This window comes from Hydrogenophaga sp. 2FB, from assembly GCF_005503365.1.
Classification (GTDB): Bacteria; Pseudomonadota; Gammaproteobacteria; order Burkholderiales; family Burkholderiaceae_C; genus Hydrogenophaga.
The window spans coordinates 1-57,671 of sequence record NZ_SCML01000013.1; the positions used below are offsets into that span (position 1 = coordinate 1).

Consider the following 57,671-nt stretch of genomic DNA (forward strand, 5'->3'; position numbering starts at 1 on the left):
GCGTAGGCATTGGCGCGGGGGTGGGTATCGGTGGTGGCGTGGGCGTGAGCGCAGGTGCCAGTGCGGGCGCGGGTGCGGGCATCACCGCCACCGCGGGCGCGGCCTTCGCCGGCTTGCGCGTCGGCACCAGCGCCAAGGCCGGCGCCGCCTTGTCCAACCCGCAAGCCTTGTTGCCCAGCGCGCAAGCGCACGCCGGTGTGGCCGGCTTCGCGCCCGGTGGCATGGCGCGCGGTGGGGGAGGTGGCAGCCTGAGCACCGACGTGGGTGCTGCCGCCGATCTGCAGGCCCGCATCGCCTTTGATTGACACCCGCGACGCGAAGAAAAAAGCGAGACACCGCAGACACAACAGAAACAAGAGGCCAGGAGACACACCACATGCCCATCACATTCGAAGAAGTCACCGCCGAAGTGCAGGCCGACCGGCCCACACCACCCGAGGCCTCGGAGAGCCGAGCGTCCGCCGACCCATCCGGCGCGGCCGTTACCGAGCAGATGTTGCGTGCGCTTGTCCTGCACGCCGAGCGCGAGTGGCGCACCCGCGCGGATTGAGACCTTGAAATGAAACAACTTTCTCGTGGTGTGCTTCACTTCCTCCCCCTCTGGGGGCGGGTTGGGATGGGGGCGCGCTTGAAGTGGCGTGGTCGGAGTGCGTGCCCCCATCCCAGCCTTCCCCCAGAGGGGGAAGGAGCGAATACAAGTCGCCGATCGCGCCGACGCGGGAGACACCCATGACCGAAACCGCCCTCAGCCGCAACCCGCTCTACAGCGCGCGGCCCACGCTGCGCATCGCGGGCGAGGCGGACCTGCGCCTGTCCAACCTGCTCATCGCCATGCGCATGGAAGAGGGCGAGGGCGGCATGAGCCGGCTGGAGCTGCGCCTGTCCAACCTGGTGGCCACCACCGGCGGCGGCACCGAAGCGGCGTTCGGCGCCAGCTCCGACCTCAAGCTCGGCGCGGCGATCGAGGTGTACGCCGGTGACGTGCAAGCACCGGTGGAAATCTTTCGCGGCAAGGTCAGCGCCATCGAACACGTCTACACCATGGGCGGCGCGCCCGAGTTCGTCGCCCTGGCCGAAGACGCCTTGCAAGCCGCTCGGCTGGCGCGGCGCAGCCAGATCTACACCGACATGTCGCCTGCCGACGTGGTGCGGCAGGTGGCGGGCGCGCTCAACCTGCAGCCGGTCATCACCGGCCTGAGCAGTCCCACCGACACCTGGGCGCAGATCAACGAGAGCGACCTCGCTTTCCTGCGCCGCCTGCTCGCCCGCTTCGATGCGGACCTGCAGATCGTGGGCGAAGAACTGCAGGTCTCGCCGCGCGGCGATGTGGCGCGCGGCGAAGTTGAGCTGGTCCTGTTCGGCCAGCTCATGAGCGCGCACGTGATCGCCGACCTGTCGCAACAGGCCACGGCCACCAGCGCCAGCGGCTGGAACCCGGTGGACGGCAGCGCGGTGACGCACGAGGCCACGCAGATCACGCACAGCGGTCCCGGCAGCGGGCGCAGCGGCGTGTCGTGGCTCGACGAAGCCTTTGGCGCGCGCAGCGAACATGTGGGCCACCTCGCGGTGAGCAGCCAGGCCGAAGCCGAAGCCGTGGCCACGGCCGCGCTCGACCAGCGCGCGCGCCGCTTCGTGCGGCTCGAAGGCATGAGCGTGGGCAACCCGGCCATCCGTGTCGGCACCACGGTGGCGGTCAGCGGCTTGTCGCCGCAATTCGACAACCGCTACTACGTGAGCGCCGCCACCCACCTGTACGACCAGACCATGGGCTTTCGCACCGAGTTCATCGGCGAGTGTGCGTTTCTGGGAGAAGGCGCATGAGACCGGGTGACCTGTTCGAACGCCCTACCAGTTGGATGCAGGCCGCCGCCATCGCGCAGGTGGTGTCGCTGGACGACCCCGAGCAGCGCAACCGCGTGCAGGTGCGCCTGCTCGCGCACGACGCCGTGCCAGGCCAGGACGCGCCGATGTGGGCCCGTGTGGTCGCGCCCTTCGCGGGCAACGACCGGGGCATGTTCTTCCTGCCCGACGTGGACGACGAGGTGCTCGTGGTCTTCATGAACGGCGATGCACGCCACCCGCTCATCCTGGGCGGCCTGTGGAACGGCAGCTCGCCGTCGCCCGCCGATCTGGCCAACGGCGAGCACCGCACCAAGCGCATCAAGTCGAAGAACGGCGTGGCCATCACCATCCTCGACCAGGACGGCCAGGAAACGCTCACGCTCGAAACCCCCGGCGGCCAGACCGTGACCTTGCAGGATGGCCCGGCCACCATCACTTTGGAAGACGCCAACGGCAACAGCGTGGTGATGGACAGCAGCGGCATTTCCGTGCAGGCGGCCGCCAAGGTGAAGGTCACGGCCTCGCAGGTCGAGGTGAGCGCGGGCATGGTGAAGGTGGACGCGGCCATGTCCACGTTCAGCGGCATCGTCAAGTGCGACGTGCTGCAGACCAACTCGGTGATCTCCACCAGCTACACCCCGGGCGCCGGGAACATCTGGTAGCGCAGCATGGCCCCACGCTTCATCCCCCAACCGCCGCACGAGATCGCCCTGGGCGCGCCGCGCGGCATCGGCACCGGCAGCGCGCCGCTGATCCTGCAGCGCTCGGACGACAACTTCATCGAAGCCGTGCTCGACGAGTTCACCACCGATGCCGGGCGCGGCAAGTTGCAGGCTTCGCGCGCCGCCGCGCGCGACGCGCGCCAGGTGCTCAAGCTGTTCCAGCCCATCCAGCGCCAGCACCACCTCGCCATCCTCGAAGCCTGGTGCGACGTGCCGGGCACACCGCGCATCGACCCCGCGCGCGTCGAGTCCGCCGGCCTCGTGGTGCGCCGCGTGCGGCGTTCGGGCAGCAACGTGCAGGAAGGCTGGATGCAATCGCGCGGCCGCCTGCGCGGCTGGCTGCCGGTGGACCGCATCGGCGGTCCCGCGCGCGATCCGGCCGGCCCGCTGCGCCTGCGCCATGGCCGCACCGGCGTGGACGACATCGACCGCGAGCTGGTCCGCATCGACCTCGAGCAGGCCGACGCGCTGCTCAACGAACACGTGGTGCCCCTGTTCGTCGCGCCACCCGACATGTGCCGCGCCATCGGCAAGACCGTGTACTACGGCATCGTGCCCACGGTGAGCAGCGAGCTCGCGGAAACCGCCGCCGCCTTCGACGAAACCGGCAGCTTCGGCCCCGAGAGCGCGGACTTCCGCAACCACCTGGTGCAGGCGCTGCGCGGCGAGCAGATGGACTTCCCGCTCGACGGCGAACTGCTCGACGTCGACTGGGCCGAGGCCGCCGAGATGGCCACTACCGAGCGGCCTTCCGGCGTGTCCAGCGCGCACTGGGACCAGCTCAAACCCGGTGGCAGTGGGCGCACGGGCTTGCAGCGATTGCTGCGTTTGCTGCGCCAGCTCGATGGCGAGTTCAACGCCTTCAACGGCACGTCGGCGCACGCGGTCGCGCTGCGCCAGCAACTGGCGGCCATCAGCCTGCCCTTGAAGCTGCGCGCGAACGAAACGGTGCCACGCAGCACCAACGCCGAGACCTTCCTGCGCCAGGCCACGCGCGTGCTGATCGAGCGCGACACCAGCGCCACGCGGCCCGAGATGCCCACGCACTGGCCCGCCTTGCCGAGCCACCAGGCGCAAGCATTGCGGCTCGCACTCTCGCGTTCCGTGGCCGAGCGCTTCGCACAACTCAACCCCGCACCCGGCCGTTACGACGACCCTGCTGCGCTGTACGTGGTGCGCGCCTTCGTGCGCCTGAAACCCGAGTGCGGTTGCCCCGCGCGCATCGTCTGGAGCGCCAGCACCGAGCCCTTCGTGATCGCGCCCTGGTACGAAGGCTCGGGCGCACCGCCGGTGCGCATCAACCTGCCCGACGTGAGCGACCGCAACCTCTTGCGCTCGCTCAAACCCAACGTGTCCTTCGCCGTGCCCGCCGCTTTGCAGAACCTGCTCAGCGGCAATCCGAAAGACCTGATGGAGGGCAAGAAGCCGCCCGATGCCGGCATCACCATCGGCTGGATCTGCAGCTTCAGCATTCCCATCATCACCATCTGCGCCTTCATCGTGCTGAGCATCTTCCTCAGCCTGTTCGACCTGATCTTCCGGTGGATGGCGTTCATCAAGATCTGCATTCCCTTTCCGAAGAAAGGCGACTCATGAACAGCAGCAGTGCCGCACCCATCGGCTTTCCCTGGCTCGGTGTGCCCGACGAACACGGGCAGCTCGGCTGGCCCGCGCTGGAGGCCAGCGTGCGCGACGGCATCCGTGTCGTGCTCAGCACGCGCCCCGGCGAGCAACTCATGCGGCCCGATTTCGGCGGCGGGCTGGACCGGTTGCTGCACGAGCCCAACACCCTGGCCACGCGCCGGCGCATCCGCGATCTGGTGCAGGAGTCGCTCGCGCGCTGGGAGCGCCGCATTCTTCTGGACGCCGTGGAGGTGTGGGAGGTGCCGGACGCGCCGAGCCACCTGCGCGTGGAAATCCTGTACCGGCTGGCGCGCACGGGTGCGCCGGGCCGCATGAACGTCAACGTGCAGCTGGAGGCTTAAATGCCGATTCTTCCCCCGAGCCTCGACGACCGCCGCTTCGACGACCTCGTTGAAGACCTGATCGCGCGCATCCCGGCCCACACCCCCGAGTGGACCAACCCGCGCCTGGGCGATCCCGGCCGCACGCTGATCGAACTGTTCGCGTGGCTGGGCGACGCGCTGCTGTACCGCGCCAACCTCATCCCGGAGCGCCAGCGCCTGGTGTTCCTCAAGCTGCTCGGTCAGCGCCTGCGCGCGGCGCAGCCGGCGCACGGCATCGTCGGCCTGTCGTACGCGCAGCCTACCGAGCTGCGCGCCTGCACGCTGCAACCCGGCGCGCGCATCAAGGGCGCGGTGCCGTTCGAAACCCTGAACGAAACGACGGTGCTGCCGGTGACGGGCGAGGCCTACATCAAGCGCCGCCTCAACGACACCGAAGCCGCGCGCATGGCCGACGTCATCAGTGGCCTCTCGCGCGTGCACCGCATCAGCGGCGCCGTGCAGGGCTACGAAACCCTGCCGGTGTTCGCCGAAGGCCGCGCCGAACCCGAGGGCTTCGACGTGTTCGCGCGCTCCACCGACCGCGCGCTGTGGATCGCGCTGCTCGCGCCGCCCGCACCGAGCGCCGCCGAACAACCCGCGGTCAATGTTGCGGCCTTGTCCGCACTGGGCGGCGGCGACACGGGCGCGCCCTCGCTGCTGTCGCTGGGCATCGTGCCCGCGCTGAAAATGCCCACGCTGTTCGAAGAAGTGGGCCGTGCGGCGGAGGTGCCGGTGCTGTGGGAAATGGTGGTCCGCGGGCGCGGCGCGCAAGCGGTGGACTACCTCACGCTCGACCCGCTGCCGGGCAGCGACAGCTCCAGGGGCTTCACGCGTGCGGGCACCTTGCGCCTGCCGCTGCCGGACGAATCGCTGATCTGGGCACCCTCCAACCAGGTCGGTGTGAACCCGCTTGCCGGTGTGGGCGACGCGCCGCCCCGGCTCGACGACGCGGCGCGCGCCGCGCGGCTCGTGGGCTGGTTGCGCCTGCGTCCGCGCCCGGGCCAGAACGTCGAGCGCCTGCCGCTCGCGTGGCTCGGCATCAACGCGGTCGAGGTCGACCAGCGCGTGACACTGAAAGGGCAGGTGATCGGCACCAGCAACGGCGCGGCCGACCAGGCTTTTGCCTTGCCCGCCACCTCGGTGGACCCGGACACGTTGGTGATCGAAGTGGAAGAGCCCGGCGGGCGCGGCTACCAGCCGTGGCATCGCGTGGACGACCTCGCCGCCATCAGCGCCGACGCGCGCGTGGCCCGCGAAGCCGGCGCCTTCGAGCTCGACGCCGAAGCCGGCAGCCTGCGCTTTGGCGACGGCGTGCGCGGCCGTGTGCCCGAACGCCTCATGCGCGTGCGCCTGGCGCAAGGCCGCTTCGGTGGTGGCCGCGCGGGCAACCTGCCCGCGGCCAGCCTGAGCGAGATCAACGCCACGCTCATCGACGGCCAGCGCGCACCCGCGCTGCAGGTGAACCAACCACTGCCCATGGACGGCGGCGAAGACGCCGAGACGCTGCCGCAAGCCGAGCGCCGCATTCCCGCCACGCTGCGCCACCAGCAGCGCGCCGTGACGGCGGAGGACTACCGCAGCCTCGCGCTCGAAACCCCAGCCGTGGACGTGGGGCGCGTGGAAGTGCTGCCGCGCTTCAAGCCGCGCGACCGCCGCTTCGATATTCCCGGCGTGGTCAGCGTGCTCGCGCTGCCCGCCGCGCCGTTGGCGCCCGCGCCCAACCCACGGCCCGACCGCCCCTTCATCGAACGCGTGCACGCGCACCTGTCGGCGCGCGTGCCGCTGGCCACCGAGCTGTATGTGATCGGCTGCGAATACGTGCCGCTGGGCCTGTCGGTGGCGCTGCGGGTGCGCGAAGGTTTTGCGCGCGACAAGCTGTTGTACGAAGTGCGCGAATCGCTGCGCCGCTTGCTGTGGCCACTCGCGCCCGGCGGGCTCGACGGCGAAGGCTGGACGCTCGGCCGCTCGGTGCGCGAGCGCGAACTGGAAGTGGAGGTGTCGCGCGTGGCCGGTGTGGCCGAGGTCACGGGCATCAACCTCTTCGCGCGCCAGGGAACGGCTGCGCAAGCGGACTGGGCGCTGCTGCCGCGCAACCAGGCCGGTGCACAACAGACGCTGAATCTGCAGCCGTGGCAACTGCCCGAGTTGTTGTCCATCGTGGTGATCGAAGGCAACGAAGCGCCGACGAACCTGCGCGCGTTGCCCAACCCGTTTGCGAGTGCCAACGCGGTCGCGGTGCCGGTTGTGCCGGAGCTCTGCTGATGGACGCCAACGGTTCCCGCTTCTGGTCGCTGCAGGCGGCGGCGCATTGGCCCACGCTGGTGAATGCCAATGCACACCTGCGTTGGCACGCGGGCTGCAGCGCGCTGCGCCTGGCGTCCGAGCGCGAGCTGGAACCACCGGCCGATCCCGTGGCGAACGAAGCGGCGGCACGCGCCGCGCTGGACGTGGTGCCGCGCGCACTGGATGCGCAAGGCGCGGTCGCCACCTGGCACGCACCCAGCAACGCGATCGTGGTGCGCAGCCACCTGCCCGACGCCGCCATCGCGTTGCCCTTGCCCGCAACGCCGACCGACCTGTGCGTGGGCACCGACGGCGTGCTTTACGTGGCCTTGCCCGGTCGCGTGCGGATGCACGACCTGCGCCAGCGCTGGGCCGATGTGGATGTGAGCGAACCTGGCTTCGAACCCTGGCGCATGGCCGTGCACCCGAACGGCGGTGTGTGGGTGCTCGAACGCGCCAGTGGCCGCCTCGCGCGCCTGAGCGGCCTGCCACTGCCCGCCACCACCCCAGCCGCTGAAGACTACGCACCCGGCGTGTTTCGCCCGGACCCCGAGAACTGCCACGCGCCCGCGTTGCACATCGTCTCCACCGGCTGGGCGGGCGTGGCACTGCCACTCGCCATGGCCTGCCACGCGCACGGCGGCTTGCTGCTGCTGGGCTGGAACAGCAACGGCCAGACCTGGGTGCGCGCATGGGACGAAGCCACGCGCAGCGCCGGCCCCCTGCGGCCCCTGCGTGGCGCGCTGCATGCCTGCGCACTCACCTGGCTCGACGGTTCGCGCTTCGGATTGCGCCTGCCGGGCCGTGTCGATGCGCCGGCCTTTGCGTGGGACGGCAACGGCGGCGAGATCCTCGCGCTGGGTGACGTCTTCCCGCTCGCCGCCGACCAGCGCGAAGCGTCGTTCGTGCACCGCACCGACGGATCGGCCCACTACCCCGTGCGCGGCGACGCGGCCGAGCCGCTGCTGCCACTGGCCCTGCCCAACCTCGCGCGCGCCGGCAGCGCGGCCAACTTCCGCATCGAAGCCGAACAACTGCAGGCCCGGCTCATCGACAGCGGCACGCCCGCCACCGTGTGGCACCGCGTCACCATGGAAGCGCACATCCCACCCGCGTGCGGCGTGCTGCTGTGGCTAGCCGCCACCAACGACCCCGAGCCCCCCGCGCCCGAGCGGCTCGACGCCTGGCACCCGCACGCCTTCGGCCGCGACGTGCGCGCGCTCAGCAGCGCCGCGCGCGCGCCGCACGTGCCGCTGGCCACCTGGGACCGCGCGCCCTCCGAGCTGCCGGCCCATCCGGGCCTTGCCACCTGGTCGCCCGAGCCCGGTCTGCGCGGCCTGTTCGGTGTGCTGGTGCAGAACGCGCGCTCGCGCGTGCGCCAGCTCACGGGGCGTTACCTGTGGGTGCGCATCGACCTGCACGGCGACGGCCGCGCCAGCCCCGAAGTGGTGGCCTTGCGCGCCTGGGCCAGCCGCTTCAACTACGCCGAACAGTACCTGCCGCGCATCTACCGCGAAACCCTGTTCGGCGACGAAGCACAGGTGCCCGGCGAGCGCGTGGACAGCATCGACGAAGGCTATGCCGACGCACTCGACCTCGGCGGCCTGGCCGACCCGGCGCTGATCGAGCGCCTGTCCATCGGCGGCGTCGCGGTGGGCGAGGGCGCACGCATTGAGGTCGAACGCGCCGGCCGCAGCTGGTTGCTGCGCGACGGCACCAGCCAACGCAGCTGGCGCCTCGTGCTCAAGGGCCACGCCATCGGTGTCTTCCGGCCGCAGGCCACGCCCGCCGATTTCCTGGGGCGCAGCCTGGCCAACTTCGAGGGCGTGCTCACACCGCTCGAAGATCGCGTGGCCAGCGCCCACCTGCTCACCGACCCGGCCAGCGCACCCGCGGAAAACCTCGACTGGCTCGCCGCCTGGGTAGGTCTGGCCTTCGACCCCGCACTGCCCGAAGACCGCCGCCGCGCCTGGTTGCAAAGCGCGCCCGAACTCGCGAAATGGCACGGCACGCGCCGGGGCCTTGCGCTCGCGCTCGACGTGGCCACGGGTGGTGCCGTGAGCGGTGGCGAGGTCGTGGTGCTCGAAGACTTCCGCTTGCGCCGCCTGCTCGCCACGCTGCTCGGCGTGGACCTGTCCGACGAGAACGATCCGCTGCTGCCCGGACTGCAGGTCAGCGGCAACTCGGTCGTGGGCGACACGCTGGTGCTGGGCGACCAGGAGCGCGGCGAACTCATGGCGCTGTACCGCGAAGAAGCCACAGACGCTGACGGAGGTGCCGCCGAAGACCGGAACATCGCCAGCTTCTACGGCCGTCTCGCGCACCGCGCCACCGTGCTGGTGCACCGCGAAGTCGAGGATGTGGACCTGGGCCTGATCCGCCGCATCGTCGCGCTCGAATCGCCCGCGCATGTGGACGTGCGCGTGGTCACCGCCAGTTGGCCTTTCATGGTCGGCGTGGCCAGCCTCGTGGGGGTGGACACCTACCTCGCGCGCGCCGTGCCGCCGCGCCCGGTGCGCGTGCAGCGCTCGGTGTTGGGCCTGGGCGACTACGTGCTCGGCCCGACCACGCTCGACCCGCGTTTGCGTGGCGAAGCCGCCGCGCCCGTGGTCGTGTCCGACGGCCCCGATGTTGAACCGCTGGCGCAGCCTCGCACCAGTCCCCGCAAGACCAGCCGCAGCAGCGCGCGCCCGCGTCGGCGCAAGGAGGAGTGATTTCCATGAGCACCGCCACCCAGTCCACCACCGTGGACCCGATCGCCCAACAACCGCTGGCCGAACGCCCGGTATACGCCACCGGCATGCTGCTCGACGCGCAAGACTTTCTGGACGAGCAGACCTACCACCGGGGCCGCCTGGCGCGCGCGCTGGCCTTCGTGGCCGGCGGCGGCACGCTCGCGGGTTTGCGTGTGGGGCACGCACCGGCCGTCACGGAAGAAGAGGCCGACGACGACACGCCCGCGCGGCCGGAGGAGGTGCGCGTCGAAGCCGGCCTCGCGGTCGACCGCCTGGGCCGCCTCATCGAACTGCCGCGTGCGGCCTGCCTGCGCGTGGCGCGCTGGTTCGACGCCGAGCGCGCGCGCAACGGCGGCGATGGGCTGGTGCAAGCGGCCTACACCACGCCCGAGCGTTTTCTGTCGGCGCGCGCCGTGGCCGAAGCCGCCATGCCCGGCGCGGTGCCCGTGCCCACGCGCGCCGTGGTGGCCGACGTGTTCCTGCGCTTCGTCGCCTGCCCACGCGGTCTCACGCCGGCCTTCGCGGCGGGGCCGTTCGACGCGCTCAACGCCGTGAGCGTCTCGCGCCTGCGCGACGCCTACGAACTGCACCTGGTGGCACGCCCGGGGCTCGACGACGATTTCTCCGGCCTGCCCGCGCCGGCGGGCGCCACCACATTGCCCGATGAAACCGAAGCCGAGGGCGAGGCGCGCGAAGCCGCCATGGGCAACCCCGACGCCGACCTCGACGAACGCCGCGCAGCGTTGCAGGACGCTGTGCTGCACGGCTACACGCGGCGCGAAGACGGCACGCTCGCCCCCGGGCCCGAACACCCCACCGGCGTGGACCCCAGCGCGGTCTTCGTCGCGCGCGTGCTCATTCCCGTGGACGCGGGCGACGCCACGGTGCGCAGTGGCAGCGCCGTGCTGGTCGACAACTTCGGCCGCCGCTTCCTGCCGGGCGCGGGCGTACTGGCGCGCTGGAACGGTCTTTGAACACTCAGCTGATGTAACCGGAGCTTCACCATGAACCTCACCCAAGGCACGGCCCGCGAACCGATCAAGGCAGACCAGGTGGCGCGGCTGCGCGCCAGTGGCGTGTTGATCGAAGACAGTCGCCGCGAGCGTCCGTTCTATTTCGACGGCCGCTTTCTCGCCGCGCGCGACCTCATCCGCGACCAGCAGTACTTCCTCACCCGCGAGGCCGATCTGGGCCAGGCCTCGGGCAGCGGTGTGGCCACGGGCCTGTTCGTGAACGAAGGCGGCGCGCCGCAAACCTTGCGCGTGCAGGCCGGCCACGGCGTCACGCCCTCGGGCGAACTGGTGCTGCTGCCGCGCGCGATCGACGTGCAGTTGGCCAACATCCCGGTGGCCGAACAACTCTCCGCCAGGTTCGGCCTTTCGCGCCTGCCCGTGCCACCGCTGCGCAGCCGCACCGGCCTGTTCGTGCTCGCGCTGCGCCCGGTGGAATTCACCGCCAACCCGATCGGCGCATACCCCACCTCCATCACCGGCCAGCGCACGGTGGAAGACGGCGACGTGATCGAAGCCACGGCCGTGGTGCTCGTGCCCTGGCAGGACGACGGCGCGGCCGATGCGCTCGACGCGCGCCGGGGCCGCGCCGCGCGCGCGATCTTCACGCAGGACATGGCCGCTGGCGTGTCGGCCAACGTGCTGCCGCTGGCCATGCTCGCGCTGCAGAACAACACCGTGGTGTGGATCGACGAAGCCATGGTGCGGCGCGAACTCGGCGCCGACCGGGGCGACCTGCCGGGCCTGGGCTTCGCGCCGCGCGGCCTGCGCCTGGCGCACCTGATGCAGCACCAGGCCCACCTGGCCGACGTGGTCTCGCGCAGCGGCGGGCGCGGCTTTCCGGCCAGCGCGCATTTCCCCTCGCTGCCACCGGCCGGGCCGCTGCCCGCGGGCGTGATCAACGCGCAGGACTTCACGCAGAACTACTTTCCGGCCGAAGTCGATGTGGACTTCAGCATCATCCCGGAAGACGAATTGCCCGCGCTGATCGAAGAGGCGCTGGCCTTGCAGCCGATCGACCTCACTGCGTCCGCCGAGTCGCTCGACTCCACCGCCGTGATGGTGCTCGCGCCGGTGCCGCGCCACGAATGGCGCGCGGTGGTCGCGCGCCTGAGCCTGGGCTCGGCGGCGCTTGCAACGCGCCTGGTGAAGCCTGCCGCGCCCAACCTGATCGCGCAGCGCCGTCCGTTCGAGGTTTTGCAGAAACTGCGGCTGCCGCGCGTCACGGAAGCCGTGCCGGTGGTCTCGGGCGCTGAGGCCGAGTGGCAGCGCCTCGCGCGCCTGGGCAACCTGTGGTTCGTGCGCCGGCGCCACCTCGCTTACCGCGACGACCTCGTGGGCAGCTACCGCGAAATCAGCGGCAGCGACGAGCGCGAACTGGAAGTGAGCCTGAACAAGCGCATCACCGAACTCGGCCTCACCTCGCGGCTGGACTTCGTGGTCCAGCGCGCCACACCGGCCGCCGCCAGCGTGGTCATCGGCCTGCTCGCGGGCAAGCGCCTGCAGGAGTCGCCGGTGCTCACGGCGGCCGCGCTCGGCCTGCTCACCGACGCGATCACCACCGCCGAAGCACAGGGCGGCAAACCCGTGCTCGACAAGACGCAGGCCCTGGGCGTGTCGGCCGTGTTGAGCGCACCCGAGAAAAACGACGCGCTGCTGATGCTGCTCAAGCGCGAGGCCGAAGGCCCCATCCCGGCCGACGAGTTGCTGCGCATCGCCAGCAACACCGAATGGAACGAAGTGCCGGTAGACGACGGCCTTCTCGAGAAGCAGTTGTTCAAGCGCATCGACGGCCTGGGCCTCTCGGACGAGTGGGCCACGGTCTACAAGAACACCGAAGCGCGCATCACGCCGGAGATCATCCGCTTCCTGTCCGAAGCGCGCTTCCAGGCTTCGCCCGTGCTCACCGCCGCCGCGATCGGCCTGTTCGCCGAGCCGGTGGTGCAGGGCAGCGGCGTGATCAAGGAAAAGACCATCGTCGACAGCGTCAAGGCCGACCTCGCGGACCCCGGCAGCATCGAAGGCCTGGTGGGTTGGCTCAAACTGGAAGCGCGCCGTCCGTTGCCCGCCGACGAACTGCGCAAGATCGTCGCGACCACGGCCGAGTGGCGGCCCAAGCGCGAACGCATACCGACCCGCGCGGTGGCGAAGGCCGCGGCAAAAGCGCCGGCGAAAAAGGCTGCAGCCAAAACCGCCGTCGCCAGGAAGGTCGTGAGCAAGGCCGCCCCTCCCAAGAAGCCCGCCCGCAAGACCGCCTCCAAGACACCTCGCTGAGGGAGAACCGACGTGAGCATCGAACGCATCGACAAACCCCTGCAGGGCGAACGTGTGGTGGCGCTGTCGCCCGAAGACGCCACCCTCGCGGCCACCGACTGGCTGCGCCGGCCCAACCTGTTCGCCGGCCGCGCGCTGACCGCGCCCACGCTGCAAGGCCGCCAGCGCTGGCAGGCCGGGCGCATCGCGCAGCGTGGCCAGGCGCTCACCGCTGGCGTGGTGCGCGGGCTCGAGGTGTTCGCGGTGCGCGACGCGGGCGATCCGCGCCTGCTGATCGAACCCGGCCAGGGCCTCTCGCTCAGCGGTGAAGACGTGATGCTCGCGCGCCGCGCCGAATGCCGCCTGCTCGACCTGCCGGTGGTGGCACCGTCCGCGTGGCTGGTGCCCCAAGAAGGCGAGGAGGGCGAGCAGGCGACCGGTCTTGGCATCGTGCACCCGCGCAGCGTGCCCAACGAACTCACGCTGGCCGACCTGCGCGAAAGCGCGGGCGACCGCCTGCCGCGCGTGGGCGTGCTGGTGCTGCAACCCATCACCGTGGCGCGCTCGGACGCGAATCCGAACGACCCCTGCGACCGCTGCCCTTGCAGCGATGGGGAGAGCAGCGACGCCAGCGTCGACAGCTTCGAAGACTGGCGCACGGCCGACGGCGCGCGCCTGCTCTGGTACCCCTGGCCGGTGGAGTGGCGCGCCTTGCCCGCCACCACGCTGCGCTTGCGCAACGCGCTCGCCCACGCGGTGTTCGACGCCGAGGCCGTGCTGCCGCACGGCCAGGCCTTGCCCTGGGAAGCCTGGGGCGTGCCGATTGCACTCGTGGGGCTCGACGACGGCTTCATTCCGCGCTGGGTGGACCGCGCATCGGTCGTGCGCCAGGGCGGGCGGGCGCGCGAAGAGCGCCTGCAACTGCTGCCCGATGGTCTTGCGCCCGGCGGTGGCGTGATCGGCCTCGCGGCCAACAGCCGCCTGCCCGCGCTGTGGCAGGCGCGCATCGAACAGTTCGCGCAGCAGATCGCCGACATGGGCGCACCCCTGCCCGCGCCCGAGGTGCTGGCCGACCCGTTCCTGCGCCTGCCGCCCTGCGGCCTCATGCCCACCAGCGCGCTCGACCTGTCGAAAGTGCTCGACCAGCCCACGCTCAGCAGCCCGTTCTTTCCGCCCGGCTTCGAACTCGACGCCGTGCCCGTGCCCATGGAGCAGCTCGACCTCGCCATGCGCGAAGCCGCGCCGCTGGCCGCGTTCGACATGTCCGCGCCCGAGCGGCTGCGGCTGTTGGTGCCGGTGACGCAAGCCTCGTGGGAGCCGCGCCTGTTGCACCGCGAAACCGTCGCGCCCGAATTCCAGGAAACGGTGGACGCCTTCGTGCTGCGGCGCGCGCGCGAACTCGGTGGCCGCCAGGGCCTGCGGCGCGAACAGGCCTTGCTGCACCGCGCGCTCACCGGCCGCGTGCTCCAGGTGCCGGAGCCGGCCGACGACCCCTTGGCGCTCGAACCCGAAAACCTCTCGCCCTGGGGACCGCCCCCTGTGGGCGGCGGCCATGTGAGCGCCTTGCGCGCGGGCGCGCACCGCCACTTCTTCGACGGCGCCACGCAGACCTTCACCCCCAGCGCGAGCGAGCTGTTGATGGCCTGGGTGTGCATCGATCCCGACCATCCACCGCGCAGTCTGATGCTCGAATGGCGCGACGCCAACGGCTGGGAACACCGCGCCTACTGGGGCGAAGACCTGCTGCCCGCGGGCCGTCCCAACACCGGCGCGCACCCGTTCAAGGTCGCCGCGCACTACCACGTCGGCCCCCTGCCCGAGGCCGGCCGCTGGCTGCGCCTGGAATTGGCTGCCGGCCTCGTGGGCCTGGCGGGCCGTGCGCTCAACGGCATGGCGTTCACGCTGTTCGATGGCCGTGCGGCCTTCGGCATCAGCGGCGCGCGCAGCGGCGCGGTGGAGCGCGCGTGGTTCGGCCACCTGTTGCCCACCGGCGCGCGCACCGACGGCGACGAAGCCTGGGAACTGTTGAGCCACAACGACCTGTGGGCGCCGTTCGAAATCAACGACGGCATCGTGCCCACGGTCACCACCACCGTGCCCGCGGGCGGTGGCCACGTGGAGCCCGCCACGCCGGGCGTGCACCAGCACTACCTGGAAGGCGCGAGCGCCACGCTGAACACCATCACCGCGAGCGACAACCTCTTCGTGTGGGTGTACCTCGACCCGAACGAGCCACCGCGCGAACTCATGATCCAGTGGAAGCTCGGCGCCGACTGGAATGCGCAAGGCCGGCGCGCCTACTGGGGCGAGAACCTGATTGGCTGGGGTGTGGATGGCACGCCCTCGCGCCTGCGCCAGGGCGGCCTGCCGGCATTGGGCCGCTGGCAACGGCTGGAAGTGGCCGCCAGCGCGGTCAACGCCGTGGGCCAGACCCTCAACGGCATCGCGTTCTCCTTGTTCGATGGCTGCGCCGCGTTCGGCGCCTGCGGCAAGATCCCGCAGGCCGTGCCGGGCCAGGTGGGCGATCGCGTCGAAAGCGTGTGGTTCGCCGGTGCGCCGCCCGCCGGCGCGGTGCAGGCGCCGCCGTTCCAGTGGATCGGCGCGCTCGACATGATCGAGCCCACACCCGCCGCGCGCGTGGGCCAGTCCAGCGCGGTGGCCAGCCTGCTCGCCGACCCGGCGCTGGCGCCCTTGTCCGAACGCGAACGCGCACAACTGCCGCTGCGCGGGCTCGAAGGCTTCATGGCCTACCTGCGCGCGCGCGCCGACCGCGCCGACGACATCACCGACTTCGGCTTCACCCACATGCAGGTCGACATGCACCGCGTGCGCCAGATGATGATGAGCACGGCCGATGCGAGCCGCCTGGCGATCTCGCCCGCGCTCGCGGCGATCGCGAAGTCCGACAGCGCCATCACCGTGCAGGCGCAGATCAAGGAGTACATCGGCAGCGTGAAAGCGGTGCGGGCGCAGGCCGTGGCCGCACCCCCACCGGCACCCGCGCCCGCGCCGCGCGCGCTGGCCATGAACTTCGGCACCGTCGCCATGGTGAGCAACGTGCAGCAGGTGCGCCAGAGCAGCCAGATGGTGCTGCTGCAACCACCGCGCGCGCCGGTCAACATCGTCTATGCCAACCCGGTGGTGGGCCTGGCCGAGGTGCGCACGGCGGCCATTGCCGACCGCCTCAAGCAACCGCCGTCCACCGAGGCGCGCGACTACGCCTTGTCCAACCGCCACCGCACGGTGATGGCCTTGCTCGATCTGTTGCAGAACTTCACCGACGAGGACAACGGCGAGCCGCCCGCGATGTTGAAGAACTTCCCCATCAGCGGTCTGAAGGGCGACGCCTTCGTGCCCAGCGCCACCGACCTCGTGCGCCCGCTCGACTGGTTCCTGGGCAGTGGTGATCGCCAGGCGATGCTGCTCAAGCCGCCGCCCACCGCCGATACCGACGAAGCCGTGCTGTTCACGCAAACCGTGGCGCTGTCGGACAACACCATTGCCATCCTGCGCCAGCTCGAAGGCCGCCTCACGCTCTACCGCACCGCGCTCACGCGCTGCGAACAGGTGCTGGCGCAGATGCAGTCGCAACTGCAGGTGGCGGGCCAACGCCTGCGCGCGGCCGAAGAGCGCCTGGCCGAAGCCCGGCACGACGTGGGCGTGGCGCGCGCGCTGCTCGACGAAGAAACCGCGCGTGTGCTGGCCATCAACCAACGCCGCGCGCGCGTGCTGGCCGAAGAGGTGCAGTACCTCGCCTTCGTGCGCCCGCGCGAAACCGCCAACGGCACCAGCGCGCCGCGCCGCGTGCTCGATCCGGGCCTCATGGACGCGCCCGTGCCGGCCTGCCTGCGCGAGCACAACGATGTGCCCGACGAACTCGACGAGATGCTCAAGGTGCTGCGCGAAGCACCCGCGTCGCACTTCGTCGGCGCGCCGGCCATCCTGCAGAAGATCGACCGGCCCGAGCTGTTGTTGCGCACGCTCAGGAGCGCGCAGTTGCGCAGCACCGTGATCACCCAGCGCGCCGCGCCGGTGGTGAGCGCGGGCACCGGCAAGCTGGGCGTGCACATCGGACAGATGCTGCAGCGCCAGACGCAGGCCGTGAGCGTGCGCGCCGAAGCCGTGCAGCGCATCGACCTGCAACGCCTGTCCAGCGCCACCTGGCAAAGCGTGCAGCGCGAAACGCAGGAGGTGATCTCGCTTGGCGACATCATCGATGGCGACCACGGCAAGGGCGAGGTGGCGCGCCGCGCGAGCGAACTCTTCGAGCGCATCGCCGGCGTGTGCGCTTGCCTGCACGCCGAGTTCTCGGGCGTGTTGCCCTCGATCCGGCTGGACTGGGCGGAGGTGATGTCGCAGTTCGACGACGCGCCCAACCTGCGCAACCTCGGCACGCTGCCGCGCTGGAGCGAGATCGGCTACGTGGACCGCAAGCAGATGCAGGCCTACACCGACTTCCTGTTCGCCCAGGTGCCCGCCAACAACACCACCGCGGTCGCGCTCATCAACGACGTGGTGCGCATGGCGCTGCTGCTGGCCAGCCACGCGCCGGTGGGCCGCATCGTGGCCGGGCGCTTGCCGCGCCCCGTCACGGCGGTGCGCGTGGGCAGCCGCATCCCGCTCACCGCGCTGGACAACAGCCGCCTGCGCGTGGGCATGCAGGCCATGATCTACAAGGCCGACAAGCTCATGGCGCGCGCCACCGTGGAAGACGTGGGGCAGGGCGAGGTGTCGGCGCGTCTGGTGCACACCAGCAGCGTGCAGATCGACCTGGACGTGGACGTGCGCGTGCACTTCGACCAGACCCAGGTGCTGAGCGCGTCGCCGCTGCGCGGGTTGAAGCTGTTCCCGTCGTGAACCAGCCACGACTACCCCACCATGACCACCGCTGACCGCACCGTGCACCACCTGCGCCTGCGCGCGCCGAACGCGCACGCGGCGCGGCAAGCCGTGCACCGTCTGGAAGATGCGCTGCGCTGCGCCAGCCTGCCCGATGCCGGCGAACGCGTGCTGCTGGTGCGCCGGCTGCACCTGGGACCGTTGCCCCAGGGCCTGTCGTCGCAAAGCCTGAGCTTGTTGATCGAGCAGCGTGTGGCGGCCGTGGGCGGCGCGTGGGTGCATGGCGATGACGACGCGCGCGCGGCGCGCAGCGACGCGGTGTTTTTTCCCAACCGCCTGCACGCCGCCACATCCGCCTTGCGCCGCCGCGCGTTGGGCGAGCGCCTGGACGCATGGCACTGGCCGCTGGCCCTGCCGGACGTGGACGTGCATGCCGAGCCGACCGAATTTCTCTCACAGTTGCTGCACAGCGTGCAACAGTGGCCCGAGGCGCCGGTGGCCATGGCCGCGTTGGCGGACCATGGACAGCCCGAGGTGCGGGACTGGTGGGCGGCGCATGCGCCGGCCGAGTGGCGCGACCACCCCGGGGCACGGGTACCGCGTGCGCGGGCCCGCCAGCCAACACCCCACGACGCGGTGGCGCAAGCTCCGGCCGGGCCCCGTGCGGCCATCACACACCGTGGCGCCGACACGCCCGCCGCGGTGGATGCGTCGGCAGGCCCGAGGCCAGACGCGCATGAGGCCCCATTGCCATGGGCCTCCACGGTGCAAACACCCCCGCATGCGGACCCGTTGTCAGCGGGGCTGGCCGGGGACCGTGATGGCCCGTTGAACAGCCCCGCCCGCGGGGTGGAGCGCCAGGGCGTGGCGCATGCGGGTGAACGCGACACCGTGCACACGCGGCAGACACCCGCGCCGCCACCGCCGCCCGAACCGGCCTTCGCCATGGCGGCCGCGCGCGCCCAAGCCGCGGGCGCCGCGATCGCGGCGGCCCACGCGCCCGTGCCCATGGACGCCTTCGCGCGCCACGCCGTGCCCGACACATCCGAGGACGGAGTGCTGCTCGAAACCCGGGCCGGTGGCCTGCTGTTTCTGTGGCCCTTGCTGCAGCGCGTGGGCTTTGCCGAATGGGACGCCGCGCACCCCGACGCGTGGATGGCCCCGCAGGTGTTGCGTGTGGCCTTGCAGCGCCTGCGCGTGCCGCCCGACGACCCAGCGTGGGCGCTGCTCGACAGCCTGCCCGCCGCGCCGGAACCCGGCGCCGAACCCGACGGCGCGGCGTGGCTGCGCCGCTGCCGCCGCTGCGCGCGCCGCATGTGGCAGATCGGCCTGGCCAGCCTGGTGGTGCGGCCGGCGTGGCTGCATTGGAGCGACACCCACATCGACGTGCACTTCCGCCCCCCGGACGCCGACCTGCGCGTGCGCCGCGCGGGGCTCGACACCGACCCCGGTTGGGTGGACGCACTGCAACGCGTGGTGGGTTTTCATTTCGACCGCGAAGACCTTTGAGGCCGGCCATGAACGCCCCGGTGCCCCACCTGTCGCAGAACACCCAGCCTTTGCACGGCCTGCTGCTGGGTTTTCTGGCCCCGGGTGAAGCGTCCACCGAACCGCAGGCGCAATGGCTGCGCGAACACCGCGGCACCGCCGCGCCCAGCGACGCCCTGGCCGACTGGCTGCGCGCGCCGCCCGCTGCGGCGCGCCCGCTGCTCGATCTGGTGGCGCGGCACCAGCTGGGCATCGTCGAACTGATTGCGCTGGCCCTGGTGAGCGCGGCCGAGACCGACGCCATGGCCGGGCGCGTGATCGCCTGGCTGCAGTCGCCCTTGCCCGGTTCGCGCCCCCGCATGGGCCTGGTGGCACGCCTCGCGACGTGCCTGCACATCCCGCAAGCCGAAGCCCAGCTCATGGAAGGCGTGGCGCGCGCGGCGCAGGTGCTGCGCATCGAGACCGCGCCGCACACCACGCTGCCCGAAGCGGCCTTGCACATGCCCTTGCCCTTGGTGATGGCGCTGCAAGGGCGCGGCCGTGAGTGGCCGGGTATAGCCCATACCGCGCGCGGCATGGACAGCCTGGCCCCGTCACTGCGCGTTGACGCGCAACGCCAGGCCCAGGCCGTGTTGCCGCGCGACGCGCTGGTGGTGCGCAGCCAGCATCCCGACGAGGCGCGCGCGGTGTGCGCGCTTATGGCGCAGTCGCTCGGGCGCTCGATGGCGGTGCTCGACGGCCCCGTGCCCGAAGGCCTGGGCGCCTGGGCCGGCTTCGTGCAGGCGCTGCCTGTGTTCGTGCCCGAGCTCGCACCGGGCGATGTCTTCGTGGTGCCCGAACTGCCGGGTTACAGCGGGCCCGCGCTGGTGGCCACCGGTGTCGATGGCAATGTGGTCTGGCACGGCGACGCACCACCCGAGTGGCGCCTGCCATTGCCCGACGCGTCCGACCGGCAAGCGCTGTGGCAACAGCACCTGGGCGATGCCGCGCTGGCCGCGCAGCTCGCCGTGCGGCACCGCAGTGGCAGCTTCAGCATCGAACACATGGCCGTGCAGGCGCGCCACCTCGCGCGGCTCGACGGCCGCGATACGCCTGGCGATGCCGACGCGCGGCAGGCATTGCGCGCCGGCACGCCGGGCGCCTTGGGCACGCTGGCCGAGCTGGTGAGCGACACCATCGACGACGGCGCACTGGTGCTGGCCGCGCCGCTGCGGCAGGAACTCGAATCGCTGGCCGCGCGCTGCCAGTTGCGCGAAGGCCTGGCCGACGCGCTGGGGCATGCGGCGCGTGCGCGCTACCGGCCCGGCGTGCGCGCCTTGCTGGTGGGCCCGTCGGGCACCGGCAAGACGCTGGCCGCCGGCTGGCTCGCCACGCGCCTGGGTTTGCCGCTGTACCGCGTCGACGTGGCCTCCGTCACCAGCAAATACATCGGCGAGACCGAAAAGAACCTGGCGCGTCTGTTCGCGCGTGCCGAACACAGCGAAGTGGTGCTGCTGTTCGACGAAGCCGATTCGCTGTTCGGTAAACGCACCGACGTGAAAGACGCGCACGACCGCTACGCCAACACGCAGACCAACTACCTGCTGCAGCGCATGGAATCGTTCGAAGGCATCGCGCTGCTCACCAGCAACAGCCGCGCGCGCTTCGACACCGCGTTCACACGGCGGCTGGACGCGATCCTCGAATTCCCCGCGCCCGCGCCGCAGGAACGGCGGCTGATCTGGCTCGCGCACCTGGGCGATCAACACCGCCTGAACGACGCGCAGATCAACCAGCTCGCCGCCGGCTGCGACCTGGCCGGTGGGCAGGTGCGCAACGCCTGCCTGCGCGCCGCTGCCTGCGCCGGTGCGCGGACGCGCGCCGTGCACTTCGGTGACGTGATCGACGCGGTGGCCGCCGAGTACCGCAAGCTCGGGCGGCAGATGCCCGCCGGCCTGCAGGTGGGAGGCACGACGTGGGCGTGAACGCGCTCGGTTCGTCGTCGCGCCGCGATGCGATGGCCACGCGCGCGGCAGCACGGCGGCGCGTGCTCGAGCCCTTGACGGAGCGCGTGACCAGCGGCGCGGCGCACGGCGTGGCCGACCTGCCGGCCCCCGAGAGTCTGCCGCGTTACCTGGAACTCGGTGGCGCAGCCGAGCCCGAAACGGTACAAGCCACACTCTCCGGAGAAGGGGTTGCTGCCCCTTCCCCCTCTGGGGGAAGGCTGGGATGGGGGCAGGCGAGCCAACCAGATCAATTCCCGCGTGCCCCCACCCCAACCCTCCCCCAGGAGGGGAGGGAGTCAGAGGATGCGATGGCCGCGCACGAAACCACGCATGCCGTCGAAGCAGAAACCGAAGCCGATACCGGCTCGACCGACACCATCGAAATGCTCGACGACGGTGGCAGTCCCGTGGCGATCCTCGACGGCGAAGACGAGATCGAACTGCTGGGCGACGAGGCGCAGGAAGAAGACGCCGTCCTGCTCGACGACGCCGAAACCGCCGCCGAAGAAGCCGAAGGCGAAGCGGAAGCAGAAGCCGAAGAGGGCGGCGGTGAAAGCGAAGAAGCCGCCGCCGACGAGGAAGGCAACGCGGCGGAAGCGACCGAGGGCGAAGCCACCGCGGAAGGCGGCGGAACCGCAGAAGCCACCGCGGAAGGCGAGGGCGGCGAAGGCGACGCCACCGCCCTCGACGACACCGCGCTGATCGACGAAGAACTCGCCGAGCACGAACGCTGGGCGGGCTCCTTCGGCGACATGGGCACGGCCGGCAGCGACGACCGCGCACGCTTCCTGCTCGACCAGGCCGGGCAGGGCGCATCGGCCGGGTTCTGGGGCGGCGTGGGCATGGGCGCGGTGATGGGCGCGGCCGGTGGCGCGCTCGGCCACATCGCCGGGCGGCGCCTCGCCACGCTCGCGGTCTCGCGCGGTGCCACCGCCGTGCCGGTGCCGGGCCTGGGGCCGGCCATCGGCGGCGTGATGGCCATCGCCGGCCTGTTCACGCGCGACTGGGGCGCCTCGTTCGACACCATCGGCCGCGTCGGCACCGGTGAAGGCTACGAAGGCCTGGCCAACGACCTCGAAGGCATTGCCGAAGCGCTGGACATGGCCTGCACCTTCATGGACATCGTCGGTGGCATCTGCGGTGCCATCGCCGTGGGCATGTGGGTGGGTGCGGTGCTTTCGGGTGGCGCGCTCGCGCCGCTGGCGCTCACGCTCTCGGCGATCGGCACCGGCATCAGCCTGGCCACCACGGCGGTGGGGCTCATCATCAACATCGCCGTGCGCCCGGCCGTCACCGCCTTGCGCGCCATGCACGCGTTCGAGACACAGGGCGACCCGGCGGCGGTGGAAGCCGCGGGCGCCTCGCTCTCGTCGGCGGCGGCGCAACTCACCGGCGCTGCCGGTGGCGCACTGGGCGGTCGCGCCGGAGGCCACATCGGCACACGCGGCGGTGCGGGTCTGTACCGCGGTGGCCGCGCCCTGGCCGCGCGGCGCACCGGTGGCCGCCCTGCCATGAGCGCCGCCGCCGGCCCGGGGCCGCGCCTGCACGTGGAAATGCCCGAAGCGCCGGCTGTGCGACCGGTGGCTGCCGATGCGCCCGCCGCCAGCGTGCGTCCGGCCGACACGGCCACCCCCGCCATCGATGTGCCCGCACCGATCACCCGGCCCGCCGATGCGACCCCAGCGGCAGTCGACCTGCCCGCCACCTCCATCCGCCCGGCCGACACCGGCACCGGCACCGGCACACCGCCCGCAGCCCGTCCCGCCCGCGCACCCGCCGCGCGCGCGCCGGGTCGTCCCCGCTCGGGCGGCGCGCGGCCCATGGACACGCGCATCCACAACGCCGAACTGCGCTCCGTGCGCGACCGCGCCGAAGCCCGCCTCGGCATCGAACTCACACCCGATCAGGTGCGCAGCCTGGAGATCCGCGAGAGCATGGCCGAGAGCGGCGCGGTGGGCCGGCCCGACGCCGACCTGCACAACCTGCCCGGCCCCGAGGCGCCCGCGCCCGCCGGGCGCGGCGACCGGCGCGCCTGGACCCATCCGGACAGCACGCCCGGGCGACCGTCACCGGATCAGGCGCGTGTGGAAGGCAGCATCCGGCGCGAGGCCGCGGCCGAGTTCAACGCCGATGCGCGCGCCGCCGTGTTGGACGAAGGCCTGCACACCGCGTCGACCCTGGAGAGCACCAGCTACCTTTCGCCGCATCAGCGAGAAACCCTGGCAGAAGCGCCGGTCTCGCGCAGCGAGCGGCGCGACCTGCGGGATGCCGGTGAGCCCATCCCCGGCCGACTGCCCGACGACTTCCAGTTCCACCACCGCATGACCGTGCGCGACCATCCCGAAGTCGGACACCGTGGCGCTGCTGGCGTGTCCCTGCCCGACCGCGTGCACCGCTTCGAAGAACATGGCGGCGACTACCGTGCCGAAATCGAACTGCTCGGCCCACGCGACCCCGGCGCGCTGGACCGGGGTTTTGGCAGCGTTCGCGAAGCCACACCCGGCGCGCGCACCCGGCACTCGGAAGTGGCTGCCGGTTTCACCTCGACCGGTGATGTGGACGCAGACATCCGCATTGAATACGGCAACTCGCACGACGCCAACCGGGGCATGGTGCGCACCGAACGCGCGCTGGCACGCCTGCGCGCCGAGAACGCCGCCGCGCCGTCCGACAGCCGCACGCGCACCATCGCGCGCATGGAAGCCGAGCTGCGGGCCGCGCGCGATTTCGCGGGGCCGGGTCCGACGGGCCGCCGTGGCACATCGACCGCGCCTACGACAGCCGCGACCGCCGCTGCACCCGCGCCAACCAGCACCGGCAGCGGCCCCGCCGCCTCATCGCCCCGCGCCCGCTCCACCACCGCGCCCGATGCCGGCAGCACCGCACCACCGCGTTACGCGTCCGACACCGAAACCGCGCGCACCAGCGACCGCGCCGCCGCCATGGCGCAGTACCACGACCAGATCCGCACCGACCCCAACCGCGAGTCCGGCGTGTGGCGCGGCGAAGACGGCACCTTCTACGTGATGCAGGGCGACGCCGGTTCGGTCGCGCCACCGTCGTCCGCCGGTCCGCTCACGCTGGTCTACCACTCGCACCCCGTCGAAGCCGACGCCGCCTACCGCGGCCTCGTGTCGCAACCCTCGCAAGCCAATGGGGACTTCGGCGTGCTCGCCTACCAGCACGGCGAGAGCGGGGCGGCCGGCAGGCGCATCGAATCGGAGTTGCACTTTCCCACCTACGCCCCCGACGGCACGCACGCGGGCTTTGGCGCGACCCGCTTCGCCTACGACCCCACCAGCCCCTTGCCCCTGCAGGTCAGCACCACCTTGCCCGGTGGCCGGGCCAGCACGCAGCGCTACGAATCGTTCGCCGACTACGAAGCGCGCACCGGCATCGTCGCGGGTGGCGACACACCCGATGCGTCCACCGCCGCGCGTGTCGAGGCCGACGCGCAACTCACCACCGACCGCGCCGCCGCGTCGCGCCGCATCGACGAAACCGCCGCCGGCCTCGCCGGCCGACGCGTGCCCGTGGGCGCGAGCGTGGGGCGTGACGAAGCGCGCAGCGCGGAAGCCGAGATGCGCGATGAAGGCGCAGCCGCCGCCACGGCTTCGACCCCGGCCGACCCGCACGGCCGTGGCCCGGCCTACGCGGTCAGCGTGGCCGGCCTCAACCCCGGCGAGTCGATGGAACTGCCCATCAACCCGGCCTACCCACCGCCTCCGGGCACCCCCGACCAGCTCGACGCCTTGCTCGAACAGGTCGACACCGCGCGCCGCACGGCCGACGTGTTGAGCGACACCGAAGACAGCATGGCCGCCAACACCGAGACCGAACTGGAACACCAGAGCGGTCTCGAAGAAGCCACCGTGGTGGGCGAAGACCTCACCGCCGAACGCGAGACCCACGCGGGCGAAGTGGACACCACCACCACCGCCAACGACGACATGCTCACCCAGGCCGGCGAGGCCTACGACTCGCTGGGCAACAGCGCGCGCGAGGCGGGTGCATTGGCCAGCCTGGTCACCAGCCTGCAAGCCTTCCGGGGCATGGCGCATCTGTTCTCGTACCTGCCCGGCAGCCTCGGCGAAAGCGCCGAAACCGCGCGCGACGATTCCGCGCGCCTCATCGAAACGCTCAACCGCGTGAGCGATGCCGACGCCGCGCAAGCCAACGTCGACGCGGGGCGCGAGAACATCGAAGGCGATGGCGAGCGCATCGACACCGTCACCACCGAAGGAGAGACCACCGACACCACCATCACCGAAGGCACGGACGCGCTCGTCGAACTGCAAGCCACGAACGAAGCCAGCCTGGCCGAAACCCAGGCCACGCACGAGCAGGCCACCAGCGAGCGGCGCGCCGCCGAAGATTCCGAAAGCGATGCCCAGGGCGCGCATGACAGCCTGCTGGCCGAACTGCAGGCCTGGGCGCAACAACACCAGCAAGCCCGAGAGACCGCCGTGTCACAGGCGCTCGGCACCTACGAAGGGATGGGCCTGACGGCCAGGGAGATACCATGAACGACTCAACGGTGACATTGCACGACGTGAGCCCCGAACAGCTGGAAGCACAAGCGCGCGAACGACTGGCGCAGGCCGATCTCGATGGTGCGGCCGGCCTGTTGCAGCAAGCCGCGCGCGACTGGGTGGTGTTGGACAACGCCGAGCGCGCGGGCACCTGCTGGCTGCTGGCCGCGTCCACGCTGCGTCTGGCGGGGCAGCTCGGCCCCGCGGGCGAAGCCGCGCGCAACGCGCAAGAGCTGGGCACGCTGCCCGCCGCCCTGCGCCGCGGTGTGGAGATGGAACTGGCCGAACAGGCCTTGGCCAGCGGCGACGCAGCACTCGCGCAGCGGCGCTTTGGCGCTGTGCTGTTGCGCCACGCCGAGCACCTCGATGGCCCCCTGCGCGCCGTCGTGCTGCAACGCCGCGCGGCGGCGGCCTCGGCTGCGCACGACGAGCCCAGCGCCGCGGACGACTTTTGCGCGGCGGCCGATCTGATGGAGCGGGGCGGCAAAACCGCGGACGCCGAAGCCGCGCGCCTGGCCGCGGCGGCATGCCTGTCCACCGTGGACCCTCAGCGCGCGGAAGCGCTCTGGCGCCAGGTGAACCAGCACCCGCCCCGCGACGGCACCGGCGCCGCGCGGCGCGGGCTGGTGGGTGGGCACATCGCCTTGCAAGGCCACGAACCGGCGCTGGCGCTGGCGCGCTACGGCGCGGCCCGGCAAGGCGCGCTCGACGCGCGCGACGCCGCCTCCTACCTCGCCGCATCCGTGCAATCGGCGAACCTGCTGGAGCAACAAGGACAACTGAACGACGCCTACGCCCGGCTGGCCTCGGCCTGGGTCACGCTGGGCAGTCTGCTCGGCCGCGAATCCGCGGCCACGCTGGTGCGGCCCGCCCTGCAAGGCCTGCGCGAGCGCTTGGGGCCCGAGGTGTTTCAACGGGTGAAGGACGGGTACGAGGCGGCACGCCGGCGCGTGCGCACGGCCGAGGACTGAGCAAAGACCGGGCGCAGACCGAGAAGCGTTCGATGCGAGAATGCCCGGTCAACCCGCTCTGCCCATGTCTTCCCGAAAAATCACCAGCGTCAAGCTCGCCCTGACCGCTGATCTTCAACAATGGCGCGACTTTCTGGCCATCGCGGAGAGCGGCAGCCTCACGCGCGCCGCGCTGTTCCTCGACGTCAACCAGTCGCTGCTCAGCCGCCACCTGAACGCGCTCGAGCGCGCCTGCGGGGCGCGTCTGTTCAACCGCACCGGGCGCGGCGTCGAACCGTCCGACGTGGGGCAACGCCTGTTGCCGCATGTGCGTGCCTTGCTCGCCAGCGCCGAACAGCTGGAGCAGGAAATCAGCGGCGAAGCGCCCATGCCCTCGGGGCGTGTGGTGCTCGGCTCCTTGCCCTCCATCACCAATTCGTTCGCGGGCAAGCTCTACAAGCAGATCCGCGCGCACTATCCCGGCATCCAACTCAAGATCCTCGAAGGCTCCAGCGGCCAGGTGGAGGAATGGCTGGCCGATGGGCGGGTCGACGTCGCCATCCTCTACCGCTACGGCCGCACCCTCGCGGAACACGAGCAGGCCTTGTGCACCGTGCAAAGCTACCTGGTCGGTCGGCGCGGCGACCGGTTCACGCAAGCGCCCGAGATCCCTTTTGCTTCGCTGGACGGCCTGCCCTTCATCCTGCCCAGCGCACCCAATGGCCTGCGCACCGCGCTGGACGCGCTGGCGCGGCAACACCGCATCACGCTCGAACCGGTGATCGAGGCCGACTCGCTGCCGCTCATGCGCTCGGTGGTGGCGGAAGAGGGCCTGTATACCGTGCTGCCCTTGCACGCGGTGTGGAGCGACGTGGAAGAAGGCAAGCTGCAAGCGTCACGCATCGTGTCGCCCGGGCTGCAGCGCATCGTCTCGATGTCGCTGGCGCGCACCAAGGGGCCAGGCAAGGCGATCTCGGCCGTCACCGCGCTCGTCGAGCAGGCGGTGGCCGACGAAGCCAGCCGCGGCATGTGGCAGGTCGGCGGGCCCGAGTGAGGAATGCAAAGCTGCCATGCCGATGAGGTGATGGCAGCGGGCGCGGCAGCCCCTTAAGCTTGTGCGCTGGTTTTTCCCCCGCACAACACGAGACACACCATGCCGCGCCTTTCCTTCCCGAGCCCCGACACCATGTCGCCCGAACAACTGGCCGTCCACAACAAGGTGGTGTCCGGCCCGCGCGGCGAAATCAAAGGCCCGCTGCGCGCCGCCTTGCACAACGCCGAGCTGGCCGACCGCTGGCAAGCCCTGGGCGCGCTGCTGCGCTACCAGACCACGCTCACGCCGCGCCAGTCGGAGCTGGCCATCCTCATCACCGGCCGGCATTGCCGCTCGCCTTTCGAGTGGTTCGCGCACGTCCCCGAAGCCGAGAAGGCGGGCTTGCCGCAGGGCGTCATCGAAGCCCTGCTGGCGCAACGCCGCCCCGAAGGCCTGGACGCCACGGACGCGGCCATCTACCAGTTCGCGCTCGAACTGAACCAGACCCACTCGGTGAGCAACGCCACGCACGCCGCGGCCGTGGCCGCGCTGGGCGAGCGTGGCGCGGTCGAACTCACGGCCCTGGTGGGTTACTACACACTGGTCGCGATGACCTTGAACGCGCACGAAATCCCGTTGCCCGCCGGTGTCGAGCCCGCGTTCCCGCGCCCGCAAGACGAACCGGCGTGAGCGGCCCCATGCGCACCACGATGGCAGGCCACTGGGATTGCCACGCCCACCTGTTCGGCCCCTATGCCGACTACCCGCTCGCCGCTGAGCGCACCTACACGCCCCCGGAAGCCCTGGAGCGGCAGTACGCCGCGCTGCTCGAACGCCTGGGCATGGCGCACGGCGTGCTCGTGCATCCCAGCGCCTACGGCACGGACTACCGACGGGTGTTGGCCGCGCTGGCCGCACGGCCGCAGTGGCGCGGTGTGCTGGTGGCCCAGGCCAACACGGCGTTGAACCTCAAGGACTTGCGATCCAAAGGCGTGCGGGCCTTGCGCTACAGCCACCGTGGCGGTGCCGCAGCCAACTTCGCTGGCAGCGCGTCGTTGGACGACCTGATCGCCATGGCCCCCGCATTGGCCGACGCGGGGCTGCACGCCGAGCTGTGGACCGACCGGCAGGTGCTGCCCGCCATCGCCGACACGCTGCGCAGCCTGCCCGTGCCGGTGGTGCTCGACCATATGGCGGGCTTCGATGTGAACAGCGGCATCGACGAACCGGGCTTCGCCACGCTGTTGCGACTGCTGAGCGAAGGGCATGTGTGGGTCAAGCTCTGCGCCTACCGCAACCTGCTGTCGCTGCCGATGCCGCAATGGCAGGAAGCAGGCCGCGTGTTTCATCAGGCGCTGATCCAGGCCCATGCCGATCAACTCGTGTGGGGCAGCGACTGGCCGCACCTCAACGTGAAGCCCGCCCCCGACGCGGCGGACTTGCTGGCCCTGTTCAAGGACTGGACGGGCGATGCGTCCGTGGTCGACAGGATCCTCGGGGAGAACCCGGCGCGCTTGTACGGTTGAAAGGCCGCAGACATCTCACCGCATTCCGCGCCTTGATCGACAACACAAGACAACGTCGGAGACACAACAAACCAGGAACCCGATGCGCGCTGGCGTTACTCATGCAGTATCCCGCCAGCAAAGGACTCCCGTGACCACGGTCCATCAATTTTTTAACGCCGTGTTGGGCAAGCAGCCCGTCGCGAAGACGGGTCCCAAGAGCGGCCAGCCCGGGGTTGCCGATGTTCCAGCCGTTGAAAGGCGCAGCGCACGCTCCGTGGTGCGGCACACAGTGGCGCGTTTCGTTGAGATCGTCACGGCGGGAAGCAGCCGCACCAACAAGGCGGGACGGGCTGCACAGCAGCAGGAAAAGGCGGCGCTGAACGTGGCAGACCAGGCGCTTGGCAACGTCATCAAGCTCGCGTTGTCGAAGCGCCCCGCGACCGCAATGATGGCGTGCGAGAAGGTAACGCATGCACTGAATTCCATCCCGCCAAAGACCACGAACCCATCCGATTCCGCCGCCCAACTTCGCGGGGCGCTTGTGCTCAAACAACTGGCTGCACTGACCGTCGCCGAACTCGCGACCTTGAAAGATGTGCTGGCCCAATGTCAGCAGCCTTCATCGGATCCCGACATCCAACAGCTAAACGGGAGGGTGCAATCAGATCCCGTGATGCAACAGCTGGACATGTCGGTCAAGTCGGAGGCGCTGCGCCACCAGTTGGTTCACCTGAACCTGGAGGGTGAGGCGCGTTGGGCGGTACGCCCGGTGACGCTATGGGCCACGGACAAGGCGATGCTGGTCGGACTCAAAGACGTGCGCGACCTCGCCAGCTCGCTGATCGACCAGGCCCAAAAAAGCGACAGCGATGACACCGTGCTCCCGGGAACGCACTACAAGCTGGGTGCTCTCAAAGACTTCAAAGACTATGGCGACACGGTCGTCAACGAACTCAAGAGTCGCGCGATCAAGTCGCTGGAAAGAGTGAGCCCGCAGGCCTTGCAAGCGATGGAGGGGCCAGAACTCAAGGCGCTGAAAGAAGACGTCGACTTTCTCCTGGAGAACCCGGTGAAGAACGTCGACACCGTGCACGTGCAGGGGCTGAAGAACGATGTGCTTTCCCATATCAAAGCCAACGAAATCAAAACCACCGAGAGCCTGCTGGGAAAGGGACCATTCAACGTCCAGCGTCAGGACGCTGCAAAGCTCGCAACGATGGCCGAGGACATCGCCCGGTTGAAAGACAAGCCACTGGCCGTCGCCGATGCCGAACAGGCGATAGCAGCCGCGGTCGACAAACGCAAGCAAGATGCCGAATCAGCCTTCAAAGCCTCGCTGCGAACGGCCGTGCGCCAGGCGCGCGCGGCCAATGGAGCACAAGCGCTGATGGATTTCCTGACCAAGGCACAAGCGGCCGAGAGACTTTTTAGCGCGCTGAAGACGCCGCTCGGAACGACCGAATCCACCCAGTGGATCCAGGCGGTGCTCCACGAGGAACTGGGTCATGGGCCGATCGGCGAGTCGCAGTTGAAGACGCTGCAAAAGAGCCTGAACGCCGGTGCGGGCAAGCGAATTCGGGACCACTTGTCCGCCCAGAACGATGGCAGTGTGGGCCCCGCGATCCAGTTGACCAACGCCCTCGGCGCGATGTTTCCAGAGGGCGGTTCGCCTCCTGCCAAAAGGGCCTAGGGCCACAGACGAGGGAAGCGCATGGTCAGCGGCGTGGCGCCAGGACGCGAGGTCGATTCCACCGAGCTCTACATGCCGTAGCGCCGCGCCGCATGGGCTTCACGCCCATGCACTTCAGGGCAGACCTGAGCCCACATACGGCTTCGTGCCGTAGTAATCGTGGATGCCCTTTTCCCAGGTCGTGTCGGCCATGTCGGGCCAGTTGTCCTTGTCAAAACCGGGCGCGTCTTTCAGGCGGTCCTTGCTCACGTCGAGCACGAAGCGTTTGTTGACCGTGTCCAGCTTCAACGCCGCCCAGGGCACGGCGAACAGCTTTTCGCCCATGCCCAGAAAGCCGCCGAACGACAGCACGGCATACGCCACGCGGCCGGTGCCCATGTCGAGCATGAATTCCTTGATGTCGCCCAGGTCGTCGTCCTGGGCGTTGGCCACATCGTTGCCCAACAAGGTGTTCGCGCCCATCAGATGCGGACCGGGGCCGCGGTGGACCTTGCCTTCCAGGACTTTGCCACGGACGTAGATGCCGAGGGTGTCGCGTTCTTCGTAGTTCATGTGAGTCTCCGGTGAAGAGTGGGGGACGCAGGTGCCAACTGCACGGCGCGCGCGGCCGAAGCCACGCGTGCATTCAGTCTGAAGGCGCAGCGCAGCGCGGTCTGTTCGGCAACACACGCGACTACACGGCGGGTGTCTGGGCTACGATGCGCACTCCCTTCGTGGGTCCCAAGAAGCGCACCCGTCCTCCACCTCCCATCCCACCGCCGCCTCATGACCCAACCCACCATTTCCACCCGCCGCCAGATCATCACCGTGGTGATGCTGGGGTTCGCGCTCATCGGCGGCGTGGTGCGCTGGCTCGCGCCAGATCCGTCGCTGGCGCGCACGCTGGGCTCCTTGCTGATGGTGCTGTGGCTGCCCATCGTCGGCAACATCATCGGGTGGCTGATGCAGCGCGCGAAAACGCCGAAGAACCTGCCGCCGGGCTTCGCGCCCGGCACCGCGTTCGAGCCCCACGCGCGCATCGAACTCACCTTGCTGGCGGCCGACACGCCATTGCTCAGCCAGCCGATCCGCGCGGGCTACTTCGTGGGGGCGTTGGTGGTGGGGTCCGAGGCCTTCACCACGCGCCTGGCGGTGCCGGCGGGTGGGGAACCGGTGCCGGAAGTGCCTTGCACGTTGGAGGTGCAGTTTGTGCGGCCGGCGTTGGCGCTGGCCCAGCTCACGCCTGAGACCAGGTTCGCGTTGCTCGAGGGCCGCACGGTGCTCGGCACGGGCTACGTGCTGCCGACGGCGGGCTGAGCAGCGTCGTGCGAGGCGGGGCGCTACTGGCGCTGCCCACCCACGATGCCGTTCACAAACCAGTCCATCTTCCCCAGGTCCGCATCGGGCAACGTGGACCCGGCTGCCACTCTTACCACCCCTTTCTGGTCCTTGATGGGGCCGGCAAACACGTTCAGCTTCCCGCTCGCAATCTCTTTCTCTTTCGCTTTCACGAGTTCCATCGCTTCTCTGGACACCCGAGGCCCCATGGGCGCGAGCTTGACAACGCCCTCCGCAAGACCGCCCAGGTAGACGCCGGGCTTCCAGGTGCCCGCAATCACCTCTTGCGCCACCCTGGTGTAGAACGGTCCCCACTGGTGGCTCACGCCGGTCAGGTAGTTTTTGGGTGCGAAGCGCTGCATGTCGGAGTGAAACGAAATCACCGCGACACCGCGCTCTTCGGCGGCCTGCACGATGACAGGCGTGTTGGTGAAGTGGGTCAGCACCTCCACGCCGAGGTTGATCAGCGACAGCGCCGCGTCGCGCTCTTTCGGTGGGTCGTACCAGGAGTTCACGAACACGGTGCGCACGACCACCTTGGGGTTGACCGACTGGGCGCCCAAGGTGAACGCGTTGAGGTACCACATGACATCGGGCACGGGGAAAGAACCCACGAAGCCGAGCGAACCCGTTTTGGAGGTCTTCGCCGCAAGCACACCCGCCAGGTAACCCCCTTCGTGCCAACGGGCGTTGTAGCCGGCGAAGTTGGCGGCCGTCTGGTAGCCGCTGGCAATCACGTACTTCGTCCCGGGTGTGCCGGTGGCCACCGCTGCCATGGGGCGCATGTAGCCAAAGGACGTGCCAAACACCAGGTCGAACCCGTCGTTGGCCAATTCCCGCGCCACGCGGCTGGCGTCCGGGCCTTCGTCCACACTGGCGATGGACCGAACCTGCACTTTGGACCCCAGGGCTTTCTCCAGTTCCTTTCGGCCCATGTCGTGCTGATAGGCCCACCCCGTGTCCCCCACCGGGCTGGGGTACACGAACCCGACTTTCAACGGCTCGGCCGCGACGGCCGGGGTCGTGCTGGTGCCGGTGAGTGCCAGGAGGGTGACCGACAGCAATGAAGTGGCAAGCGCTTTTTTCATGGAGTCTCCGTAGGGTGGGGATCGGCCGCTTTCGGCGGTGCGTGTCGTTGCACGTCGCCACAGTAGCGATTCCACGAACGCTCTGTAAGCCACGGGATTGAGACGCAGCCTTTCATTGATGGAACAATCCGCAGACTTGACAATGGCGCGTCCATGCCACGAAGGAAACCGCACACATGAACGTTGATTTGAAGCCCATCGAAGCTTTCGTTCACGTCATGCGCAGTGGGAGCCTGACGAAGGCCGAGGATGTGACGGGCATATCGAAGGCCACGCTGAGCCGCCACATCTCCCGACTCGAAGAAGACCTGGGGAGCCAGCTGCTGATTCGCTCGTCGCGCCGGGTGACGCCCACCGAAGCCGGCAGAGCCTACTTCCTCCACTGCGAAAACCTGCTCAGCGAGGTCAGTGGTCGCATGGAGACCGCCCGCACGGACGTTCAAGCCCTCACCTCGGGCGTGTCCGGCACGCTCTCCTTGCTGGTGGACTCGCAGTTCGGCACGTCTTTTCTGTGCCATGTCGCCAAGGTGTTCCTGGAAGTCCACCCCAGCCTGCAGTGCCAGTTCAACATTGCCAACCGTCACAGTGCGCCGCAGATACAGGACGTGGACTGCTACGTGTGCGAGCGGCCGCCGGACCTGCCCAACCTGGTGGGCAAGCTCCTGGGCCGACTGACCTATAGCCTGTACGCCAGCCCGGACTATCTGCTGAAACACGGCCATCCGGAGTCCCCCGACCAACTCGCCGAGCACAGCAGCATCGTGTTGAAAGACGCGCAGGACGACGCGGAGGTCGTGCTGCATTCGGGTGGGGCCAGCCGCGTGGTGCGCCACAAGGAGTCCTTCACCACGAACGACCACTGGGTCATGAAGACCTTCTGCACCGACGGGTTCGGCATTGCCCTGTTTCCGGATTTTTTCACCCGGCCCGAGGTGCGCCAGGGCAGCCTCGTGCCCGTCTTGCCCGAGTGGAAGCCCGAGCCCCGTCGGCTCTACTGCGCGTACCAGCGCCAACGGTACATGGGGCAGAAGGTGCGGTCCTTTGTCGACCTGATGGCCCGCTGCGTTGCCGATATCGACACCTTCAACAACTGGGTGAGCATGACGCCCGTGCGGTGAGGCCGGGGCGTCAACGTTACAAAAACGGAACGCAACGTATCGACGCCGTTCTTTCGGCGCGTCCTGAAAGTGGATAACTTCTCGGCACCCCACCGAAAGAAGTTGTCCCACATGACCACAGACCCGATCTGGATCCCCGTAGCGCCCTCGACCAGCATCCAGGCCGCCCACCACATCACCGCCGTGTTTGCGCACGACGAAGAGATCGCCTTGTGGCGATCGGCCGAAGGTGCGCCGCAAGCCTGGGAGAACCGGTGTCCCCATCGCGGTACCCGCTTCACGCTGGGCCGCGTCTTGAAGGGACGCGTGTCTTGCGCGTACCACGGCTGGGAGTTTGAAGCCGACGGCGGCAAGTGCAGCTTCATTCCCGCGCACCCCGATCAACCCGCACCCAGGCATGTGGGCGCCGCGACGTTTCGGGCAGTGGATGCCCAAGGCATGGTCTGGGTGGCCCAGCGCGGCACCTCCGGCGATCAGCCACTGCCTGCGCCGTTGCCCCAGGAGATGGACGGGCGCTTCTGCAGAACGCTCAGCGTGCGTGTCGACGCCATCCACGCAGCCCAGGGCCTGCGGGCGTCGGGCCTGCAGGAGCGCGCCGCGTGCACGTGGACTGGCGCTCTGTCCGGGCACAACGTCACCCTGTTCCTGAACCAGGCCAGCAGCACGTTGACGATGCTGCATGCGTGGGTGGCCAGCGATCTGAACGACGCCGAGCTGCACCCGGTGTTGGCCGCATTGCGTTCGCTGCGCAGCCGCCTCGAAGCCGCATAACCACCAGGAGACACCCATGGCGTTTCAGACGACGGACGACAACTTTCTCAACGACTGGTTGACGCTGGGCCCGGTGGCCCGGCTCAAAGGCACCACGCACCAGAACCCGCGAAAAACCCAGCTGCTGGGCGCGCCTGTGGGCGTGTGGCTCGACGACTCCGGTGCCGCGCATGTCACCCAAGGCCAAGCCGAACTTCTCACCGACACCCGGTATGGCTATGTGTGGGCCTGCCCCAGCGGCCAACCCGCCAAGCCGCTGTTTGCGTTCCCCGAGCACGGCGAGCCGGGAAGACGCATCGTGGACTGCGACGGCATTGGCGTGAGCGTCTCCGGTCTGCGCATGGTCGAGAACTTTCTGGACATGGGGCACTTCCCGTACGTTCACACCGGCTACCTGGGCAAGGTGCCACACACCGAGGTCACGCCGTACAAGGTGCAGGTGGAACCCGATACGCAAGAGATCTGGGCGACCGATTGCGAGTTTTTCCAGCCCAAGACATCGGCCACAGCGACCACCGGCCTGCAGGCCGCGTACCGGTTCCGCGTGATGCAGCCGATGACCGCGATGCTCTACAAGTCGTGCTTCAACCGCGAAGACACCCTGGACGCCATCGCGCTCTTCGTGCAGCCGCTGACGGAGGAAAGCTGTATCGCCTACGTGTTGCTCGCGTACTTCGAAGACCAGTTGAGCGACACGGAGCTGATCGCGTTCCAGCACACCATTTTTGGCCAGGACAAACCCATCCTGGAGAACCAGCGGCCCAAGCGGATGCCGCTCGCGCCCACCGCCGAAATCCCCGCGCGCTGCGACGCCACCTCCGTGGCCTTTCGCCGTTGGCTGAGGTCCAGAAACGTGAGCTTTGGCGCGCTGCCCGCTTGAGCTGGAGATGCACACCATGTCTGCCAGCAGGCCATTCGTCATCCGCCGCAAGTGGGCCACCGCCACCGACTTGGTGGGTTTGGAGCTGGTGCCCCGCGATGGCGGCGAGCTCGACGCCTTCGAGCCGGGCGCCCATGTTGAATTCAAACTGAAGAAAGCCGGCGCGCCGCCCATGCTGCGCCAGTATTCGCTGTGCAACGCCCCTGGCGAGCGCGATGCGTACGTGTTCGGCATCAAGCTCGAGGAAAAATCGCGCGGTGGCTCCAGGCTGATCCACGACGCGTTGGGGGAGGGCGATGTGGTGGACCTGGGCGTGCCGCGCAACCATTTCCCCATTGCCGGCGCGGCGGGTTCGCACTTGCTGCTCGCCGCGGGCATCGGTGTGACGCCCCTGCTGGCCATGGCGCAGAAGCTGCACGCCGAGTCGGCCGACTACCAGCTGCATTACTTTGTGCGCGACACAGGCCACGTGGCGTTTCCCGAACGGCTGCAGGCCGCGAAGAACGCGGGGCGGCTGCACGTGCACGCCGGGCTGGGTGTGGAACAGACGCGCCAGCACATCGAGCAAGCCATGGCGAGCCTGGCGCCGGGTGCACACGCCTACGCGTGCGGCCCCAAGCCGTTCATGGATGCGGTTGCCGCCATCGGCGCACGGCAACTGGATGCCGAGCGACTTCACTTCGAACACTTCCAGGGCGCCGTTGCCGCACCGCTGGAAGCCGATACCGAATTCGAAGTGGTGCTGCCCCAACGCGGTGTCTCGTGCGTGGTGCGCGCCAACCAGACCATCGTGCAGGCGCTGGAGGCCGCTGGCTGCGCCATTGCCGTGTCGTGCGAACAAGGGGTGTGCGGCACCTGCCTGACCGGTGTGCTGGAAGGCCGGCCAGACCACCGGGATTTTTTCCTGTCGGACGACGAGCGCGAGCGCGGGCAACACATCATCCTGTGCTCGTCGCGCTCCCACTCGCCGCGCCTGGTGCTCGATCTTTAAAACGCAAGCCTCACGAGAACCCATGAAACTCTACGACTACGAACTCTCGGGCAACTGCTACAAGGTTCGCTTCCTGCTGCACCAACTCGGCGTCGAACACGAGAAGGTGGCCGTCAACTTCTTCCCCGGGAGAGAACACAAGGAAGCCTGGTTTCTGGAGCAGGTCAACCCGAACGGGCAAATCCCCGTCATCGACGATGGAGGCTATCTCTTGCGCGACGCCCAGGCCATTCTGGTCTACCTGGCGTCTCGCTTCGATGCCGCCAGGCGCTGGTATCCCGAAGACCCCCAGACGCGCGGGCAGATCCACCTCTGGCTGGCCACGGCAGATGACATCACCCGCACCGCGTCGGCGGCACGTCTGCACGATGCGTTGGGTTATGACGTCGATATCGAAGCCTGTCGGCAAGGCGCCAAAGCCGTCTTCCGCACCCTGGACGACCACCTGGCCGAACGCCAGGCCACTGGAAAGACGTGGCTCGCGGCGGACCATCCCACCATCGCCGACGTGGCTTGTTTTCCCTATGCCGCGCTGGCACCCGAGGGGGGCATTGCGCTCGACGAATTCCCCGCCATTCGGCGGTGGATCTGGGACTTCAGACACCAGCCGAACTTCGTGGGCATGTCCGGCATCTTTGCGCCCGATCTCTAGGCATGTGCCAAAAAATAAGGGTGCAATCCCGCAAGATTGCACCCTTCTGGTCAAGCTGCAGCGAGCTCGGCCACGGCCGCCGGCGCCACTTGATAGCCATCGAACTGCATCGTGTACTGCGCCCGGCCCGATGAAAGCGCACGCAGCGTACTGATGTAGCCGAACATCTCCTTCAGCGGTACCAGCGCATCGACCACCGTGGCCGTGCCGCGCACGTCATGCGCTCGCACCTGGCCACGGCGGCGGTGCAGGTCGCCGATCACGTCGCCCAGGTATTCGGTGGGCGTGATCACCTCCACGGCCATCACCGGCTCCAGCAGACGCGGCCCTGCCTTGGCGAAGGCATCGCGCAGCGCATGGCTTGCCGCCAGCTCGAAGACCATGGCCGAGGAGTCGCGCTCGTGGAAAGCGCCATCCAGCAGCACGGCGCGGAAGTCCACGGCCGGGTAGCCCGAAGCCGGACCGGCTTCGGCCGCGCGCCGGATACCCGCTTCCACCGCGGGAATGAACTCGCGGGGAATCGCGCCACCGACGATGCGACTTTCGAACTGCACGCCAGCACCGCGCTCCAGAGGCTCCAGTCGCAGCGTGAGCTGCGCGAACTGGCCCGGGCCGCCGGTCTGCTTCTTGTGCACATGCACCAGCTCCACTGCCGTGGCAATGGTCTCGCGGTAGGCCACCTGAGGACGGCCCACCACCACGCCCACGCCGTGGCGCTCTTGCAGCTTGTGCACGGCAACCTCCAGTTGAAGCTCGCCCATGCCGGACAGAATGGTCTGCCCCGATTCCTCGTCCTGGCGCACGCGCAGACTCGGGTCCTCGCGCAGCATGCTCTGCAGTGCCTTGGACAGGCCCTGCTGGTCGGTCTTGGTGCGCGGCTCCAGCGCCATGTGGATCACCGGCTCCGGCACCGCAATGGACTCCAGCTGCACCGGGTGCTTGGGGTCGCTCAGGGTCTGGCCCGTGAGTGTGTCCTTGAAGCCGACCACCGCAGCGATCTCGCCCGCCACCAGCTCGTCGCGTTCGACGCGCTTGTCGGCATGCATCTCGTAGAGGCGGGCCGCGCGTTCCATGCGCCCGGTGCTGGTGTTGAGCACCGAATCGCCACGCCGCAACCGGCCTGCATACAGGCGCACGAAGACCATGCTGCCGTGCTCGTCGGCCACCACCTTGAATGCCAGGGCGGCCAGCGGCGCGCTGTGGAGGTCCGTGGTCACACCTTCGCGCTCGCCAGGTGCGGGCAGCCAGTCGACCACGGCATCCAGCAGCGGCTCGACACCGCGATTGCGGAAGGCCGAACCCGCCAGCACCGGCACAAAGGCACGCTTGCGCACGCCAGCGCGGATGGAGCGCTGCAGCAGTTCCACCGAGGGCTCTTCGCCGCGCAGCCAGGTCTCCAGGGCCTCATCGTCTTGATCGACCACGGCTTCCAGCAGGCGCGCGCGTGCCGCCTGGGCTTCGGCCAGGCGTTCAGCGGGAATGGCGGCCTCCTGCACCGGTTGCGATGCATCGTCACGCTCCCAGAGCAGAGCACGCATGCGCACCAGGTCCACCACGCCGCGGAACTCGGCCTCGGTGCCGATGGGCAGGTGCACCGGGATGGCCTGCACACCCAGGCGTTCGCGCATCGACGCGAGCACGCGTTCGAAGTTCGCACCCGCGCGGTCGAGCTTGTTGACGAAGGCGATGCGCGGCACCTCGTGCCGGTCTGCCAGGCGCCAGTTGGTTTCGGTCTGCGGCTCCACGCCGGCCACACCATCCAGCACCACCACGGCGCCGTCGAGCACGCGCAGCGCGCGGCCCACCTCGATGTTGAAGTCGATGTGGCCGGGTGTGTCGATCAGGTTGACCTGCGCGTCGCGCCAATGCACGGTGGTGGCGGCGCTATTGATGGTGATGCCGCGTCGGCGCTCCTCGGGGTCGAAGTCCATGTGGGCGGCGCCGTCGTGCACTTCGCCCATGCGGTGGCTTTCGCCCGTGTAGTAGAGGATGCGTTCGCTAAGTGTGGTTTTGCCCGCGTCCACATGGGCAATGATGCCAATGTTGCGGATGCCGTTGTTGTTGTTGTTGGTGCGGTTCATGGTGAATCTTTCCGGACCCTTTCGAGGGTCCACATGCCAGGACGATCAAGCCGCCCCGGCATGGATTCACCAGGGCTGGCTCAGGACGGAATGGATCGGCCGGAACACGGGCGCACGCGCACGGTTCCCACGTTCCGGCGGGCGGGAATCGTGGCGATCAGCTTGTCGTAAGTGCGCGTGAACATGGTGGAACCTGAAAAAACAAAACCCCGGAAGACGATGCCTCCGGGGTTGTGGGGCCGGAAGGTCATCGCCTTCCGATTGCCATCGAAAGGACGCAGCTATGCAGCGAACGTGGCTTTGAGGGCGTCGAAATTGAACATGTCCGTATTTTCCGGGAACTGGAGTGTCCTGAGCGTCAGTAGGGCTGGATCTTGTCGTGAAAGGTGAGGCCGGTAGACCCACCCGCGCGGGCCGCCACCCTGGACAGCCCTGCGGGCCAGTGACTCAGTCGTCGTCGCCGTCGGAGAGCACCGCGCGCCAGATCATCGCGCCGAGCGTGGCGCCCACGATGGGCGCCAGCCAGAACAGCCAGAGTTGTTCGAGCGCAATCGACGGGCCGAACAGCGCGGGGCCGGTGCTGCGCGCCGGGTTGACGGAGGTGTTCGTCACCGGAATCGAGATGAGGTGGATCAAGGTCAGGCACAGACCGATGGCCATGCCCGCAAAGCCAGGGGCTGCTTGCCGGGCCGTGGTGCCGAGGATGACCAGCAGGAACACGGCGGTCAGCACCATTTCGAGCAACAGCGCGGCCGCCATGCCGTAGCCGCCCGGCGAGTGTTGTCCATAGCCATTGGTGGCGAAGCCCCCCACGTCAACGCCCGGTTTGCCCGTGGCAATGAGATACAGCAGGCCGGCCGCCACGACGGCGCCGAACACTTGTGCGATCACGTAGCCGGGCAGTTCCGCCGCGCGAAAGCGCCCACCCAGCGCCAGGCCCACCGACACCGCCGGGTTGAAGTGCGCGCCGGAGATGGGACCGAACGCGTAGGCGCCGGTCAGCACCGTCAGGCCGAAGGCCAATGAGACGCCGGTGAAACCGATGCCCAGTTCGGGAAAGGCCGCCGCCAACACCGCGCTGCCGCAGCCGCCAAACGTCAGCCAGAACGTGCCGAGGAATTCGGCGGACCACTTTTTGAAGTTGCTGTGTGTCATGTTGCTTGCGGGGCGAAGGCGCCCAAGGTGAGGCAACGCGAAGATAGGCAGGCGTGGCAACCCGCGCAAGCACATTAACAATGATTTGACACTCGCGGTGGGGGCTGCGCGACGTGCCCGGGCAGGGGCGCTTAGCCGTCCACGGGCTCGGTGGCGCGCACCGAAGCGCGCTGCTGCACCGTCTCGAACCATACCGCCAGCCGAGGCGCCCGCGCGCGCCAATCGTGGCTTGCAAAGCGGTAGTCGATGTAGCCCAGCGCGCAGACGAGGGTGAGGTGCCCGATGCCAAACGCCGTCTGCGCCAACGCGGGCGCTTCCGCTTCCAGCAGCGCCAGCGCCGCGTTGATCTTGAGCTCGAACGCGGCGATCAGATTGGCCAACGGCACGTCGCGCTCGCGTTCGTTGCGCCACAGGATCAGCGCGTCCAGCATGCCGTCGCCCAGTGCATGCCAGCGCAGCGCTTGCCAGCGCGCATCGCCTTCAGCGGGAAACAGCGACCCATCGGCACGCGCGTTCAGGTACTCGCAGATCACCACCGAGTCCCACAGGGTGCTGCCATCGTCGAGCACCAGTGCGGGAATTTTTGACAGGGGATTCACTTCCATCAGCGCCGGGTTGGGCTTGAGCATCGCCGCGACCGAGCGCACAAGTTCGAGTTGCTCGACGACGCCGACTTCGTGCGCCGCGATCATCACCTTGCGCACATAGGGCGACTTGGGGGACCAGTGCAGTTGCATTGACATTCAGAAATTCCTGTTCAAACCACACCGGCCGTGCGCAGCGCCGCGATGGCTTCTGCGTTGTAACCCAGCTCGGCCAGCACGGTGTCGGTGTGTTGGCCGAGGGTGGGCGGTGCGGCCACATCCACCAGCGGCGTTTCCTCGAACCGCATCGGCGTCGACACCTGCGGCACCATCACGCCGTTGGGGTGCGCCACATGCTTGAGCATGCCACGCGCTTTCACCTGCGGGTCTTCGAACACGTCCGGCACGGTGTTGATGGCGCCGCAGGGCACGCCCACCTTGTCCAGCGCGGCGATCAGTTCGGTGCGCCCGCGCGCGCCGAATTCGGCGCGCAGCAGGCCCGACAACACGCCGATGTTGCGCACGCGCTCGGCGTTGGTGGAGAAGCGCGGGTCTTCGGCCCACTCGGCGCGGCCGAGCACCTGGCACAGCTTGTTGAACTGGCCATCGTTGCCCACCACCAGGATCACGTCGCCGTCGCTGCAACCGTACACGTCTTGCGGCTGGATGTTGGGGTGCGCGTTGCCGTTGCGTTGTGGCGTCTTGCCCGACACCAGGAAGTTCATGGCCTGGTTGGCGAGCGTGGCCACCTGCACGTCGAGCATGGCGATATCGATGTTGTCGCCCACGCCGGTCTCGTTGCGCCGCGCGAGCGCGGCCAGCACCGAGACGGCGGTGTACATGCCCGTCATCAAGTCCACAATGGGCACCCCCACTTTCTGCGGGCCGCCGCCGGGTTGGCCGTCGCGCTCGCCGGTCACGCTCATGAGGCCGCCCATGGCCTGTATCAGGAAGTCGTAGGCCGGCTGGTCGCGGCGCGGGCCGGTCTGGCCGAAGCCGGTGACCGAGCAGTAGATGAGCTTGGGGTTGATCTTGCGCAGGCTCGCGGCGTCCAGCCCGTAGCGCTCGAGCGTGCCGGCCTTGTAGTTCTCCAGCACGATGTCGGCCTGCTGCGCAAGTTCGCGCACGATCCGCTGGCCTTCGGGTGTGTCCAGGCTGATGGTGATGGAGCGCTTGCCGCGGTTCACGGCGAGGTAGTAGCCGGCCTCCCGGGTGTCGTTGCCGTCGGCATCCTTCAGAAAGGGCGGGCCCCAGGAGCGCGTGTCGTCGCCCATGCCGGGGCGTTCGACCTTGATGACTTCGGCACCCAGGTCGGCCAGGATCTGCCCGGCCCAGGGCGCGGCGAGGATGCGGCTCAGGTCCAGGACCTTCACGTGGGACAACGGTCCGCGAGATGTTTGCATGGTGTGGTGGCGAGAAAAAAATGAACAGGTGCGGAATCAGTCGAGCTTGATGTTGCCCTTGGTCGCCACGCGCTTCCACTTCTCGTACTCGGACTCCATCAGCACACGGTACTCCTCGGCCGAAGAGGTCACCGCCACGGCGCCGAGCTGGTTGAGCAGATCTTTCACGTCGGGGCTGTTCACAGCTTCTTCCAGCACCGAGCGAATGCGCTTCTGCAGATCGGCGGGCACACCCTTGGGGCCGATCACGCCGTAGTTCGTTTCCATCACCACATTGGGCAAACCCAGCTCGGTGGTGGTGGGGACGTCCGGAATTTGTGGGGAGCGTTTGGTGCCGACCACCGCCAGAATCCGCAGTTGCCCTTGTTGCGCAAAAGGCAGCACCGCCATCAGATCGGTGGAGATGAATTGCACTTCGCCCGAGAGCACCGCGGTCACGGCCGGCGCGGCGCCCTTGTAGGGAATGTGCGTCACGTCCAGCTGCGCTTCCTGCTTGAACAGCTCGGAGCCAATGTGCGGCGTGGTGCCCGGTCCGGCGGAACTGAAGTTGAGTTTGCCGGGCTGGTCTTTGGCGCTCTTCGTGAGTTCGGCCAAGGTCTTGATGCCGGACTTGCTGCTCACCGCGATCACGGCCGGGTTGCGCGCGACGAGGCTGATGTAGCCGATGTCCGACTGCGCATACACGACCTTGGTGAGCGCGAACATGCCCGCCACCGGGCCGGGTGCCACCAGGCCGAGCGTGTAGCCGTCGGGCTTGGCTTTGAGCACCTGGTCGACGCCAATGGTGCCGCCGCCACCGCCCTTGTTGTCGATGACCACGGGCTGCCCGGTCTTTTGCGAAATGTGCGCGCCGATCTTGCGCGCCATGACGTCGGTGGGTCCACCCGCGGCGTACGGCACCACCAGTCGAATGGGGCGCTCGGGCCAGGTCTGGCCGATGGCGGAAGTGGCCATGGCCAGGGTGACGAGGAGGAGGGCGGCGGGTTTGAACATGGCGGTGTCTCGGTGGTGTTCGTTCGGGTGTCGGATGGAGAACGACTGTAGGTTTCCAAAGCCGGTCACACCACACGGCCGGCGGCAATTCAGCCATGCAATCGGCGACGCTACGGGGTAACCCTGATGCCGTGGACTCAGCTTGCATACCAGCCTTGCGGCAACAGTGCGGTTCTTGCGCGAAGCCGCTCAATAGACTCGCGGCATATGAAGATCGCCTCCGCCACGCTCCGCCCTTGCACGCAGGCGCTGGGCGACCCCGAATGGAAATTTGCGCGCGCGCAGGTGCCGCAACTGGAAGGCTGGGTGCTGCACCTGACCGACGACGATGGACACCTGGGCCTGGGCTATTGCCATGCCATTCCGGCCATCTCCACGCACGGCGCGGGCGCGCGGGCAGGGCTCGAATTTCTCGCGCCACGCCTGGTGGGCCGGTCCGTCGAGGATCTCGCGGGCACGATGGAAGAGATCGACGCCACACTGGCCTGCCAACCCACGGTGAAAGCCGCCATCGACATGGCGCTGCACGACCTGCTGGCGCGCCGCCTCGGTGTGCCGGTGCACGTGTTGCTCGGTGGCAAGCTGCGCGACAGCGTGGCCCTGTCGCGCATCCTGCCGATCAAGGCGCCCGAGGCCATGGCGGCCCAGGCGGAACAACTCGCGGCCGAAGGCTATGGCCAGCTCAAGCTCAAGCTGTCGGGCGACACCGCGCTGGACGTGAAGCGCGTGGCGGCAGTGCGCGCGGCCGTGGGCGACGCGGTCACGCTCACGCTGGACCCGAACCAGTCGTACAACGCCAAGCAGATGATCCGCGCGTTCGCAAAGATGGAGCGCCACGACATCGCCTTGATCGAGCAACCCGTGCCGGCCGCCGACATCGCGGGTCTGGCACTGCTCACGCGCACGCTGCCGGTGGCGATCGAGGCGGATGAGAGCGCGCAGACCGTGCGCGATGTGTTTCGCCTGGTGTCCGAACGCGCGGTGGACGTGATCAACCTCAAGATCACCAATCTCGGGGGCATCCGGCGCTTTCTGCAGGCCGTGAAGATTTGCGAAGCGGGGCAGATCGGTTGCCGCATGGGCGCGGCCTTTGGCCCGGCGCTGATGCAGGCCATGAGCCTGCAGGCCGCGAGCGTGGTCACGCGCTTGCCCTATGCCTGCGAGTTGTCCGAACACATGCACCTGCGGGACGACCCGTTCAGCCCATTGCCGGTGCACAAGGGTTCGCTCACCTTGCCCGGTGGTCCGGGCTGCGGCGTGACATGGCGCGAGGCGCCGGCGTGACACCACACCACCGTTTTCAGTTTCAATACCCAGGAGACAACATGACACCAACACCCATCACCACCCGCCGCACCGTGCTGACCCGCGTGGCGCAACTCGCCGCCGTGGCCGCCTTGGGCGCCACCGTGCTCCATGCGCACGCGGCTTACCCCGACAAGCCCGTGCGGCTGATCGTGCCATTCCCCGCCGGTGGCGCGGCCGACACCATGGCGCGCACGTTGAGCGAGCGCCTCAGCACCGAACTGGGCCAACAAGTCATCATCGACAACCGAGGCGGCGCGGGTGGTGCGCCCGCGGCAGAGGCTGCGGTGCGCTCGGCACCCGATGGCTACACGCTGTTCTTCGGCACCATGGGCACCAACGCGATCAACGTCGCGCTGTACCCCAAGCTGCGCTACGACCCGGTGAAAGACTTCGCGCCCATCGCGCTGACGCACATCACGCCGCGCGTGTTGGTGGTCGGGCCGTCGGTGAAGGCACGCAGCGTGGCCGAGCTGATCGCGCTGGCGAAGAGCAAACCCGACGGGCTCACGTATGGCTCGGCAGGCAGCGGCAGTTCCAGCCATCTGTCGGGTGCCTTGTTCGAATCGATCACCGGCGTGAAGATGCTGCACATTCCATACAAGGGCAGCGCGCCGCTGATGGCCGACGTGCTCGCGGGCCGCGTGGACATGACCTTCGATTCCTACACCGTGTACCAGGAGCACATCAAGAGTGGCAAGGTGGTGCCGCTCGCGGTGACCTCGCGCACGCGCATGGGCGTGGCGCCCGAGCTGCCGACGCTGGAAGAGGCGGGGCTCAAGGGCTATGAAGTGTCCAACTGGCTCGGCGTGTTCGCGCCCGCCGGCACGCCGGCCGACATCGTGAAAAAGCTCAACGGCGCCGTGGGCCGCGCGCTGGCCGTGCCCGAGCTGCGCCAGCAACTGGTGGCCCTTGGCATCGAACCCGCGTTCAGCACCCCGGAAGCCTTGGGCACGCTGGTGCGCAATGAAATTCCGAAATGGGCCGAGATCGTGAAGCGCTCGGGCGCGACGGCGGACTGATGACGGGGACCGCGCGCCGCACCGTGCTGCTCGCACAGGAGCAGCACACGCTGGAAGTGACCGCGGAAGGGCCGGACGACGGCCCGCCGCTGGTCATGCTGGCCTCGTCGCAGCGCGACCCCGGCGACTTCGATGACAGCGCCGGCTTGCTGGCCGCAGCCGGCTTTCGGGTGCTCAGGCCCTGGCCACGTGGCATGGGCGCGAGCAACGGAACGCTGGACGGTTTGAGCCTGTACACGCTGGCGGCCGACGCGGTGTTTGCGCTGCAGCACTTGAGCAGCGGACAACCCGCGATCTGGCTCGGCCACGCCTTCGGGCATTTCGTGGCGCGTGTGGCCGATCTCGCGCACCCGGCGTGGGTGCGTGGCGTGGTGGTGGCAGCCGCCGCTGCGCGCACGTTTCCGGCCCACGTGCCGTCCACCCTGGCGACGGCGTCGGATACCTCACAACCGGATGCGCTGCGGCTCGCTGCTTTGCGAGAAGGCTTCTTCGCTCCCGGCAACGACCCCGGGCCGTGGTTGCACGGTTGGCACCCCGCGGTGCGCGCCGCGTACAAGGCCGCCGGTGCGGTGCCCGACAAGAACCTGTGGTGGCCGGTGGCGCATGCGCCCATCCTGGACCTGCAGGCCGCGCAAGACCCGTGGCGTCCGCCAGAAACGCGCGGCGAATTGCGCGATGCGTTGGGCGACCTCGTGACCGTGCGCGTGATCGACAACGCCAGCCACGCCTTGCTGGTGGAGCAACCGCGTGCCGTGGCAGAGGCGGTGCTGGACTGGGTGGACAGCGCGGCGATTTAGCGGCCGGTGAACACCGGCGCGCGTTTCTCGGCGAACGCGCGTTGCGCTTCCTTCGCGTCGTCGGTCTTGCCGATCTGTGCCGTCATGTCCTGCTCGTAGCGGTAGCCGTCGCGCAGCGACATGTCTTCGATCACGTTGAGGGTGTGCTTGCCCATGCGGGTGGACACGGGGCTCTTGGACGCGATGGTCTGCGCGATCTCCATGGCCCTGGGCAGCAGCTCTTCGGGCGTGGTGCACAACTCGGCGATGCCCAGGCGCAGCAGCTCTTCGCCGCCCACGCGCATGCCAGTGAGCGCCATGCGGCGCAGGCGGGAGTGGCTGAACAGGCGCATGGCGTGGCGGCAGCCGCCGAGCAAGCCCACGTCCACCTCGGGCAGTCCGAGCGATGCTTTTTCGGAGACCACGATGATGTCGCTCGACGCTACCATGGCCAGGCCCGAGCCCAGCGCCGCGCCGTTCACCGCCACCACCACGGGCTTGGCGCATTCTCGGATCGCGTGGAAGCATTCGCGCGTGCGGCGCGAGTGGGCCGAGAAGTCGCCCGCGACCTTGATGTTTTCTGCGCGTCCCTTCAGGTCCGCGCCCGCGCAAAACACCTTGCCCGCCGCGGTGAGCACGACTGCGCGCACGTGGTCCATTTCGGAGATGCGGTCCAGCGCGAGCGTGAGTTCGTCGTTGAGCGTGCGGGTGAGCGCGTTGACGGGCGGCGCGTTCATCGTGAGCGTCGCGACGTGGCCGTCGAGTTGGTAAATGAGTTGGGTCAGGTCGTCCATGGTGTCTCTTTGGGGATGGTCTTCAGGTCGACCCATTGTGCCGACGCCGTTGCCGCAAGCCGCACCGGGAAGCGCATAGCTGCATTGCGGTGTGGCGGGTTCCTCGTGTTGCGATGGCGCGCGATAGTCCGGACCGCTGCGAGAAACCGCAATCCCGTCGCGGCTTCCCGCCTTCCCTCATTCCAATATGGAGACATTCGATGAAACAACGCACTTTGGCCCTGGCCGCCACGGCCCCGATAGCCGCGCTGGTGGCCGCCGGCTGCGCGACGTGGGGCGACCCCGTGGCGAGTGCATCCGCCGCGCCGCTGCCCCTCAACTGTGCCGCGGTGCAAGGGCTGCGATTTGATAACACGGTGTTGCAGAGTGCCAGCCTCGTCGCTGCCGGTGCGGTGCGTTCGGGCAACACGCCCATGCCCGCGCACTGCCTGGTGAAGGCCGAGATCAACCCGCGCACGGGTGTGGACGGCGTGCGCTACGGCATCAACGTCGAACTGCGGCTGCCGCTGCAGTGGAACGGCCGGTTCCAGTTCCAGGGTGGTGGCGGGGTGGACGGTGTGGTGCGCGAGGCCTATGGCACCTTGCGCGAGGGCGTCACGCCCGCGCTGGCGCAGGGCTCGGCGGTGGTCAGCACCGACTTCGGCCACACCGGCACCAGCACGCGCGACGCCACCTTTGGCCTGGACCCGCAGGCGCGCATCGACTGGGGCTACAACGCCGTGGACAAGACGACCCAGCTCGGCAAGGCCATCGTCGAGCGCTTCTACGGCAAGCAGCCCAACCACTCTTACTACGTCGGCTGCTCTGGCGGTGGACGCCAGGGCATGATGGCCTCGCAGCGCTTGCCGCAGCATTTCGACGGGGTCGTCAGCGGTGCCCCGATCCTGGAGCAACATGCCGCGCAGGTCGGCTCCCTTTACGGTATCCAGGCCTTCGCGGCAATCGCACCCACCGACGCGGGTGGGCTCCCCATCCTCAGTCGCGCATATTCCGACGGCGACCGCGCGCTCATCGTGAAGGGCCTGCTGCAGGCCTGCGATGCGCTGGATGGCGCGGCCGATGGCCTGATCGAAAACTATCAAGCCTGCCGCTTCAATCCAGCCGTGTTGCAGTGCACCGGCGCCAAGACCGACACCTGCCTCAGCTCGGCCCAGGTGACGGCCCTCACGAAGGCCATGGCGGGTCCTCGGAACAGCAAAGGCGAGCAGCTGTACCCCGGCATCCCGTGGGACACCAGCATCAGCGGCGCCACCTGGCGCGGCAACTGGCTGGGCACTTCAACGACGGGCGAGCCCAACGCCGCACGCGCCACCAACCAGTCGATCAAGTACGTGTTCATGACGCCACCGAAACCGGACTTCGACTACTTCCGCTTCAACGTCGACACCGACGTGCAGTTGCTCGCCGAGTCCGCGAAGATCACCGCCGCCACCAGCACCGACTACAGCGCCTTCAAGCAACGCGGCGCCAAGACGATCGTCTTCGTCGGGCTGGGCGATTCGCTGGTCAACCCCGCGGGCGTCAACCATTGGTACAAAAATCTTGTGGATGCCAGTGGCGGGCTCGCGGCCACGCAGCAGTTCGCGCGGCTCTACAACGTGCCGGGGATGGAGCATTGCTCCGGCGGCTCTGCGCTCGACGTGTTCGATCCGGTGACACCGCTCTACGATTGGGTGGAGAAGGGCGTGGCGCCGACGACGCTGACGGCTACGGGGAAGAGCTTTCCTGGGCGCACGCGTGGTATCTGCGCTTATCCCCAGATTGCGCGTTATGTGGGTTCTGGTGATGTGAACGACCCGAAGAGCTTCCGCTGCGAGGACGGGCGGCTCTGATATCTCCAGGCTTCGTCTGCCACGGCTGGCGAGGCTTGGCCATTGGTTGAAGGCGGCTGGATTCTTTGCGGTGCAGCGGTTGCTGCCTCTCGTGCTTCACCCACATCTGGGGCCATGTGGGTTCGCGCAGCATGCAAGCGGCACACGCGATGGTTGGCCAATGCTGTTAGCCTCACATGGTCGGCATGGCCTCTGCCATGCCAGCCCCGGCGATCGAGCCCCATTTAAAAGTGAATTCATCATGACCAGCCCGCTGTACAACGCCTCCGTTCCCGTCATGCAGCAGATGCTGCACGCCTTATCGGATGTGCTCAAGAAAGCCGAAGACCACGCCACGCAAAAGAATATCGATCCAAATGCTCTACTCCAGGCGCGGCTGTTTCCCGACATGTTTCCGCTGATACGTCAGGTACAGATCGCCGCAGACTTCTCCAAGGGCATTTCCTCCCGCCTGGCTGGTGCCGAGGTGCCGTCCTGGCCCGACACCGAGGTCAGCTTCGTGGACCTGCAAGCATTGATCACCAAGGCTTTGGCCCATATCGGCTCCTTCAAGCCTGATCAATTTGATTCAAGTGAGAGCCGCGAGATCGTATTGCGCCCCGGCACCCCTAAGGAAAAGAAGCTGATCGCCAGCGCATATCTACTGCACTACGGCCTGCCGCAGTTTTTCTTCCACGTGACCACCGCCTATGCCATCTTGCGCCACAGCGGCATTGAGATCGGTAAACGCGACTACATGGGTGCTTATTAACACTGGGCATCCGACCCGTTTCGGGCGTCCAAAGTCGGTTTTTGGATGGCGGTATTGCAGCGACAGCCGTCGATCGCGGCTGGGAGCTGCGTTCTCGTTGCTTGGCACGAAGCCGTCATAGGCGCACCCAGCGGCAGGGCGGCATCAATGACAGGTATCGAGAGGGCTGCAGTCATCCAGCTTGGAAGGCACTAGGTACCCCCTCAAATCGCGATCGAACGTCAGCTACTCGAAGGGCTGAACTCACACCTCCGACCTGTAGCCGCCGTCGCGCGGTCGGACCTCATGTTCTAGGCTTATGCTCGTCCCTAGCTGCTTGTGTTTGTTGTGAACTCTCTGCGGTAAACGTAACCTCCAGCACACGCAGTTTGCCAAACGCTTCGGTGTACAAGATCGTTTCCGAGCCAGATGGTTTTTGCTTGGCGTCTACCGTGAGCTGGATTTCGAATTGGGCGCCCAAAAGCACAGCGTTCTGTAGCTTCTCAAATTGAGAAGGCGCAATGGCTACCGAGACTCGGCATCTGTTGTGGCAGTAAATTGCACCAATCGAATCTTCCGGGACGTCAATGTCAGCATCGCCTTGGCTGTGTACCCAAACGATGATCCCGCTGGCTTTGACGTCAACTGCACTGTCGGTATAGACGCGCCGCGGCTCAAGGACTCTGGTGAGCATCTTGACCATGACGCTACCTCCGTTGGAGTCTGTCGAAATTTCGACCGCAGCACTGGAGGATGAGAGAGTTAAGTATTCAAGGTGCATGTTCGCCAAATGTGTCATTTCTCGGGCATTCTGCCTCTCGGCACCGGTTGCTACATGCATATGTGCTTCTGGCCGAGGCTGTGTCGAAACTCCTCTGAGTTCCGTTTTCAGCGATCCCCCCATTGGCACACTCGCAAAAATGCAGCCTGGGCCAAACTGAGAGGTTGACTTTCGGACTGGCGTCAAACGCGATGAGTTTTCGCACACCCTCGGCCGTGACCGGATCTCCCTGCGAGTCGTCACAAGCTGACTCTGGTCGACAGTTCTATCGCTCCGAAGGTCAGCTTCCCGGCACCGTCTCGTACTCACACTGCCGGCCATGACGAGACATCCAGTCAGCTGCCCCGAAGGTCTGGTTTATATTGGTTTCAGCCGGTCGAATACCGGATTGCAACGCTTGCAGCGAAAGGGGCTGATCCCGAGATGCACAAGCAGATTCTGACCAAGGCGGGGACAAGTAGGTATGCACGAAATCATCTGCCCACACTGTGGGAAAGCGTTCAAGATTGATGAAGCCGGATATGCGGACATCCTGAAGCAGGTTCGCGACAGCGAGTTCGAGCAGCAACTGCACGACCGGCTTGAACTGGCCGAGCAGGAAAAGCGGAACGCCGTTGAGCTTGCCACTACCAAAATCGCCAGCGAATTGCAAAAGGCCGCCACCGTCAAGGATTCGGAGATTCAGGAACTGAAGGCCAGACTCGATGCTGGAGAGATCGCTCGGAAGCTCGCCGTGACTGAAGCACTGAGCACGGTGGAGAAAGAGCGCGACGCGCTCGCCAACCAACTCGAGCAGGCCAGGCGCGACAAGCAAGCCGCATCCGATCTGGCCGAGGCCAAACTTGTAAACGGATTGCAGAAAGCGGCGGCCACGAAGGACGCCGAGATTCAAGAGTTAAGGGCGAGGCTAGATGCCATTGCGGTTGCGCAGAAGCTTGCGATCACCGAGGCCGTTGGTACGGTCGAGAAGGAGCGCGACGAACTAAGGAGTAGCCTCTCACGCGCAGAGCTTGAAAAGCAGCTTGCCGAAAAGTCGCTCAAAGACAAATACGAAACGCAGATCAAAGATCGTGATGACGCAATTGAGCGCCTGCGCGACATGAAGGCACGACTGTCTACCAAGATGGTGGGCGAAACCCTCGAGCAGCACTGCGAGACCGAGTTCAACCGCATCAGGGCAACGGCATTTCCGCGAGCCTACTTCGAAAAAGACAACGACTCTCGGACAGGCAGTAAGGGTGACTACATCTTCCGCGACGCGGATGACGTCGAAACCGAAATCGTCTCCATCATGTTTGAGATGAAGAACGAGAACGATCGAACCGCGACGAAGAACAGGAACGAGGACTTCTTGAAGGAACTCGACAAAGATCGCATCGAGAAGGGTTGCGAGTACGCGGTGCTGGTCTCCCTGCTGGAGCCCGAAAGTGAGCTCTACAACACTGGGATCGTTGACATGTTCCACCGCTTCCCGAAGATGTATGTCGTCCGGCCACAGTTTTTCATTCCGATCATCACTTTGCTGCGGAATGCGGCGATGAACTCACTCAAGTACAAGTCGGAACTTGCGCTCGTTAGGGCGCAGAACATCGACATCACGAAGTTCGAAACAGAGCTTGAAACCTTCAAGACTGCATTCGGGAGAAATTACGACCTCGCTTCAGGGCATTTCCAAAAGGCGATCGCAGAGATCGACAAGTCAATCGACCACCTGCAAAAAACTAAGGAAGCACTACTTGGCACTGACCGAAATCTCCGCCTTGCGAACGATAAGGCGCAGGACGTGACGATCAAAAAACTGACTCGGGGCAACCCGACGATGGCGGCGAAATTCGCTGAACTCAAGAATCAGAAGCCTTCCGAAGCCAGATAGTACATCGTGTAAGAGATAATAGTGCCAGCCAGTCACCGATTTGCCGAATGGACTTGTAGTCCATCTTAGTCATAAACATGGAGGTAGCGTCATGAGCACGACAAATTACATAGCGATCAGAAATGCCATCATTAATAAGCACCAAGTGGTCGCTACGTATCAAGGGCATATTCGAGAAATGTGCCCGCATGTCATCGGATTGAAGAATGGGCGAGAGCAGGCGTTGTTCTACCAATTCGGAGGCACTAGCAGTAGCGGGCAAATCGTCCCGGGTTCCCCGAGCAACTGGCGGTGCATTCCTGTTGATGCCTTGACCGACGTCTCGACTCGTCCTGGCGTTTGGCATTCTGGTAACAACCATTCCACCAAGCAAACGTGCGTTGATCAAGTGGATGTTGAAGTCCACTTCTAGTGGAAAGCTTGTTTCGCTATTCTCACTGAAGCGCGACAACCTGCTGATACAGGAGTCGCAGATGCTGATCGGACATGTCGAGGATCGGCTCGTACATGAAAGAGTTCAGATGAATGTTCTCGGGCGTCATGAGAGTGACGCGCCTTAAGATTTGGATGTTCGCGATTTCAGCAGGATAGTCTGTGCAATAGCGCTTCAAAATCTTCGGCGTCTGATTGCCCGAGATGGATGTTAGCCATGTGGGATCGTTGATCTTGGTTGCCATAAATCTCTCCGCTTGTAACCGGGTTGCAATGGCAAGCACTACCTTGTTTTCAAAGTTGATTCCTTCTGGTGCCTGAAGACAGGCAGCTGCTTCAGCACGAATCAGATCGATCAACAAGTCGGTTCCGTTTCCTGATTGTCCAGTCACGGAGAACAACCTAGCGTAGATCGCATCCAACTCGGCGACCGTGATCTGGTCCGAGTCGGCTTTCCAGTGCAGAAGCGATGTGAGTCGCGAATAGTCTGGATTGTTTTCGTCTTTCGTGTATTCAATCAGATTGCGCATGAACGGAATGCAGCAAATCTTCATCTGTCGGCTCGCAAAGAATCCCGGCTTCCACACATTAACGAAGATGTTCTTCACGCCAACGGCCTCTTCTAACCTGACGCTATGGTCTGTCTTCGACACCATGAAGCAGTTCTTCCTCAGCACTAGATTGCGGCTCTCAATAGTTCTATAGAAGTCGAAGTTGTGCGTCAAGATCAGAAGCTTGAAAAGTGGGTCTTCTGCAAGGTCTGAGAGATACTGCACGATGGCATATTTATTCTTGTAGTCGAATGAGTCCGCAATGTCGTCAACAATGACTAGGGTCTCATTTCCGCTCAGTCGCCTTGCTTCGATGTCAAAGAGCATATTCAACAAGTAAAACGCCTTTTTCTCTCCAGTGCTCAAAACTTGCAATAGTGCGCCCCGATCAACTGGGGCTTCTTCAGCATGGTCCTTGAAAACAAAACCAAGACGTAGTACGGTCTCCTGACCAAGCTGGACCTTGATCTTGTTGACTACATCGAGCCGAAAAGGCACCAAGAAGCGATCATTAAAGATGTTGATGACTTTCTGCCACAGAGTCTCTTCAAGAGCAGCCTGCTCCTCAATTTGTTTGCTGCGTACTTCTGCACTTTGCATCTTCTCGAGCAATGTGACATATGAGTCATAGTTCGCTTGAATATAGGACTTCCAAAGTTTCTCCTTGAATGCAGCCAGATCGGCAAGTTCTGGCAGAAGTTCCTCATGGTTCTGCAAGTAATCTTCAAAGTCACGCAATGTGACATTCTTTTGAATCTGCTTCTCGAGCGCTTCGAATTTCTTGCGAAGCTCAGCATCTCCAGAGATTTTTTCCTTCTCCTGCTTAATCAATTCTTCCAGTTGTGCATCGGACGTGATCTCGACACGCTCATCAGCATTCAGGCTGACCGTGTGTTTGGCTTCAAAAAAACCGTTCTCCTTCAGTTGCCTCGCAACACTTGTGCCGTTGTAATAGTTGAAGGTTCCCTTCTTGAAGTACTTTGAAGCTGCCAGCAGTTCGTTGTATTTCTTAACGTAGTCGTCGATTGCGGCGTGGAAGCCGCCGGTGGAGAGAAAGGCCTGGACTTTATCGTCCATCACCACATCGTATGGAATATGGGCAAACGGCGCATCTCCTTGCAAAGCGAGTTCGCCCTGAATTCGCCTCAACGCCAGATCGAACTGATCGCCCGACTGCGTGAACGTGGTGGAGATCTCGCGGTCGACCTCCCGCTTTGTCTTAGCCTGGGCCTTGACGGCCTTGAGGAATGCGGCCCTGGCCACGCCAATTTCGGCATGCAGCTCTTCATATTCCTGCCGAAGTACTTGATTCACAAGCAGTGTGGCCGTCCCTCCTGCCTTGGCTGCGACTTCTTCGTATGTTCGGAGGACCAACACGCTCGCAGCGCTAACCTCGGCACCTGTTTCGTCCTTCACCTCGCGGAGATTAATCCGAGCCGGAAAAATTCGGTCCTTCGAGAGAGCGCCGTCGGCGATATCTTGAAAGGTGTTCGCCAGTGAACTCTTCATAGCCCCATTGGGCGCATATATGGCGACGGTCGACGAATTGGTGTAGTCAAGCACGGCATCGAATTTTCGAATTCCATAGCAATGCTCGAGCGCCAAATTCAGCTTTTTCATTGTGTTTCTCCCTTAGAACCCTTGAGCTTGGACCAAACCTTCCAAGTGCACTATAAAGATGTTGCCCTGCGAGTTTCGACCGAATGGCGCGGTTTGGCATTGCCCAGTAGGCGTGAGTAAGTACAAGCGCTTGCTTTCGCCTAATTATCAGTCGCTCAATCCTTTCGCGCGAAAGGCCCCAAGGAGTCGCAAAGAGCCGGTCGCCTTGGCCTGCAGCAGTTACTCGACTGGCACGGAATGTCTCATCGCTTTTGAGTGGCAGCTTCTGGGCGTCCATCGTGCGTTCGCCTGTCCGACGAGGAATGGCAGGTCCCAGCGGCGGCTGTGATTGCGTCCTAAAAATCTGACCGACTGCAGTCAGTCTGAATCAGTCGTTCGGTCAAGCAACCCGGGGGGCAACTTCTGGCGGTTAGGTAACTCACAAATCCGTCCGCAACCGCCAGATCTCCGGAAACAACACCACATCCAGCATCTTTCGCAGATAGCTCACCCCACCCGTTCCCCCAGTCCCGCGCTTGAATCCGATCACGCGCTCTACCGTCGTCACATGCCGGAAGCGCCATAGACGGAACGCGTCTTCGAGGTCGGTGAGTTCTTCGCCGAGTTGGTACAGGTCCCAATGTGTCTTGGGGTTGCGGTACACCACCAGCCATGCTTGTTCGACCGCGTCGTTGGCCTCGTACGGTTGCGTCCAGTCGCGTTGCGTGTGGCTTTCGGGGACCGCCAGGCCGCGCCGCGCGAGCAGGCGCAAGGCTTCGTCGTAGAGAGACGGTGCTTCGTACGCGGCTTGCACGACCGCGAGCAGATCGGGCCGGTGCACATGCGGCTTGAGCATGGCCGCGTTCTTGTTGCCCATCGCGAACTCGATGCAGCGGTACTGGTGGCTCTGGAAGCCGCTGGACTGCGCGAGGTAAGGGCGTAGGGCGCTGTATTCGGGCGGCGTCATGGTGGCCAGCACGTCCCAGGCGTGCACCAGCTGCTCCATGATCTTGCTCACGCGCGCGAGCATCTTGAACGCGGGTTGCAGTTCGTCGCTCGCGACGTTTGCGATGGCCGCGCGCAGCTCGTGCAGCATGAGCTTCATCCAGAGTTCGCTGGTCTGGTGTTGCACGATGAAGAGCATCTCGTCGTGCGCGGGCGAGAGCGGTTTCTGCGCGTTGAGGATGGCGTCGAGCTGCAGGTAGTCGCCGTAGCTCATGTCGCGGCTGAAGTCGAGCTGTGCGCCTTCTTCGCGCACGATGTCTTCGGGCTTGTGGCCGGATTCGGGTGTGTGGTGTGGGCACATGGTCAGGTCACCGCGTGTCGGTTGTTGAACTCGGGGCGTTGCCATTCGCCGCTTTCGAGCACCTGGCGCAGGTGCTCCACCGCGTTCCACACGTCTTCGAAGCCGATGTAGAGCGGTGTGAAGCCGAAGCGCAGGATGTCCTTGTGGCGCTGGCCATCGCCGGCGCGGAAGTCGCCGACCACGCCGCGGGCGATGAGCGCCTGCACGATGGCGTAGGCGCCTTCGTCTTTCGTGAGGCAGACCTGCGAGCCGCGTTGCGCGTGGTCCAGCGGCGTGGCCAGGCCGAGACCGTGGCCCGGGCAGCGCGCGTTCACGAGTTCGATGAAGAGGTCGGTGAGGGCGAGCGATTTGCGGCGCAGCGCCGCCATGCCGCCGTGTTCTTCGGCGGCGAGCACGGTGTCCACACCGCACTCGAGCGCGGCGAGGCTGATCATGGGTTGGGTGCCACACTGGTAGCGCGTGATGCCGGCGGCGGGTTGGTAGTCGGGTGTGAAGTCGAACGGCGTGGCATGGCCCCACCAGCCCGCGAGCGGTTGCCAGAAGCGGTCGGCGTGGCGCGGGTTCACCCATACGAAGGCAGGGGCGCCGGGGCCGCCGTTGAGGTACTTGTAGCCGCAGCCCACGGCGTAGTCGGCGTTCGCACCGGTGAGGTCCACCGGCACCGCACCCGCGCTGTGCGCGAGGTCCCACAGCATGAGTGCGCCAGCGGCGTGCGCGGCGGCGGTGACGGCGGACATGTCGTGCATGGCGCCGGTGCGGTA

At 67.2% G+C, this 57,671-nt stretch carries 42 protein-coding genes and 1 pseudogene (1 of these 43 running past the window's edge); 31 read left to right on the forward strand and 12 right to left on the reverse strand.

Going from position 1 to position 57,671, the window contains the following annotated elements; all coding sequences use genetic code 11:
* The 19 genes and pseudogenes from FFS09_RS30600 to FFS09_RS09880 form a co-directional block, all read left to right on the forward strand.
* Positions 1-305 (forward strand): annotated as a pseudogene (locus tag FFS09_RS30600) (hypothetical protein); the annotation flags it as partial.
* Positions 306-376: 71 nt separating this feature from the next.
* Positions 377-550 carry a hypothetical protein gene (locus FFS09_RS30605; RefSeq protein WP_171019952.1) on the forward strand — a complete coding sequence of 58 codons (174 nt, stop codon included), beginning with the start codon at positions 377-379 and terminating at the stop codon, positions 548-550.
* A gap of 179 nt (positions 551-729) precedes the next feature.
* On the forward strand, positions 730-1,821 hold the full coding sequence (locus tag FFS09_RS09800; RefSeq protein WP_137918681.1) for a phage late control D family protein: 1,092 nt from the start codon (positions 730-732) through the stop codon (positions 1,819-1,821).
* Entirely contained in the window at positions 1,818-2,504 is a 687-nt protein-coding gene (locus FFS09_RS09805; protein WP_137918682.1) for a phage baseplate assembly protein V, read from the forward strand. Before FFS09_RS09800 ends, FFS09_RS09805 begins: the two co-directional genes overlap by 4 nt.
* A 6-nt stretch (positions 2,505-2,510) precedes the next feature.
* The gene (locus FFS09_RS09810; RefSeq protein WP_137918683.1) at positions 2,511-4,160 is read left to right on the forward strand and encodes a hypothetical protein; all 1,650 of its coding nucleotides are present in this window, start codon (positions 2,511-2,513) and stop codon (positions 4,158-4,160) included.
* Positions 4,157-4,549 (forward strand): GPW/gp25 family protein, encoded by a 393-nt coding sequence (locus FFS09_RS09815; RefSeq protein WP_137918684.1) that lies wholly within the window; start codon positions 4,157-4,159, stop codon positions 4,547-4,549. The genes FFS09_RS09810 and FFS09_RS09815 overlap by 4 nt, the downstream gene beginning before the upstream one ends.
* Positions 4,550-6,832, forward strand: coding sequence for a putative baseplate assembly protein (locus FFS09_RS09820; RefSeq protein ID WP_137918685.1), 2,283 nt, complete (start codon positions 4,550-4,552; stop codon positions 6,830-6,832). It begins immediately after the preceding gene.
* Entirely contained in the window at positions 6,832-9,567 is a 2,736-nt protein-coding gene (locus FFS09_RS09825) for a phage tail protein (protein ID WP_137918686.1), read from the forward strand. The genes FFS09_RS09820 and FFS09_RS09825 overlap by 1 nt, the downstream gene beginning before the upstream one ends.
* A gap of 5 nt (positions 9,568-9,572) precedes the next feature.
* The gene (locus FFS09_RS09830; protein WP_137918687.1) at positions 9,573-10,562 is read left to right on the forward strand and encodes a hypothetical protein; all 990 of its coding nucleotides are present in this window, start codon (positions 9,573-9,575) and stop codon (positions 10,560-10,562) included.
* Positions 10,563-10,592: 30 nt separating this feature from the next.
* A complete protein-coding gene (locus FFS09_RS09835) occupies positions 10,593-12,872 on the forward strand; it encodes a hypothetical protein (protein WP_137918688.1) in 2,280 nt (759 codons plus the stop codon).
* A gap of 12 nt (positions 12,873-12,884) precedes the next feature.
* Positions 12,885-17,708, forward strand: a complete 4,824-nt coding sequence (locus FFS09_RS09840; protein ID WP_137918689.1) for a hypothetical protein — start codon at positions 12,885-12,887, stop codon at positions 17,706-17,708.
* Positions 17,709-17,729: 21 nt separating this feature from the next.
* Entirely contained in the window at positions 17,730-19,199 is a 1,470-nt protein-coding gene (locus FFS09_RS09845; protein WP_137918690.1) for a hypothetical protein, read from the forward strand.
* Between the two features lie 8 nt (positions 19,200-19,207).
* Positions 19,208-21,142 carry an ATP-binding protein gene (locus tag FFS09_RS09850; protein WP_137918691.1) on the forward strand — a complete coding sequence of 645 codons (1,935 nt, stop codon included), beginning with the start codon at positions 19,208-19,210 and terminating at the stop codon, positions 21,140-21,142.
* Complete coding sequence (locus tag FFS09_RS09855; RefSeq protein ID WP_137918692.1) at positions 21,139-25,689, forward strand: hypothetical protein; 4,551 nt, start codon at positions 21,139-21,141, stop codon at positions 25,687-25,689. Before FFS09_RS09850 ends, FFS09_RS09855 begins: the two co-directional genes overlap by 4 nt.
* Positions 25,686-26,666 carry a hypothetical protein gene (locus FFS09_RS09860; protein WP_137918693.1) on the forward strand — a complete coding sequence of 327 codons (981 nt, stop codon included), beginning with the start codon at positions 25,686-25,688 and terminating at the stop codon, positions 26,664-26,666. Before FFS09_RS09855 ends, FFS09_RS09860 begins: the two co-directional genes overlap by 4 nt.
* A 64-nt stretch (positions 26,667-26,730) precedes the next feature.
* Positions 26,731-27,699: a LysR family transcriptional regulator gene (locus FFS09_RS09865; protein ID WP_137918694.1), complete on the forward strand. Its 969-nt coding sequence runs from the start codon at positions 26,731-26,733 to the stop codon at positions 27,697-27,699.
* A 99-nt stretch (positions 27,700-27,798) separates the two neighbouring features.
* Positions 27,799-28,368, forward strand: a complete 570-nt coding sequence (locus FFS09_RS09870) for a carboxymuconolactone decarboxylase family protein (protein ID WP_137918695.1) — start codon at positions 27,799-27,801, stop codon at positions 28,366-28,368.
* Positions 28,369-28,376: 8 nt separating this feature from the next.
* A complete protein-coding gene (locus FFS09_RS09875; RefSeq protein ID WP_137918696.1) occupies positions 28,377-29,204 on the forward strand; it encodes an amidohydrolase family protein in 828 nt (275 codons plus the stop codon).
* A 130-nt stretch (positions 29,205-29,334) separates the two neighbouring features.
* Positions 29,335-30,876: a hypothetical protein gene (locus FFS09_RS09880; RefSeq protein WP_137918697.1), complete on the forward strand. Its 1,542-nt coding sequence runs from the start codon at positions 29,335-29,337 to the stop codon at positions 30,874-30,876.
* A gap of 114 nt (positions 30,877-30,990) precedes the next feature.
* On the opposite strand, the gene FFS09_RS09885 is transcribed toward FFS09_RS09880, so the two are convergent.
* The gene (locus tag FFS09_RS09885) at positions 30,991-31,428 is read right to left on the reverse strand and encodes a PRC-barrel domain-containing protein (RefSeq protein WP_137918698.1); all 438 of its coding nucleotides are present in this window, start codon (positions 31,426-31,428) and stop codon (positions 30,991-30,993) included.
* 213 nt (positions 31,429-31,641) lie between these two features.
* Here FFS09_RS09885 and FFS09_RS09890 point away from each other — a divergent pair, with 213 nt between their 5' ends.
* Positions 31,642-32,172 carry a hypothetical protein gene (locus FFS09_RS09890; RefSeq protein WP_137918699.1) on the forward strand — a complete coding sequence of 177 codons (531 nt, stop codon included), beginning with the start codon at positions 31,642-31,644 and terminating at the stop codon, positions 32,170-32,172.
* Positions 32,173-32,195: 23 nt separating this feature from the next.
* Here FFS09_RS09890 and FFS09_RS09895 read toward each other — a convergent pair whose 3' ends face one another.
* Positions 32,196-33,281: a BMP family ABC transporter substrate-binding protein gene (locus FFS09_RS09895; protein ID WP_137918700.1), complete on the reverse strand. Its 1,086-nt coding sequence runs from the start codon at positions 33,279-33,281 to the stop codon at positions 32,196-32,198.
* A gap of 176 nt (positions 33,282-33,457) precedes the next feature.
* Here FFS09_RS09895 and FFS09_RS09900 point away from each other — a divergent pair, with 176 nt between their 5' ends.
* From FFS09_RS09900 to FFS09_RS09920, 5 genes are all read left to right on the forward strand, one after another.
* On the forward strand, positions 33,458-34,399 hold the full coding sequence (locus FFS09_RS09900) for a LysR family transcriptional regulator (protein ID WP_137918701.1): 942 nt from the start codon (positions 33,458-33,460) through the stop codon (positions 34,397-34,399).
* A 111-nt stretch (positions 34,400-34,510) separates the two neighbouring features.
* Positions 34,511-35,170: a Rieske 2Fe-2S domain-containing protein gene (locus tag FFS09_RS09905; RefSeq protein ID WP_137918702.1), complete on the forward strand. Its 660-nt coding sequence runs from the start codon at positions 34,511-34,513 to the stop codon at positions 35,168-35,170.
* A gap of 16 nt (positions 35,171-35,186) precedes the next feature.
* Positions 35,187-36,050, forward strand: coding sequence for an aromatic ring-hydroxylating oxygenase subunit alpha (locus FFS09_RS09910; protein ID WP_137918703.1), 864 nt, complete (start codon positions 35,187-35,189; stop codon positions 36,048-36,050).
* Between the two features lie 16 nt (positions 36,051-36,066).
* Positions 36,067-37,041 carry a PDR/VanB family oxidoreductase gene (locus tag FFS09_RS09915; RefSeq protein WP_171019953.1) on the forward strand — a complete coding sequence of 325 codons (975 nt, stop codon included), beginning with the start codon at positions 36,067-36,069 and terminating at the stop codon, positions 37,039-37,041.
* 22 nt (positions 37,042-37,063) lie between these two features.
* Positions 37,064-37,693 carry a glutathione S-transferase family protein gene (locus FFS09_RS09920; RefSeq protein ID WP_137918705.1) on the forward strand — a complete coding sequence of 210 codons (630 nt, stop codon included), beginning with the start codon at positions 37,064-37,066 and terminating at the stop codon, positions 37,691-37,693.
* A 50-nt stretch (positions 37,694-37,743) separates the two neighbouring features.
* Here FFS09_RS09920 and fusA read toward each other — a convergent pair whose 3' ends face one another.
* The 5 genes from fusA to FFS09_RS09945 form a co-directional block, all read right to left on the reverse strand.
* Positions 37,744-39,774 carry an elongation factor G gene (fusA, locus tag FFS09_RS09925; protein ID WP_137918706.1) on the reverse strand — a complete coding sequence of 677 codons (2,031 nt, stop codon included), beginning with the start codon at positions 39,772-39,774 and terminating at the stop codon, positions 37,744-37,746.
* 447 nt (positions 39,775-40,221) lie between these two features.
* Entirely contained in the window at positions 40,222-40,929 is a 708-nt protein-coding gene (gene aqpZ / locus FFS09_RS09930; RefSeq protein WP_137918707.1) for an aquaporin Z, read from the reverse strand.
* A gap of 131 nt (positions 40,930-41,060) precedes the next feature.
* Entirely contained in the window at positions 41,061-41,672 is a 612-nt protein-coding gene (locus tag FFS09_RS09935) for a glutathione S-transferase family protein (RefSeq protein ID WP_252374315.1), read from the reverse strand.
* A 14-nt stretch (positions 41,673-41,686) separates the two neighbouring features.
* On the reverse strand, positions 41,687-42,916 hold the full coding sequence (locus FFS09_RS09940; RefSeq protein ID WP_137918708.1) for a CaiB/BaiF CoA transferase family protein: 1,230 nt from the start codon (positions 42,914-42,916) through the stop codon (positions 41,687-41,689).
* A gap of 36 nt (positions 42,917-42,952) precedes the next feature.
* On the reverse strand, positions 42,953-43,909 hold the full coding sequence (locus tag FFS09_RS09945; RefSeq protein ID WP_137918709.1) for a Bug family tripartite tricarboxylate transporter substrate binding protein: 957 nt from the start codon (positions 43,907-43,909) through the stop codon (positions 42,953-42,955).
* A 207-nt stretch (positions 43,910-44,116) separates the two neighbouring features.
* Here FFS09_RS09945 and FFS09_RS09950 point away from each other — a divergent pair, with 207 nt between their 5' ends.
* Genes FFS09_RS09950 through FFS09_RS09960 form a run of 3 tightly spaced genes read left to right on the forward strand, consistent with a single transcriptional unit; the run spans position 44,117 to position 47,033 of the window.
* Positions 44,117-45,193 (forward strand): mandelate racemase/muconate lactonizing enzyme family protein, encoded by a 1,077-nt coding sequence (locus FFS09_RS09950; RefSeq protein ID WP_171019954.1) that lies wholly within the window; start codon positions 44,117-44,119, stop codon positions 45,191-45,193.
* 41 nt (positions 45,194-45,234) lie between these two features.
* Entirely contained in the window at positions 45,235-46,236 is a 1,002-nt protein-coding gene (locus tag FFS09_RS09955) for a Bug family tripartite tricarboxylate transporter substrate binding protein (protein ID WP_137918711.1), read from the forward strand.
* Positions 46,194-47,033 carry an alpha/beta fold hydrolase gene (locus tag FFS09_RS09960; protein WP_212745083.1) on the forward strand — a complete coding sequence of 280 codons (840 nt, stop codon included), beginning with the start codon at positions 46,194-46,196 and terminating at the stop codon, positions 47,031-47,033. Before FFS09_RS09955 ends, FFS09_RS09960 begins: the two co-directional genes overlap by 43 nt.
* Here the strand turns inward: FFS09_RS09960 and FFS09_RS09965 are convergent.
* Entirely contained in the window at positions 47,030-47,806 is a 777-nt protein-coding gene (locus tag FFS09_RS09965) for an enoyl-CoA hydratase/isomerase family protein (protein WP_137918712.1), read from the reverse strand. The genes FFS09_RS09960 and FFS09_RS09965 overlap by 4 nt on opposite strands.
* Positions 47,807-48,006: 200 nt before the next feature.
* On the opposite strand from FFS09_RS09965, the gene FFS09_RS09970 reads away from it, so the two are divergent.
* Both FFS09_RS09970 and FFS09_RS09975 read left to right on the forward strand, forming a co-directional pair.
* Entirely contained in the window at positions 48,007-49,638 is a 1,632-nt protein-coding gene (locus FFS09_RS09970; protein ID WP_171019955.1) for a tannase/feruloyl esterase family alpha/beta hydrolase, read from the forward strand.
* 241 nt (positions 49,639-49,879) lie between these two features.
* Positions 49,880-50,389 (forward strand): DUF1993 domain-containing protein, encoded by a 510-nt coding sequence (locus FFS09_RS09975; protein ID WP_137918714.1) that lies wholly within the window; start codon positions 49,880-49,882, stop codon positions 50,387-50,389.
* A 283-nt stretch (positions 50,390-50,672) separates the two neighbouring features.
* On the opposite strand, the gene FFS09_RS09980 is transcribed toward FFS09_RS09975, so the two are convergent.
* Positions 50,673-51,071, reverse strand: a complete 399-nt coding sequence (locus FFS09_RS09980; protein ID WP_137918715.1) for a hypothetical protein — start codon at positions 51,069-51,071, stop codon at positions 50,673-50,675.
* 541 nt (positions 51,072-51,612) lie between these two features.
* On the opposite strand from FFS09_RS09980, the gene FFS09_RS09985 reads away from it, so the two are divergent.
* Positions 51,613-53,022: a DUF2130 domain-containing protein gene (locus FFS09_RS09985; protein WP_137918716.1), complete on the forward strand. Its 1,410-nt coding sequence runs from the start codon at positions 51,613-51,615 to the stop codon at positions 53,020-53,022.
* 434 nt (positions 53,023-53,456) lie between these two features.
* Here FFS09_RS09985 and FFS09_RS09995 read toward each other — a convergent pair whose 3' ends face one another.
* The 3 genes from FFS09_RS09995 to kynU all read right to left on the reverse strand — a co-directional run.
* Complete coding sequence (locus tag FFS09_RS09995) at positions 53,457-55,625, reverse strand: AAA family ATPase (RefSeq protein ID WP_171019956.1); 2,169 nt, start codon at positions 55,623-55,625, stop codon at positions 53,457-53,459.
* Between the two features lie 418 nt (positions 55,626-56,043).
* A complete protein-coding gene (gene kynA, locus FFS09_RS10000) occupies positions 56,044-56,910 on the reverse strand; it encodes a tryptophan 2,3-dioxygenase (protein WP_137918718.1) in 867 nt (288 codons plus the stop codon).
* 2 nt (positions 56,911-56,912) lie between these two features.
* Positions 56,913-57,671 carry the 3' portion of a kynureninase gene (gene kynU, locus FFS09_RS10005; RefSeq protein WP_137918719.1) on the reverse strand. It continues 519 nt past the right edge of the window, so only the last 759 of its 1,278 coding nucleotides appear in the window; its start codon lies beyond the right edge, outside the window — the gene reads right to left on this strand; its stop codon occupies positions 56,913-56,915.

What these genes read in the sequence shown, in the direction of transcription:
- FFS09_RS09910 (WP_137918703.1), top strand. Translation starts at nt 35,187, where the DNA reads ATGGCGTTTCAGACGACGGACGACAACTTTCTCAACGACTGGTTGACG.
- FFS09_RS09830 (WP_137918687.1), top strand. Translation starts at nt 9,573, where the DNA reads ATGAGCACCGCCACCCAGTCCACCACCGTGGACCCGATCGCCCAACAA.
- FFS09_RS09890 (WP_137918699.1), top strand. Translation starts at nt 31,642, where the DNA reads ATGACCCAACCCACCATTTCCACCCGCCGCCAGATCATCACCGTGGTG.
- FFS09_RS09940 (WP_137918708.1), bottom strand. Translation starts at nt 42,916, where the DNA reads ATGCAAACATCTCGCGGACCGTTGTCCCACGTGAAGGTCCTGGACCTG.
- FFS09_RS09835 (WP_137918688.1), top strand. Translation starts at nt 10,593, where the DNA reads ATGAACCTCACCCAAGGCACGGCCCGCGAACCGATCAAGGCAGACCAG.
- FFS09_RS09865 (WP_137918694.1), top strand. Translation starts at nt 26,731, where the DNA reads ATGTCTTCCCGAAAAATCACCAGCGTCAAGCTCGCCCTGACCGCTGAT.
- FFS09_RS09905 (WP_137918702.1), top strand. Translation starts at nt 34,511, where the DNA reads ATGACCACAGACCCGATCTGGATCCCCGTAGCGCCCTCGACCAGCATC.
- FFS09_RS09860 (WP_137918693.1), top strand. Translation starts at nt 25,686, where the DNA reads ATGAACGACTCAACGGTGACATTGCACGACGTGAGCCCCGAACAGCTG.
- FFS09_RS09965 (WP_137918712.1), bottom strand. Translation starts at nt 47,806, where the DNA reads ATGGACGACCTGACCCAACTCATTTACCAACTCGACGGCCACGTCGCG.
- FFS09_RS09960 (WP_212745083.1), top strand. Translation starts at nt 46,194, where the DNA reads ATGGGCCGAGATCGTGAAGCGCTCGGGCGCGACGGCGGACTGATGACG.
- FFS09_RS09825 (WP_137918686.1), top strand. Translation starts at nt 6,832, where the DNA reads ATGGACGCCAACGGTTCCCGCTTCTGGTCGCTGCAGGCGGCGGCGCAT.
- FFS09_RS09985 (WP_137918716.1), top strand. Translation starts at nt 51,613, where the DNA reads ATGCACGAAATCATCTGCCCACACTGTGGGAAAGCGTTCAAGATTGAT.
- FFS09_RS09920 (WP_137918705.1), top strand. Translation starts at nt 37,064, where the DNA reads ATGAAACTCTACGACTACGAACTCTCGGGCAACTGCTACAAGGTTCGC.
- FFS09_RS09935 (WP_252374315.1), bottom strand. Translation starts at nt 41,672, where the DNA reads ATGTCAATGCAACTGCACTGGTCCCCCAAGTCGCCCTATGTGCGCAAG.
- kynA (WP_137918718.1), bottom strand. Translation starts at nt 56,910, where the DNA reads ATGTGCCCACACCACACACCCGAATCCGGCCACAAGCCCGAAGACATC.
- FFS09_RS09900 (WP_137918701.1), top strand. Translation starts at nt 33,458, where the DNA reads ATGAACGTTGATTTGAAGCCCATCGAAGCTTTCGTTCACGTCATGCGC.
- FFS09_RS09805 (WP_137918682.1), top strand. Translation starts at nt 1,818, where the DNA reads ATGAGACCGGGTGACCTGTTCGAACGCCCTACCAGTTGGATGCAGGCC.
- FFS09_RS09810 (WP_137918683.1), top strand. Translation starts at nt 2,511, where the DNA reads ATGGCCCCACGCTTCATCCCCCAACCGCCGCACGAGATCGCCCTGGGC.
- FFS09_RS09845 (WP_137918690.1), top strand. Translation starts at nt 17,730, where the DNA reads ATGACCACCGCTGACCGCACCGTGCACCACCTGCGCCTGCGCGCGCCG.
- FFS09_RS09995 (WP_171019956.1), bottom strand. Translation starts at nt 55,625, where the DNA reads ATGAAAAAGCTGAATTTGGCGCTCGAGCATTGCTATGGAATTCGAAAA.
- FFS09_RS09945 (WP_137918709.1), bottom strand. Translation starts at nt 43,909, where the DNA reads ATGTTCAAACCCGCCGCCCTCCTCCTCGTCACCCTGGCCATGGCCACT.
- FFS09_RS09895 (WP_137918700.1), bottom strand. Translation starts at nt 33,281, where the DNA reads ATGAAAAAAGCGCTTGCCACTTCATTGCTGTCGGTCACCCTCCTGGCA.
- FFS09_RS09955 (WP_137918711.1), top strand. Translation starts at nt 45,235, where the DNA reads ATGACACCAACACCCATCACCACCCGCCGCACCGTGCTGACCCGCGTG.
- FFS09_RS09950 (WP_171019954.1), top strand. Translation starts at nt 44,117, where the DNA reads ATGAAGATCGCCTCCGCCACGCTCCGCCCTTGCACGCAGGCGCTGGGC.
- FFS09_RS09980 (WP_137918715.1), bottom strand. Translation starts at nt 51,071, where the DNA reads ATGGTCAAGATGCTCACCAGAGTCCTTGAGCCGCGGCGCGTCTATACC.
- FFS09_RS09970 (WP_171019955.1), top strand. Translation starts at nt 48,007, where the DNA reads ATGAAACAACGCACTTTGGCCCTGGCCGCCACGGCCCCGATAGCCGCG.
- FFS09_RS09885 (WP_137918698.1), bottom strand. Translation starts at nt 31,428, where the DNA reads ATGAACTACGAAGAACGCGACACCCTCGGCATCTACGTCCGTGGCAAA.
- FFS09_RS09875 (WP_137918696.1), top strand. Translation starts at nt 28,377, where the DNA reads ATGCGCACCACGATGGCAGGCCACTGGGATTGCCACGCCCACCTGTTC.
- fusA (WP_137918706.1), bottom strand. Translation starts at nt 39,774, where the DNA reads ATGAACCGCACCAACAACAACAACAACGGCATCCGCAACATTGGCATC.
- FFS09_RS09820 (WP_137918685.1), top strand. Translation starts at nt 4,550, where the DNA reads ATGCCGATTCTTCCCCCGAGCCTCGACGACCGCCGCTTCGACGACCTC.
- FFS09_RS09915 (WP_171019953.1), top strand. Translation starts at nt 36,067, where the DNA reads ATGTCTGCCAGCAGGCCATTCGTCATCCGCCGCAAGTGGGCCACCGCC.
- aqpZ (WP_137918707.1), bottom strand. Translation starts at nt 40,929, where the DNA reads ATGACACACAGCAACTTCAAAAAGTGGTCCGCCGAATTCCTCGGCACG.
- FFS09_RS09850 (WP_137918691.1), top strand. Translation starts at nt 19,208, where the DNA reads ATGAACGCCCCGGTGCCCCACCTGTCGCAGAACACCCAGCCTTTGCAC.
- FFS09_RS09975 (WP_137918714.1), top strand. Translation starts at nt 49,880, where the DNA reads ATGACCAGCCCGCTGTACAACGCCTCCGTTCCCGTCATGCAGCAGATG.
- FFS09_RS09815 (WP_137918684.1), top strand. Translation starts at nt 4,157, where the DNA reads ATGAACAGCAGCAGTGCCGCACCCATCGGCTTTCCCTGGCTCGGTGTG.
- FFS09_RS09800 (WP_137918681.1), top strand. Translation starts at nt 730, where the DNA reads ATGACCGAAACCGCCCTCAGCCGCAACCCGCTCTACAGCGCGCGGCCC.
- FFS09_RS09870 (WP_137918695.1), top strand. Translation starts at nt 27,799, where the DNA reads ATGCCGCGCCTTTCCTTCCCGAGCCCCGACACCATGTCGCCCGAACAA.
- FFS09_RS30605 (WP_171019952.1), top strand. Translation starts at nt 377, where the DNA reads ATGCCCATCACATTCGAAGAAGTCACCGCCGAAGTGCAGGCCGACCGG.